This is a genomic window from Streptomyces pyxinicus (assembly GCF_024753135.1).
GTDB lineage: Bacteria > Actinomycetota > Actinomycetes > Streptomycetales > Streptomycetaceae > Streptomyces > Streptomyces pyxinicus.
Map to the genome: position 1 here is coordinate 56,622 of NZ_JANUGP010000024.1, position 54,656 is coordinate 111,277.

Annotated in this window: 59 protein-coding genes, 2 pseudogenes and 1 riboswitch (1 of these 62 only partly in view); of the genes and pseudogenes, 35 read left to right on the forward strand and 26 right to left on the reverse strand. The window is 72.0% G+C overall.

Features of this window, described 5'->3' with window-relative positions; all coding sequences use genetic code 11:
* The first annotated feature begins 3 nt into the window (after positions 1-3).
* Complete coding sequence (locus NX794_RS26345) at positions 4-1,224, forward strand: acyltransferase family protein (RefSeq protein WP_258781481.1); 1,221 nt, start codon at positions 4-6, stop codon at positions 1,222-1,224.
* A 37-nt stretch (positions 1,225-1,261) separates the two neighbouring features.
* On the opposite strand, the gene NX794_RS26350 is transcribed toward NX794_RS26345, so the two are convergent.
* Positions 1,262-1,912 (reverse strand): TetR/AcrR family transcriptional regulator C-terminal domain-containing protein, encoded by a 651-nt coding sequence (locus NX794_RS26350; RefSeq protein WP_258781483.1) that lies wholly within the window; start codon positions 1,910-1,912, stop codon positions 1,262-1,264.
* Positions 1,913-1,983: 71 nt separating this feature from the next.
* Here NX794_RS26350 and NX794_RS26355 point away from each other — a divergent pair, with 71 nt between their 5' ends.
* On the forward strand, positions 1,984-3,363 hold the full coding sequence (locus tag NX794_RS26355) for an FAD-dependent monooxygenase (RefSeq protein WP_258781484.1): 1,380 nt from the start codon (positions 1,984-1,986) through the stop codon (positions 3,361-3,363).
* A 3-nt stretch (positions 3,364-3,366) separates the two neighbouring features.
* On the opposite strand, the gene leuE is transcribed toward NX794_RS26355, so the two are convergent.
* Both leuE and NX794_RS26365 read right to left on the reverse strand, forming a co-directional pair.
* Positions 3,367-4,017, reverse strand: a complete 651-nt coding sequence (leuE, locus tag NX794_RS26360; protein WP_258781485.1) for a leucine efflux protein LeuE — start codon at positions 4,015-4,017, stop codon at positions 3,367-3,369.
* A 78-nt stretch (positions 4,018-4,095) separates the two neighbouring features.
* Positions 4,096-5,676 carry an acyl-CoA mutase large subunit family protein gene (locus tag NX794_RS26365; protein WP_258781486.1) on the reverse strand — a complete coding sequence of 527 codons (1,581 nt, stop codon included), beginning with the start codon at positions 5,674-5,676 and terminating at the stop codon, positions 4,096-4,098.
* A 79-nt stretch (positions 5,677-5,755) separates the two neighbouring features.
* Between NX794_RS26365 and NX794_RS26370 the strand changes: the two genes are divergently transcribed.
* Complete coding sequence (locus NX794_RS26370) at positions 5,756-6,628, forward strand: L,D-transpeptidase family protein (protein WP_258781488.1); 873 nt, start codon at positions 5,756-5,758, stop codon at positions 6,626-6,628.
* Positions 6,629-6,775: 147 nt separating this feature from the next.
* Here the strand turns inward: NX794_RS26370 and NX794_RS26375 are convergent, their stop codons facing one another.
* Together NX794_RS26375 and NX794_RS26380 are read right to left on the reverse strand one after the other, a co-directional pair.
* Positions 6,776-8,041, reverse strand: coding sequence for a hypothetical protein (locus tag NX794_RS26375; protein WP_258781588.1), 1,266 nt, complete (start codon positions 8,039-8,041; stop codon positions 6,776-6,778).
* Positions 8,041-8,703 (reverse strand): RNA polymerase sigma factor, encoded by a 663-nt coding sequence (locus NX794_RS26380; RefSeq protein ID WP_258781490.1) that lies wholly within the window; start codon positions 8,701-8,703, stop codon positions 8,041-8,043. The genes NX794_RS26375 and NX794_RS26380 overlap by 1 nt, the downstream gene beginning before the upstream one ends.
* 619 nt (positions 8,704-9,322) lie before the next feature.
* Here NX794_RS26380 and NX794_RS26385 point away from each other — a divergent pair.
* The 3 genes from NX794_RS26385 to NX794_RS26395 all read left to right on the forward strand — a co-directional run bounded on the left by NX794_RS26385 (position 9,323) and on the right by NX794_RS26395 (position 14,018).
* Entirely contained in the window at positions 9,323-11,263 is a 1,941-nt protein-coding gene (locus tag NX794_RS26385) for an ATP-binding cassette domain-containing protein (protein ID WP_258781491.1), read from the forward strand.
* Between the two features lie 79 nt (positions 11,264-11,342).
* Entirely contained in the window at positions 11,343-12,479 is a 1,137-nt protein-coding gene (locus tag NX794_RS26390; protein WP_258781492.1) for an NUDIX hydrolase, read from the forward strand.
* Positions 12,480-12,536: 57 nt separating this feature from the next.
* A complete protein-coding gene (locus tag NX794_RS26395) occupies positions 12,537-14,018 on the forward strand; it encodes an NUDIX domain-containing protein (RefSeq protein WP_258781493.1) in 1,482 nt (493 codons plus the stop codon).
* 132 nt (positions 14,019-14,150) lie between these two features.
* Here NX794_RS26395 and NX794_RS26400 read toward each other — a convergent pair whose 3' ends face one another.
* From NX794_RS26400 to NX794_RS26410, 3 genes are all read right to left on the reverse strand, one after another.
* Positions 14,151-14,711, reverse strand: coding sequence for a hypothetical protein (locus NX794_RS26400; protein ID WP_258781494.1), 561 nt, complete (start codon positions 14,709-14,711; stop codon positions 14,151-14,153).
* Positions 14,712-14,785: 74 nt separating this feature from the next.
* On the reverse strand, positions 14,786-15,529 hold the full coding sequence (locus NX794_RS26405) for a DUF4328 domain-containing protein (protein WP_258781496.1): 744 nt from the start codon (positions 15,527-15,529) through the stop codon (positions 14,786-14,788).
* 123 nt (positions 15,530-15,652) lie between these two features.
* On the reverse strand, positions 15,653-17,296 hold the full coding sequence (locus NX794_RS26410; protein ID WP_258781498.1) for a beta-N-acetylhexosaminidase: 1,644 nt from the start codon (positions 17,294-17,296) through the stop codon (positions 15,653-15,655).
* Between the two features lie 155 nt (positions 17,297-17,451).
* Here NX794_RS26410 and NX794_RS26415 point away from each other — a divergent pair, with 155 nt between their 5' ends.
* The 5 genes from NX794_RS26415 (at position 17,452) to NX794_RS26435 (ending at position 21,541) form a co-directional block, all read left to right on the forward strand.
* Positions 17,452-18,006: a 2-oxo-4-hydroxy-4-carboxy-5-ureidoimidazoline decarboxylase gene (locus tag NX794_RS26415; RefSeq protein ID WP_258781499.1), complete on the forward strand. Its 555-nt coding sequence runs from the start codon at positions 17,452-17,454 to the stop codon at positions 18,004-18,006.
* 113 nt (positions 18,007-18,119) lie between these two features.
* The gene (gene sdhC / locus NX794_RS26420; RefSeq protein WP_258781500.1) at positions 18,120-18,500 is read left to right on the forward strand and encodes a succinate dehydrogenase, cytochrome b556 subunit; all 381 of its coding nucleotides are present in this window, start codon (positions 18,120-18,122) and stop codon (positions 18,498-18,500) included.
* Between the two features lie 5 nt (positions 18,501-18,505).
* On the forward strand, positions 18,506-18,988 hold the full coding sequence (locus NX794_RS26425; RefSeq protein WP_258781501.1) for a succinate dehydrogenase hydrophobic membrane anchor subunit: 483 nt from the start codon (positions 18,506-18,508) through the stop codon (positions 18,986-18,988).
* Between the two features lie 19 nt (positions 18,989-19,007).
* Positions 19,008-20,762, forward strand: coding sequence for a succinate dehydrogenase flavoprotein subunit (sdhA, locus tag NX794_RS26430; protein ID WP_258781502.1), 1,755 nt, complete (start codon positions 19,008-19,010; stop codon positions 20,760-20,762).
* On the forward strand, positions 20,762-21,541 hold the full coding sequence (locus NX794_RS26435; protein WP_258781503.1) for a succinate dehydrogenase iron-sulfur subunit: 780 nt from the start codon (positions 20,762-20,764) through the stop codon (positions 21,539-21,541). Before sdhA ends, NX794_RS26435 begins: the two co-directional genes overlap by 1 nt.
* Before the next feature lie 72 nt (positions 21,542-21,613).
* On the opposite strand, the gene NX794_RS26440 is transcribed toward NX794_RS26435, so the two are convergent.
* From NX794_RS26440 to NX794_RS26450, 3 genes are all read right to left on the reverse strand, one after another.
* Positions 21,614-21,877: a TM2 domain-containing protein gene (locus NX794_RS26440; protein ID WP_258781504.1), complete on the reverse strand. Its 264-nt coding sequence runs from the start codon at positions 21,875-21,877 to the stop codon at positions 21,614-21,616.
* 178 nt (positions 21,878-22,055) lie between these two features.
* Positions 22,056-22,460: a DUF2752 domain-containing protein gene (locus NX794_RS26445; protein WP_258781505.1), complete on the reverse strand. Its 405-nt coding sequence runs from the start codon at positions 22,458-22,460 to the stop codon at positions 22,056-22,058.
* Complete coding sequence (locus tag NX794_RS26450; RefSeq protein WP_258781506.1) at positions 22,453-22,914, reverse strand: TM2 domain-containing protein; 462 nt, start codon at positions 22,912-22,914, stop codon at positions 22,453-22,455. Before NX794_RS26450 ends, NX794_RS26445 begins: the two co-directional genes overlap by 8 nt.
* Before the next feature lie 203 nt (positions 22,915-23,117).
* On the opposite strand from NX794_RS26450, the gene NX794_RS26455 reads away from it, so the two are divergent.
* From NX794_RS26455 to NX794_RS26475, 5 genes are all read left to right on the forward strand, one after another.
* Entirely contained in the window at positions 23,118-23,528 is a 411-nt protein-coding gene (locus NX794_RS26455) for a VOC family protein (protein WP_258781507.1), read from the forward strand.
* 94 nt (positions 23,529-23,622) lie between these two features.
* On the forward strand, positions 23,623-24,030 hold the full coding sequence (locus tag NX794_RS26460) for a hypothetical protein (protein WP_258781509.1): 408 nt from the start codon (positions 23,623-23,625) through the stop codon (positions 24,028-24,030).
* 5 nt (positions 24,031-24,035) lie between these two features.
* A complete protein-coding gene (locus NX794_RS26465; protein ID WP_258781583.1) occupies positions 24,036-24,551 on the forward strand; it encodes a DUF393 domain-containing protein in 516 nt (171 codons plus the stop codon).
* Between the two features lie 11 nt (positions 24,552-24,562).
* Entirely contained in the window at positions 24,563-25,291 is a 729-nt protein-coding gene (locus NX794_RS26470) for a TetR/AcrR family transcriptional regulator (RefSeq protein ID WP_258781510.1), read from the forward strand.
* A gap of 90 nt (positions 25,292-25,381) precedes the next feature.
* Complete coding sequence (locus NX794_RS26475; RefSeq protein ID WP_258781512.1) at positions 25,382-25,999, forward strand: Uma2 family endonuclease; 618 nt, start codon at positions 25,382-25,384, stop codon at positions 25,997-25,999.
* Here the strand turns inward: NX794_RS26475 and NX794_RS26480 are convergent, their stop codons facing one another.
* Complete coding sequence (locus NX794_RS26480) at positions 26,000-27,544, reverse strand: ABC transporter substrate-binding protein (RefSeq protein ID WP_258781513.1); 1,545 nt, start codon at positions 27,542-27,544, stop codon at positions 26,000-26,002.
* A gap of 257 nt (positions 27,545-27,801) precedes the next feature.
* Positions 27,802-28,041, reverse strand: coding sequence for an SCO4848 family membrane protein (locus tag NX794_RS26485; protein WP_258781514.1), 240 nt, complete (start codon positions 28,039-28,041; stop codon positions 27,802-27,804).
* On the opposite strand from NX794_RS26485, the gene NX794_RS26490 reads away from it, so the two are divergent.
* Positions 28,040-29,314 carry a D-alanyl-D-alanine carboxypeptidase family protein gene (locus NX794_RS26490; protein WP_346434229.1) on the forward strand — a complete coding sequence of 425 codons (1,275 nt, stop codon included), beginning with the start codon at positions 28,040-28,042 and terminating at the stop codon, positions 29,312-29,314. The two genes, NX794_RS26485 and NX794_RS26490, sit on opposite strands and share 2 nt — an antisense overlap.
* Here NX794_RS26490 and NX794_RS26495 read toward each other — a convergent pair.
* Positions 29,262-30,257 (reverse strand): YihY/virulence factor BrkB family protein, encoded by a 996-nt coding sequence (locus NX794_RS26495; protein WP_258781516.1) that lies wholly within the window; start codon positions 30,255-30,257, stop codon positions 29,262-29,264. The genes NX794_RS26490 and NX794_RS26495 overlap by 53 nt on opposite strands.
* 143 nt (positions 30,258-30,400) lie before the next feature.
* Between NX794_RS26495 and NX794_RS26500 the strand changes: the two genes are divergently transcribed.
* Both NX794_RS26500 and dprE2 read left to right on the forward strand, forming a co-directional pair.
* A complete protein-coding gene (locus NX794_RS26500; protein WP_258781518.1) occupies positions 30,401-31,735 on the forward strand; it encodes an FAD-binding oxidoreductase in 1,335 nt (444 codons plus the stop codon).
* Positions 31,736-31,774: 39 nt separating this feature from the next.
* On the forward strand, positions 31,775-32,530 hold the full coding sequence (dprE2, locus tag NX794_RS26505; protein WP_258781520.1) for a decaprenylphospho-beta-D-erythro-pentofuranosid-2-ulose 2-reductase: 756 nt from the start codon (positions 31,775-31,777) through the stop codon (positions 32,528-32,530).
* 13 nt (positions 32,531-32,543) lie between these two features.
* On the opposite strand, the gene NX794_RS26510 is transcribed toward dprE2, so the two are convergent.
* From NX794_RS26510 to NX794_RS26520, 3 genes are all read right to left on the reverse strand, one after another.
* The gene (locus NX794_RS26510; protein WP_258781521.1) at positions 32,544-33,128 is read right to left on the reverse strand and encodes a 2'-5' RNA ligase family protein; all 585 of its coding nucleotides are present in this window, start codon (positions 33,126-33,128) and stop codon (positions 32,544-32,546) included.
* Positions 33,129-33,313: 185 nt separating this feature from the next.
* Positions 33,314-34,327 carry a tryptophan--tRNA ligase gene (gene trpS, locus NX794_RS26515; RefSeq protein WP_258781522.1) on the reverse strand — a complete coding sequence of 338 codons (1,014 nt, stop codon included), beginning with the start codon at positions 34,325-34,327 and terminating at the stop codon, positions 33,314-33,316.
* Between the two features lie 772 nt (positions 34,328-35,099).
* Positions 35,100-36,566 (reverse strand): glycine hydroxymethyltransferase, encoded by a 1,467-nt coding sequence (locus tag NX794_RS26520; protein ID WP_258781523.1) that lies wholly within the window; start codon positions 36,564-36,566, stop codon positions 35,100-35,102.
* A 32-nt stretch (positions 36,567-36,598) separates the two neighbouring features.
* Positions 36,599-36,687: riboswitch (ZMP/ZTP riboswitch) on the reverse strand.
* 91 nt (positions 36,688-36,778) lie between these two features.
* Here NX794_RS26520 and rocD point away from each other — a divergent pair.
* A complete protein-coding gene (gene rocD / locus NX794_RS26525) occupies positions 36,779-37,996 on the forward strand; it encodes an ornithine--oxo-acid transaminase (protein WP_258781524.1) in 1,218 nt (405 codons plus the stop codon).
* Here rocD and NX794_RS26530 read toward each other — a convergent pair.
* Together NX794_RS26530 and NX794_RS26535 are read right to left on the reverse strand one after the other, a co-directional pair.
* On the reverse strand, positions 37,986-39,170 hold the full coding sequence (locus NX794_RS26530) for a glutathionylspermidine synthase family protein (protein ID WP_258781525.1): 1,185 nt from the start codon (positions 39,168-39,170) through the stop codon (positions 37,986-37,988). The two genes, rocD and NX794_RS26530, sit on opposite strands and share 11 nt — an antisense overlap.
* A 22-nt stretch (positions 39,171-39,192) precedes the next feature.
* Positions 39,193-39,537: a hypothetical protein gene (locus NX794_RS26535; protein WP_258781526.1), complete on the reverse strand. Its 345-nt coding sequence runs from the start codon at positions 39,535-39,537 to the stop codon at positions 39,193-39,195.
* Positions 39,538-39,684: 147 nt separating this feature from the next.
* On the opposite strand from NX794_RS26535, the gene NX794_RS26540 reads away from it, so the two are divergent.
* Positions 39,685-40,521: a DMT family protein gene (locus NX794_RS26540; protein WP_258781585.1), complete on the forward strand. Its 837-nt coding sequence runs from the start codon at positions 39,685-39,687 to the stop codon at positions 40,519-40,521.
* Positions 40,522-40,532: 11 nt separating this feature from the next.
* Here the strand turns inward: NX794_RS26540 and pdxR are convergent, their stop codons facing one another.
* On the reverse strand, positions 40,533-41,930 hold the full coding sequence (gene pdxR, locus NX794_RS26545; protein WP_258781527.1) for a MocR-like pyridoxine biosynthesis transcription factor PdxR: 1,398 nt from the start codon (positions 41,928-41,930) through the stop codon (positions 40,533-40,535).
* A 210-nt stretch (positions 41,931-42,140) separates the two neighbouring features.
* Between pdxR and NX794_RS26550 the strand changes: the two genes are divergently transcribed.
* The 9 genes and pseudogenes from NX794_RS26550 (at position 42,141) to NX794_RS26590 (ending at position 46,768) form a co-directional block, all read left to right on the forward strand.
* Positions 42,141-42,656, forward strand: a complete 516-nt coding sequence (locus NX794_RS26550) for a DUF6879 family protein (RefSeq protein WP_258781529.1) — start codon at positions 42,141-42,143, stop codon at positions 42,654-42,656.
* Between the two features lie 226 nt (positions 42,657-42,882).
* Positions 42,883-43,407 carry a DUF6879 family protein gene (locus NX794_RS26555; RefSeq protein WP_258781530.1) on the forward strand — a complete coding sequence of 175 codons (525 nt, stop codon included), beginning with the start codon at positions 42,883-42,885 and terminating at the stop codon, positions 43,405-43,407.
* A gap of 114 nt (positions 43,408-43,521) precedes the next feature.
* Entirely contained in the window at positions 43,522-43,848 is a 327-nt protein-coding gene (locus NX794_RS26560; protein ID WP_258781531.1) for a hypothetical protein, read from the forward strand.
* 73 nt (positions 43,849-43,921) lie between these two features.
* Positions 43,922-44,059: pseudogene (locus NX794_RS26565) on the forward strand (IS5/IS1182 family transposase); the annotation flags it as partial.
* A gap of 289 nt (positions 44,060-44,348) precedes the next feature.
* A complete protein-coding gene (locus NX794_RS26570; RefSeq protein ID WP_309506024.1) occupies positions 44,349-44,486 on the forward strand; it encodes a hypothetical protein in 138 nt (45 codons plus the stop codon).
* The gene (locus NX794_RS26575; RefSeq protein WP_258781532.1) at positions 44,467-45,003 is read left to right on the forward strand and encodes a DUF6879 family protein; all 537 of its coding nucleotides are present in this window, start codon (positions 44,467-44,469) and stop codon (positions 45,001-45,003) included. The genes NX794_RS26570 and NX794_RS26575 overlap by 20 nt, the downstream gene beginning before the upstream one ends.
* Complete coding sequence (locus NX794_RS26580) at positions 44,987-45,844, forward strand: helix-turn-helix domain-containing protein (protein ID WP_258781533.1); 858 nt, start codon at positions 44,987-44,989, stop codon at positions 45,842-45,844. Before NX794_RS26575 ends, NX794_RS26580 begins: the two co-directional genes overlap by 17 nt.
* A gap of 125 nt (positions 45,845-45,969) precedes the next feature.
* Positions 45,970-46,203: pseudogene (locus tag NX794_RS26585) on the forward strand (DUF397 domain-containing protein).
* 97 nt (positions 46,204-46,300) lie between these two features.
* The gene (locus NX794_RS26590) at positions 46,301-46,768 is read left to right on the forward strand and encodes a hypothetical protein (RefSeq protein ID WP_258781534.1); all 468 of its coding nucleotides are present in this window, start codon (positions 46,301-46,303) and stop codon (positions 46,766-46,768) included.
* Between the two features lie 78 nt (positions 46,769-46,846).
* Here NX794_RS26590 and NX794_RS26595 read toward each other — a convergent pair whose 3' ends face one another.
* Genes NX794_RS26595 through NX794_RS26605 form a run of 3 tightly spaced genes read right to left on the reverse strand, consistent with a single transcriptional unit; the run spans position 46,847 to position 48,125 of the window.
* Positions 46,847-47,056, reverse strand: a complete 210-nt coding sequence (locus NX794_RS26595) for a DUF397 domain-containing protein (RefSeq protein WP_258781535.1) — start codon at positions 47,054-47,056, stop codon at positions 46,847-46,849.
* 32 nt (positions 47,057-47,088) lie between these two features.
* Complete coding sequence (locus NX794_RS26600) at positions 47,089-47,298, reverse strand: DUF397 domain-containing protein (protein ID WP_258781536.1); 210 nt, start codon at positions 47,296-47,298, stop codon at positions 47,089-47,091.
* Positions 47,295-48,125 carry a helix-turn-helix domain-containing protein gene (locus NX794_RS26605; RefSeq protein ID WP_258781537.1) on the reverse strand — a complete coding sequence of 277 codons (831 nt, stop codon included), beginning with the start codon at positions 48,123-48,125 and terminating at the stop codon, positions 47,295-47,297. Before NX794_RS26605 ends, NX794_RS26600 begins: the two co-directional genes overlap by 4 nt.
* Positions 48,126-48,228: 103 nt before the next feature.
* On the opposite strand from NX794_RS26605, the gene NX794_RS26610 reads away from it, so the two are divergent.
* The 5 genes from NX794_RS26610 to NX794_RS26630 are packed head-to-tail and all read left to right on the forward strand — an operon-like array spanning position 48,229 to position 50,631.
* The gene (locus NX794_RS26610; RefSeq protein WP_258781538.1) at positions 48,229-48,462 is read left to right on the forward strand and encodes a hypothetical protein; all 234 of its coding nucleotides are present in this window, start codon (positions 48,229-48,231) and stop codon (positions 48,460-48,462) included.
* On the forward strand, positions 48,459-48,860 hold the full coding sequence (locus tag NX794_RS26615; RefSeq protein WP_258781540.1) for a hypothetical protein: 402 nt from the start codon (positions 48,459-48,461) through the stop codon (positions 48,858-48,860). The genes NX794_RS26610 and NX794_RS26615 overlap by 4 nt, the downstream gene beginning before the upstream one ends.
* Positions 48,857-49,399, forward strand: coding sequence for a hypothetical protein (locus NX794_RS26620; protein ID WP_258781542.1), 543 nt, complete (start codon positions 48,857-48,859; stop codon positions 49,397-49,399). The genes NX794_RS26615 and NX794_RS26620 overlap by 4 nt, the downstream gene beginning before the upstream one ends.
* A 9-nt stretch (positions 49,400-49,408) precedes the next feature.
* The gene (locus NX794_RS26625; protein WP_258781544.1) at positions 49,409-49,906 is read left to right on the forward strand and encodes a carboxymuconolactone decarboxylase family protein; all 498 of its coding nucleotides are present in this window, start codon (positions 49,409-49,411) and stop codon (positions 49,904-49,906) included.
* 29 nt (positions 49,907-49,935) lie between these two features.
* Entirely contained in the window at positions 49,936-50,631 is a 696-nt protein-coding gene (locus tag NX794_RS26630; protein WP_258781545.1) for an isocitrate lyase/PEP mutase family protein, read from the forward strand.
* Between the two features lie 21 nt (positions 50,632-50,652).
* Here the strand turns inward: NX794_RS26630 and NX794_RS26635 are convergent, their stop codons facing one another.
* The 3 genes in view from NX794_RS26635 to NX794_RS26645 are tightly spaced (at most 1 nt apart) and all read right to left on the reverse strand, a layout consistent with a single transcriptional unit that may run on beyond the window.
* Positions 50,653-51,603 carry an ABC transporter substrate-binding protein gene (locus NX794_RS26635; RefSeq protein WP_258781546.1) on the reverse strand — a complete coding sequence of 317 codons (951 nt, stop codon included), beginning with the start codon at positions 51,601-51,603 and terminating at the stop codon, positions 50,653-50,655.
* Position 51,604: 1 nt separating this feature from the next.
* Positions 51,605-53,554 carry an ABC transporter permease gene (locus NX794_RS26640; protein WP_258781547.1) on the reverse strand — a complete coding sequence of 650 codons (1,950 nt, stop codon included), beginning with the start codon at positions 53,552-53,554 and terminating at the stop codon, positions 51,605-51,607.
* On the reverse strand, positions 53,554-54,656 hold the 3' portion of the coding sequence (locus NX794_RS26645; protein WP_258781548.1) for a quaternary amine ABC transporter ATP-binding protein. 64 nt of this gene lie beyond the right edge of the window; 1,103 of the gene's 1,167 nt are visible here — the last part of the coding sequence; the start codon falls outside the window, past its right edge; its stop codon occupies positions 53,554-53,556. Before NX794_RS26645 ends, NX794_RS26640 begins: the two co-directional genes overlap by 1 nt.

Consider the following 54,656-nt stretch of genomic DNA (forward strand, 5'->3'; position numbering starts at 1 on the left):
ACCATGTCTGCCTCGTCTCCCGCCCTCACCCCCGCCCCGCAGGCCCCCGATCCCGGGAACGCGTCCGCTTCGGCACCCGCATCCACCCCGGCATCCGCTTCCGCTTCCGGGGACGCGTCCGCGCCGACGCCGCGCACCGGCCGTCAGGGCCGCCAGGGCCGGCTGTCCGCCCTGGACGGCCTGCGGCTGCTGGCCGCCCTGATGGTCTGCCTCTACCACTACACCGGCCGCGGCGGCCCCGTCTCCGCGTCCTGGCACCAGAACCCGGCGCAGGTGTTCCCGACCCTGTCCCACATCGCCGTCTACGGCTGCCTGGGCGTGCAGTTCTTCTTCGTCATCAGCGGCTTCGTGATCTGCATGAGCAGCTGGGGCCGCTCCCTCGGCGACTTCTTCCGCTCCCGGGTCGCCCGCCTCTACCCCGCCTACTGGGTCGCCCTGGTGCTGGTCACCGCGGCGGCCGTGGTCCTGCCCGCGGTCGTCCACCCGGTGCGGCCGGACGAGTTCCTGGTCAACCTGACGATGCTGCAACAGCCCATGGGCGCCGACCGCGTGCTCGGGGTGTGCTGGACGCTCTGGGTCGAGGTGCGCTTCTACGTGCTGTTCGCCCTGCTGGTCGTGGTGCGCGGGGTCACCTACCGGCGCGTGGTGCTGTTCTGCTCCGTGTGGACGCTGGCGGCGGTGCTGTGCCGTACCTCCGGCAGCGCGCTCGTCGACCAGATCGTCATGCCGGAGTACGCGCCCTTCTTCATCGGCGGTCTCGCCCTGTACCTCATCCACCGGTTCGGCGGCGACCTGCTGCTGTGGGGCATCGTCGCGATGTCCGTGGTGCTCGGGCAGAGCAACGCCACGCGCGGGCTGTGGCACGCCGCCGCCCCGGGCGTACCGCACCGCGACCCGTGGGTGGTCCTGGCGATCGTCGCGCTCGCGTTCGGCGCGGTCGCGGTCGTGGCGCTGGGCTGGACGCGCCGGGCCGACTGGCGCTGGCTGGTCACGGCCGGGGCGCTGACGTACCCGTTCTACCTGGTCCACGAGCACCTGGGCTGGTTCGTCATCCGGGTCCTGCACCGGGGCCTCGGGCTGCCGGCCTACCCCACGCTCGCCGTGACCGTGCTGGGCATGCTGCTGCTGGCGTGGCTCATCCACCGCTTGGTGGAGAAGCCGCTGGGCCCCCGGCTGAAGAGGGCACTGAAGACCGCGCCCGCCCGCCTGGCCGAACGCGGCTGACCCGGGCTCGGCCGAGTCAGGTTCAGCCGACCCGGGCTCAGCCGATCCGGTACCGGGTCTCGATCCCGGTGATCACCAGGTCGAGGCCCTCCTCGAACTGCTCGTCGTAGCCGGCGAAGAGCAGTCGCCCCACCTCGGCCGCGAGCGGGAAGTCGGCCAGGAGACGGGCGCGCTCCTCGACGTCGAAGCCCTCCCGGGGCTCGCCGGGCCGGGGTTCGACGCCCTGTTCCTCGGTGACGAAGCCGAGGGTGAACAGGTGCGTGGTACGGGCCGCGTGCACCGCCCGCTCCAGGGTGAACCCGGCACCGGTGAGGACCCGCAGATGGTCCTCCATGTCGCGGGCGTGGTCCGTGCCGGTGAAGCGCGAGCCGCTGTAGACCCTGGCGCCGTCGCGGTAGCCGAGCAGCGTGGCCCGCAGGGCGCGGTTCACCTTGCGCAGCCGCTCCTGCCAGGGGTCGGCGGGGTCCAGCGCGAGGCCGGCGGCCAGCCGCCGGTACAGCTCCGTCGCCATCTCGTCCAGCAGCGCCTGCTTGTCCTTGAAGTGCCAGTACAGCGCGGGCGCCTTGACGTCCAGCTCCCGGGCGATGGCCCGCAGCGTCAGCCCTTCCAGACCGGTCTCGCCCAGCAGCCGCAGCGCGGTGTCCGCGACCCGGCGGCGGTCCAGGGGCGCTCGTCGTTCCGTACTCACGCTTGACAGCTTAACAGCGTTAAGGGCACTCTCGTCGGGGACGGCACTTAACGGCGTTAAGGAGAGGTGTCATGGTTGCGGACGTTCTGATCGTGGGCGCGGGCCCGACCGGGCTCACCCTCGGCATCGACCTGGCCCGGCGCGGGGTGGCCGCCCTGGTCGTGGAGCGGGCCGCGGGGCTGTTCCCCGGCTCGCGCGGCAAGGGCGTCCAGCCGCGCACCCAGGAGGTCTTCGACGACCTCGGCGTGCTGCCGGCGCTCCGCGCGGCGGGCGGCCCCTATCCGCCCCGGCTGGTCTGGCGGGACGGCGAACAGGCGGGCGGCGCACCCCTGTTCGATCCGGTGGAGCCGACCGAGGGCGCCCCCTACACCGAGCCCCTGATGGTCCCCCAGTGGCGCACCCAGGAGATCCTGTACGCCCGGCTGACCGAGCTGGGCGGCGAGGTCGCCTTCGGGCGCGAGGTGACCGGCCTGACGCAGGACGCGGACGGTGTGGACGTGGCCTTCGCCGACGGTACGACGCTGCGCGCCCGGTACGCCGTCGCGGCCGACGGCGGACGCTCGGCGGTCCGGCGCGCGGTGGGCGTCGCGCTGACGGGCGAGCCGGTCGACCCGGCGCCCTTCCTGGTGGCGGACGTACGGCTGCGCGACCTCGACCGGGACCACTGGCACATGTTCCCGGGGCCCGACGACACCGGCCTCGCGCTCTGCCCGCTCGCCGGGACGGCGGACTTCCAGCTCGCCGGGCGGCTCCCGGAGGGCACCGAACCCGACCTGACCCTGGACGGGGTGCGCAAGCTGGTCGGCGCGTACACGCACCTGGACGCCGAGGACGTCACCGAGCTGCGCTGGTCCTCCGGCTTCCGGCCCCGGGCGGCACTGGCCGACGTCTTCCGGGCGGGCCGGGTGTTCCTCGCCGGGGACGCGGCCCATGTGCACTCGCCGGCCGGCGGGCAGGGCCTGAACACCAGCGTGCAGGACGCCTACAACCTGGGCTGGAAGCTGGGCGCGGTGCTGACCGGCGGGGCGCCCGAGACGCTGCTGGACAGCTACGAGGAGGAGCGGCGCCCCAACGCGGCGGCCATGCTGGGCCTGACGACGGGCGTGCACCGCGGGGAGGTACGGCGCGGGAAGGCGACCGTGCAGCTCGGGCTCGGCTACCCGGAGTCCCCGCTGAGCGTGGAGACCCGCACCGCCCCGGCCGGCCTCCGCCCCGGCGACCGGGCCCCCGACGGCCGGGTGGCCGGCGTCCGCCTCTTCGACGCCTTCCGCGGCCCGCACTGGACCCTGCTGGGCGCACCCGCACCGGCCGAGGGCATCCGCGCGCTCCCGGCGGCCCCCGCGTCGTACGGCCCCGGTGTCTTCCTGGTCCGCCCCGACGGCTACCTCGGCTGGACCGGCGACACGACCGACGGCCTGCCGGAGTACCTCACCCGCCTCGGCCGGAACTGAGTGCTAGGCGCCGGCCAGCGACAGCTTCACCGCGAAGCCGAGGAAGAGCACACCGGCCGCCGAGGTGGCCGTCGCCGACAGTCGCCGGCGGCGTCGGAAGGCCGCCGCGAGCCGGGTGCCGCCGAATATCAGCGCGCTCAGGTACAGGAAGCTGGCGAGCTGCGCGAAGGCACCGAGCACGACGAACGACAGGGCCGGGTAGGCGTACCTCGGGTCCACGAACTGCACGAAGAAGGCGACGAAGAAGAGGATCGCCTTGGGGTTGAACAGGCTCACCACGAGCGCCCGGCGGAACGGCCGCTCGTCACCGGCCGGGGCGGGCGCCGCGTCCTCGGCGGCACGCTCCCGCCGCGAGCGCCACATGTCCCACGCGGCCCGCATCATCCCGACCGCCAGCCAGGTCAGATACCCGGCACCGGCGTACTTCACCACCCCGAACAGCACGGCGTCGGCCTGGAGCAGCGAGGCGACGCCCGCCGCGGACAGGGTCATCAGCACGGTGTCACCGCACCACACCCCGGCGGCGGCGGTGTACCCGGAGCGGACCCCGCGCCGGGCGGCGACGGACAGCACGTACAACGAGTTGGGGCCGGGCAGCAGCACGATCAGGGCCAGGCCCGCGAGATAGGTGGGGAGGTCGATGACACCGAACATGGCAAGGAGTGTCGCACGGGGGCACGACACCCGTTCCGGGTTATCCACAGGGCGGGCGGAGGACCCTCGCGGGGCGTCTCAGAACACGTCGTGCGGCACATGGCTCCCCCACACCTCCCGCAGCGCCCCGCACACCTCCCCCACCGTCGCCCGGACCCGCAGCGCCTCCTTCATCGGGTACAGGACGTTGCCCTCGCCCCCGGCCGCCTTCCGCAGGGCGCCGAGCGCCGACTCCACCGCGCGCCCGTCCCGTTCGGCGCGGAGCCGGGCGAGCCGCTCCGCCTGGCGGGCCTCGATGGAGGGGTCGACGCGCAGCGGCTCGTAGGGCTCCTCCGCGTCCAGCCGGAAGCGGTTGACGCCGACGACCACCCGCTCACCGGAGTCCGTCTCCCGCGCGACCCGGTAGGCGTTGCGCTCGATCTCGGCCTTCTGGAAGCCCTGTTCGATCGCCGCGACGGCACCGCCGAGGTCCTCGACCCGCCGCATCAGCGCGACGGCCGCCTCCGCCACGTCGTCCGTCATCCGCTCCACCGCGTAGGAGCCGGCGAACGGGTCGACGGTCGCGGTGACGTCCGTCTCGTACGCCAGCACCTGCTGCGTCCGCAGGGCGAGCCGGGCGCTGCGGTCGGTCGGCAGGGCGAGCGCCTCGTCGTAGGAGTTGGTGTGCAGCGACTGCGTGCCGCCGAGCACGGCCGCCAGACCCTGTACGGCCACGCGTACCAGGTTCACCTCGGGCTGCTGGGCGGTGAGCTGCACGCCGGCCGTCTGGGTGTGGAAGCGCAGCATCAGCGATCTGGGGTCGCGCGCCCCGAACTCGTCCCGCATCACCCGCGCCCAGATCCGGCGCGCGGCACGGAACTTGGCGACCTCCTCCAGCAGCGTCGTACGGGCCACGAAGAAGAAGGACAGCCGGGGCGCGAAGTCGTCCACGTCCATGCCGGCCGCCACCGCCGTGCGGACGTACTCGATGCCGTCGGCCAGGGTGAAGGCGATCTCCTGCACCGGCGAGGCACCCGCCTCCGCCATGTGGTAACCGGAGATCGAGATGGTGTTCCACTTCGGGATCTCGGCGGTGCAGTACCGGAAGATGTCGGCCGTCAGCCGCAGCGAGGGCGCCGGCGGGAAGATGTAGGTGCCGCGCGCGATGTACTCCTTGAGCACGTCGTTCTGGACGGTGCCGGTCAACCGGGCCGACGGGACGCCCTGTTCCTCGGCGACCAGTTGATAGAGCAGGAGCAGCAGCGCGGCGGGCGCGTTGATCGTCATGGACGTGGAGACCTCGGCCAGCGGGATGCCGGTGAACAGCTCCCGCATGTCCTCGACCGAGTCGACGGCCACCCCGACCTTGCCGACCTCGCCGTGCGCGAGGGGCGCGTCGGAGTCGTGGCCCATCTGGGTGGGCAGGTCGAAGGCGACCGAGAGGCCGGTGGTGCCGTGGGCGATGAGCTGCCGGTAGCGGGCGTTGGACTCGGCGGCCGTGCCGAAACCGGCGTACTGCCGCATGGTCCAGGGGCGGCCCGTGTACATGGTCGGGTAGACCCCGCGCGTGAACGGGTACGCGCCCGGCTCGCCCAGCTTCTCGGCCGGGTCCCAGCCGGCCAGGTCGGCCGGACCGTAGACCGGCTCGATCGGCAGGCCCGACTCCGAGTCACGCGCCATGGTCGCCTCCGCACGGTTGCTCGCCCTTCCCACCATGCCCCGTAGTTCGGCGGCGGTCACGCGGGGAAGCATCCCCGGCATGAGGAACAGGGGCACACTCGCCGCCGTACTCGCCTCGACCGCCGCCCTCGCGGCCCTGACCGGCTGCACCGTGCGGCCCGCCGGCTCCGACGGTGCCGACGCCGCCGACGGCAAGCACCGCCTGCCGGTACACGTCCGCCTGCCGTCCACCCCCGGCCCCGAACCGTCCCGGACCCCGGGAACCGCCCCCACCCGGACGGCCACCACCCCGAGCCCGCCTGCCACGCCCGCCGTGCCCGCGCGGGTGCTCTGGTCGCGCGGCGACAGCGGACCGGCCGTCCGGGAACTCCAGGCGCGGCTGCGCCAGGTGGCCTGGCTGTACGACGGGCCGACCGGCGCGTACGACGACCTGACCGAGCAGGCCGTGCGCGGCTTCCAGGGCAAGCGCGGGCTGCCCCGGACCGGCGCGACCGACACCGCGACCTGGCAGCGGCTGGTGCGGATGACGCACCGGCCCGGCAGGTGGGAGCTGTACCTGATGGGCGGTCAGCCGGCCGGCGCGCCCGATCCGCGCTGTCTGACCGGGCGGGTGCTGTGCGTCGACAAGACGACACGGACGCTGCGCTGGATGGTCGACGGCCGGACCGTCACGACGACGGCGGTGCGGTTCGGCACGCAGTACACCCCGACCCGGGAGGGCGTCTTCCACGTCTACTGGAAGGCCCGGGACTGGGTGTCCACGCTCTACCACTCGCCGATGCCGTACGCGATGTTCTTCAGCGGCGGCCAGGCGGTGCACTACTCGTACGACTTCGCGGCGCGCGGTTACGCGGGCGGCTCGCACGGCTGTGTGAACGTCCGGGACGAGGCGGCGATCTCGGCGATCTTCGCGCAGGTGCGGGTGGGCGACACGGTGGTCGTCCACCGGTGAGGAGAGTTCGGGGCGCGGGCGGGACCGGGGGAACGTGTCCCGCCCGCGCCGGGTGCACGAGCCGTAGGTACGGGGGGAACCCCGGCTCAGTGCGACGGCCGATGACCAGTCGGCTCACTCAGTACTGCGCCGGGCGCCGTGAAAACGTCACACCTCGCCGACAGATTTTTCTACGGCTTTTTCCACGGCCGGAAACCCGCAGGTCAGAGGGCGGTGTACGGCGGCTTCGGCAACCGGGGCCGAGGGGGAAGCGGGGGCGCCGGTCGCCGCGATCCGGCCCGGGCGTCCGGGATCGCGGGGGGCGGGGTCGATGCCGCGGTGCCGGGCGGGTCTGCCGCCGTGCTGCCGGCCGTCGCGGTCGTCGCCGTGCCCGCCCCGGTGCTTGCCGGGATGCCTGCCGGGACGGCTGTCGTCGTCACCGCCCGGGCCGTCACCCCCCGGGCCGTCACCCCCCGGGCCGTCACCCCCCGGGCCGTCGCCCCCCTGGCCGCCCTTGCCCCTGCCGTCGCCGCGGCCCCTCCCGCCGCCCTTCGGATCGCCCTTGCCGCCGGCCTTCGCGTCGCCGCCACCGCCGCCCCGCGCGGGGTCGGAGAGGCCGCCCGGGGCGGCCAGGACGACCTTGCAGTACCTGGTCACCCGCGCCGAGCCGCCCGCCAGGTCCTCCAGCGCGCGCAGGCGGCCGGTCTCCAGGCCCTTGCCGTCCCGGATGTCCCGGCAGGCCGAGGCGATGCCCGGCCGGCCGCCGGCGGACGGCGCGGACGGGTCACCGGTGCCGATGGTGGCGCCGGCGGACGGACGCTCGTCCGGTACGAGGGCCTCGGCGGAGCCGCCGCCGGGGACGGCGGTGCCGGGCGTGCCCGGTGCGGTGCCCGGTACGCCCTGCGGGGAGGCCGAGCCGAGCGGCTCACCGGTGATCCCGGCGGTGACGGACGCCGTCGGGCCGGGGTGCGCGTCGTGGAACGGCGTGGGCAGCACCCCGCTGCCGGCGGCGACGGCGACCCCGCCGAGGGTGCCCGCGGCCACGGCCGCCGCCAGCACCAGGCGCGCGGGACGGGCCCAGCGCGGCCGGCGGGCGGAAATTCCGGTACGGCCCCGTGCGCCGATGCGGACCAGGCCCGCGTCGGCGCCGGGAGCGGGCGTGGCGGAGCCGGTGCCGTAGGCGCCCCTCGCGAAGGCGGCGCCGGCGCGTTCGGCCTCGGCCTCCTCACGGGCCTTGCGGAACGCGGCCAGGGCGCCCTCCTCACCAGGGAGTTCACCGGTGGCGGGAGCCGCCTGGGCGGACAGTGCGCCGAGCGCGCCGGAGAGGCGTTCTGCCTGGTCACGGGCAGGGGCGTCGACGGCTTCCAGCGACTCGCCGCGCAGCAGACGTTCCGCCGTGTCGCGGTTCAGCCATCTGTACTGCTCGTCGGCCATCACATGTCCTTCTGCGTCCGCGCGCGCGTATGCGTCACAGTCGCGGACGTCACCGCGCGGCCACGCGGTTCTCTCTGGGGTGGCAGCGCGTCGAGCACGCCGGCCGATTCCGGATCGTCGCCGAGCAGCTCCGCGAGCCGCTTCAGGCCCCGGTGCGCGGCGGTGCGGACGGCTCCCGCGCGTTTGCCGAGCGTCTCGGCGGCGGTCTTGGCGTCCAGGCCCACCACCACGCGCAGGACGACCGCCTCGGCCTGGTCCTGCGGGAGCCGCGCGATGAGAGAGAGGGTGCGGTCGGTGGTGACGGCCTCGATGGCCTCGCCGGCCGTGTCGGACTCGGCGGCCCGGCCGGTCAGTTCCGTCTCGTCGCCGCCTATCGCGGGGCGGCGGCCGCGCATGCGTATGTGGTCCAAGGCGCGGTTGCGGGCGATCCGGGCGGCCCAGCCGCGGAAGCGGTCGGCGTCGCCGCTGAACCGGTCGAGGTCGCGGGCTATCTGGAGCCAGGCCTCCGACGCCACGTCCTCGGCGTCCGGGTCCCCGACCAGCGTGCGCACGTAGCCGAGCAGCCGTGGATGCACCGCGCGGTACACCGAACGGAACGCGGTCTCGTCCCCGTCCTGTGCTGCGCGTACTGCGGCGGTCAGCTCCGCGTCGTCCCCCAGCACCGCACTCCCTTGAACGCCTGTCTCCGGTCGGCGCGAAAGGCACGTTACGGCGTGAAACCACGCGCCGTCCATGTCTGTAGAAGCTGCAACTAACTCGTGACCAGGTACGAGTGCGCGCAGGGTGAGATCCGGCGGCTCCGGGTGTGACAGAAACCGCACTCCCGACGCTGAAGGAGATACGGGTCGCACACGACCCGACCACGCGACGGCCGGGGCCTCTCCTGTGGGGGGTGGCGGCCTCGGTCGTCGCGCCACCCTGGGGCCTCCCTTCGCGGTCGCCGTGCAAGCGGTGCCTCGCCGGTACACGCGTACCCGCCTGACGGCTCTGCCGTCTCCCTGAGGACCGCCGCGGTCGGAGCCGCACGGCTCGGACGGCCCCGCACGCCCCGTCGTACTGCCCACGCTGTCCGGCCATCTGCCCACGCTGCTCGGCCATGTCGGCGTTTCGGCCATGTCCTGCCCGCAGCCGCTCCGAGCCGGACCAGGGATGTCGCGCGCGCGGGCTCCAAGACGCGGGAAACAGCGGGGTCCCCAGCACGGCCGGATGACGTGTGTTCGATATCGCAGCCACGTCGTTAGACCTCACGAATCTGCCGCAGCGACCGTCCCAGGGGGAACGATGACCTCGGCCATCACACAGGACCAGCCACCGCGACCACCCAAGGGGACCGCGCCGGACGACGAACCGCGGGAGGCCGCTGTTCGAGAGGAGGAATACCTCTACCGCGGCGAGTCGAGGCTCCAGGCCGGCTCCCTGCTGACCTCCCGCACCATGGCACGGCGCCTGCCCTCCCTCGTGCGGCGCTCGGTGCGGATGGCCTGGCGCGTGGACCGGGGCGCGACCATCGGCCTGCTGGTGTGCCAGATCGGGACCGGCGTCCTCGCGGCCCTCGGCCTCCTGGCCGTCACGGGCACGATCACCGCTTTGATCTCCTCGGGCGACATCACCGAGCGGCTGAGGGACGCCGCCCCGCAGCTGACCGTGATCGCCGCCGCCACCGGCCTGCGCGCCCTGCTGGGCATCGCCGTCGGCTGGCTGACCGGCCGTCTGCGGCCCGTGCTCGGCCGGGCGGCGGAGCTGACGATGATCGAGGCCGCCCTCGGCGCGGAACTGGCCGCCAACAACAAGCCCGGCTACAACGACGCCTACGACATCGCCGACCGAGGCGCCCAGGTCACCCCCGACCTCGTGGAGGAAGCGCAGGACGTCCTCGCGGCGACCGCCACGCTCGCGGCCGGCGCCACCGTCCTGACCGTCCTGCACCCCCTCCTCCTCCCCCTGCTCTTCCTCGCGTGCCTGCCGCAGGCCGCCGCCTACGTCCGTTCCGCGCGCGTGATCTACCTCGCCGGCCTGGAGACCTCCGGGCGGCGCCGGATGCTGGGCAAGCTGCGCTGGCACATGGCCTATCAGGAGTCCAGCGAGGAGATGCGCGCCTGCCTGGCCGGCCCCTTCCTCATCGGCCGGTACCGGCGGCTGGCAGCCTCGGTCAACGCGGCCGAACGGAAGGCCGCGAACACCGGTGCCTGGATGGGACTGGCCGGAGCAGTGGCCGGCGGGATCGCCTCCGCCGCCGTGTGGGCGGCGCTGCTGTGGCTGCTGGCCTCCGGGCGGATGAGCCTGGCGGCCGGCGGCGGCGCCGTCTTCGCCCTCCAGACCGCCACCGGCTCGGTGCGCGGCATCATCAACGGCGGGGCCCGCCTGGTGCGCACCGGCTGGTACGTGCAGGACTGGCAGAACTTCCTCGACAACGCCCACGGCCAGGCCATGACCGACTCCCGCGGCACCGCACCCGTGACCGTGGCCCCGGAGCGCTTCGAGGTCCGCGACGTCACCTACCGCTACGACGGAGCCCCGAAGAACAGCCTGAGCGGCGTCTCCCTGCAGGTGCGGCGCGGGGAGATCGTGGCGCTGGTCGGGGAGAACGGCTCGGGCAAGACGACCCTCTCGCGCCTGCTGTGCGGGCTGCTGCTGCCCACCGAGGGCGACGTCGCCTGGGACCACGCCTCCGCCGCGGACCTGGACCCGTGGGGGTCGTGGGAGCATGTCGCGCTGGTGCCGCAGAAGTTCACCTACCTGCCGCTGACGATGCGCGACAACATCACCTTCGGGCAGGGCGACACCAGTGACGCGGCCCTGCTCGCCGCATGCGAGGCGTCCGGCGCGGCGGAGATGCTTCCCGGGCTCCGCTCCGGCCTCGACACCCTCCTGACCAGCGAGTGGTTCGGGGGCCAGCAGCTCTCCGGCGGACAGTGGCAGCGCCTGGTCCTCACCCGCGCGTTCCACCGGCGGGCGGCGCTGCTGGTGATGGATGAACCCACGGCCGCCCTCGACGCCCGCGCGGAGCACCGGATCTTCGCCGGCCTGCGGGAACTCGCCAAGGACCGCGCCGTCCTGCTGATCACGCACCGGCTCACGAACGTGGCCGTCGCCGACCGGATCGTGGTCCTGGACGAAGGGCGGATCGTCCAGGAAGGCACCTACGCCCAGCTCACCCGGGAGCCCGGTCTGTTCCGGACCCTGTGGGAGCTGCAACGCCGGATGAGCGGCGACTCCCCCTGACCAGCCCCACGCCGGTCTCGGTCCATTCTGCGCACTCGCCCGTCTCCCGCCCGTCTCCCGCCCCGGAAGGCAGAGCTTCATGACCTCTCCCGCCTCCCCTTCGCGTCGCGTCACACCGCGTGCGGCTCTGGCGGCAGCGAGGTACGCCGCATCCCGGCATGCGGCGTGGCTCGGCGCCGCCGCGATCGTCACCGACGAGGTCGGCAGGGTCCTGCTGGTGCGCCCCGCCTACCGCGAGGACGACGCGTGGCTGCTGCCCGGAGGTGTCGTCGAAGCCGGTGAACACCCGCACGTCACCTGCCGCCGCGAGATCACCGAGGAGCTGGGCCTGGATCTGCCGCTGCCGACCGTGCTCGCCGTCCACTCCCTCTCCCCGCACCACCCCGGCCCACAGCCCGGCACGCCCTGCCCGGGGGAGGTCCGGTTCGTCTTCGACGGCGGAACCCTCACCCCCGACCAGGTGGAGGCGATCCGCCTGCCTCAGGAGGAGCTGTCCGCGTACGCCTTCCTGGAGAGCCGGGACGCGGTGCGGCGGCTGCGGCCGGTGGACGGGCAGATGATGCTCGCCGCCTACCGTGCCCGGCTCGGGAACACCGGGACCGCTCACCTCGCCGACGGCCGGCACATCCTCGACGTGCCGGCGCTGGACCGCCATGACGTCCATGTCCGCTGCCGGCCCTCCTGGGACAGCCCTCTCCACCGCGGCCCCGTCCCCGGAAGGCTCCCGGTGCGGCAAGCCTGGGCGTGGTGCTTCGTTCCCGACGGCCGGGTCGTCCTGGTGGCCGACCCCCGCCCCCGGGGTGCGTTGCCGATGCTGCCCGGCGGCACCGTGGAGAGCACCGACGCGACACCCGAGGACACCCTCCACCGCGAAGCCGCCGAGGAAGCCCAGCTCGCCCTGGCCGACCCGGTGCGACTGGGCTGGGTGCTGGACGAGACCGGCGAGGTCCCCGGCGGCGTGGGGCCCAACGCCCGGCTCCGCCTGGCCGCCCGGGTCACCGGAACGGGTCCCGCGGCCGTTGACCCCGCCACCGGCCGCGCCTTCGCACGCCTGCTCGCCACCCCCGCCCAGGCAGCCGCGCTGCTGGGCTGGGGCCCGCCCGGCGCGCGGCAAGCCCGGCTCGCGGCGGAGACGGCGTGCGAGCGGTGGGGCCTACCGCCGGCTCGCGCCGCCGCCATCGAGGAGATCCCCGCGGAGGGGATGCGGCTGAGCTGACCCGAACGATCGCCCCGCCTCGACTCGTCCCGCTCCACGTCCCCGGGAGGTAGCCCCATGCCGTTGTCGCACGACCACATCCGCACCACCGTCGAGACCTATCTCGCTCGCCACCCTCACGAGCGCGAGCGGCTCGGCAGCCTCCTGGACGCCCTCGGCCGTCCCGCCGACATCGCCGGCCGTGCCACCTTCACCGGACACGTCACCTGCGGCGCGATCGTCGTCGACCCGCTCGGCCGCGTCCTGCACGTGCTGCACCTGGCGAGCGGGAAGGTCCTCGCCCCCGGCGGACACACCGAGCCCGCCGACGAGTCCCTGGCAGCGGCGGCGCTGCGGGAACTGCACGAGGAGACCGGGATCCCGCCCCGGGCCGTCACGCCGTGGCCCGGCTACGAGGCCGTGCCGTTCGACATCGACATCCACGACGTCGACGCCCGCCCGGACAAGGGCGAACCCGGACACCGGCACTTCGACCTACGGTTCCTCTTCCGCCTGCGCACCGCGGCCGAGGTGCCGGTGGTGCCGCGGGAAGAAGAGGTCGGCGGCATCGAGTGGCGGCCCGTGGACAGGGTGACCTCCCCCTCCCTGCGGGAGAAGCTGCTCAAGCTCACGCCGGAGACCGAGCCGCGAACCGCCAACGCCTCCGCCCTGATCCACAACGACCGCGGCGAGTACCTGCTCCACCTGCGCGACTACTTCCCCGGCCGGATCCGGGAGCCGGGCATGTGGTCCCTGCTGGGCGGCGGCCGAGAGCCCCAGGACGCCACCCTGGAACACACCGTGCGACGCGAACTCGCCGAGGAAGCCGGCCTCCACGTCGCCGACCTGGCACCGTTCGGCACCGAGTACGCCGCCGACGACACCGGCGGGACCGTGCCCATCGCCATCTACGCGGGCCGTTGGAACGGCGATCCCCGCGAACTCCACCTGACGGAGGGGGTGATGCTGGCCTGGTTCGCCCCCGGCGACCTCCACCGCCTGCGCATCGCCGACACCACCAGCGACCTCGTACGGCGCCACGCCGCCGGGCACCCGGCCGGCACCGTCCCGTGGAGCGGGCCCTCATCGCACGAGGAGCGCCGCCCAGCCTCCCCGCACGGAACGGTCCTCAACGTCATCGGCGTCCACCTCTACCTGCAACGGCCCGACGGGACAGTGCTGCTCGGGCTGCGCCACCCCGACTCCACGTTCGCACCGTCCACCTGGCACGTCCTGGCCGGCCACTGCGAGCAGGAGAGCGCCATCGCCTGCCTGATCAGGGAGGCCCGAGAGGAAGCCGGCCTGCGGATCGAGCGCCGGGACGTCGAACTCGTCCACGTCGTCCACCACATCGACCGCGCCGGGGACCGGCCCCGCATGGGCCTGTTCTTCCGCGCCCGGACCTGGAGCGGCGAGCCGGAACTGCGCGAGCCGGACAAGTGCACCCGGTGGACGTTCTGGGACCCGGCCGCGCTCCCCGACGACCTCGTCCCCGACACCCGGGTGGCCATCGAGGGCATCCGCTCCGGCCGCCTCTACTCCGAAACGGGCTGGGCATGAGCTGACGGACGCCGCCCGCGACTGCGACAGCGCGCCTCGACCACAGGAGCCGGCCCGAGCCCGCCATCCTGGTCGTCACCACCGCCATCCACCAGGACCGGCCGCTGAAGACCTCGGTGCGGAGCCCGGCCCTCACACTCCCGCCTCCCCCACCCCCCGTGCCCGGCGTGAGACCACCGCGCGGAGTATCCGGCGGCCCTCGACCGAGATGTCCAGGGCCGGGCGCAGGCCCTGGGGGCCGTGGTCGGCGAGGAGTTCGAGGACGGTGGTCTGGCGGCGCAGCTCGGCCGCGACCAGTGGGGGCAGGTCCGTCGTCGCGGTCCCCGCGCGGGCGGCGTCGAGGGCGTCCTCGCCCGCCGGGTCGCCGGCCGGGTCGAGGAGCAGGTGGACGCGCAGCGAGGCGCGGGAGCAGGCGTCGGACCAGGACCGTACGGCGTCGGCGGTGCGCTCCACCGGGGCCGCGTCCAGCATGCCCCGGGCCAGGCGGGCGGTCCCGGTGTCGGGGGTGTCGAGGGCGACGCGGGCCTTGGCCAGGCCCTCCGTCCAGGCGGAGCCGTCGGCGAGGGCGGTCCACAGGGGGCGCAGGAGGTCGTCGTCACCGCCCAGCAGCGGCAGGCACCGATCCAAACAAGCCAATCCACCGGCGGCCAGTCCGCGTTCGTCGGCCTGTGCGATCAGTTCCACCAGGCTCATGACAGCCTCCCTCGCCAGGGCACCGACCGGTACGGGGCCCGCACTCCCCTACTGCGCCCGGGAGCCCGGGAGTGTCACTGGAAGAAGGTTTCAGCCACGTTCCGGGAGCTGTCCGGGAGCGGTTCCGGTCCGGCGAGCGCCCGCGCGTGCTGCATCCGCGTGATCCGCAGCACGACCAGCACGGCCAGCAGGGCCGCCACCGCGTCGAGGACGTCGGAGACGAGGATCTGCCGGGCCGCGTCCCGGATCTCGGCCGGCGTGTCGGCCCTGCCGTAGGCGCCGTCCGCCACCCGGTAGACGAGCAGCGAGACGATCCACCCGAACCACCAGCAGTTGACCAGCGCGTGTCCGGGGCGCTTGGCCCACTCGGCGCTGGAGTCCCAGATGTCCAGGACGATCCGGCGCGGGAACCACAGGTTCACCACCGGGCAGAACCAGGCGCCGATCGTCCAGCCGCGCACCTTGCTCTGCCCGCCCGGGTTGAACACCTCGGCGTTGATCCGCACGCGCCACAGCCAGCACAGGTACCCGACCATCGCGGCGAGCAGGGCGCCGGTCTGCGCGAGGCCGGCGGCGCGGTAGAGGGTGTCGGCGCGGTCGGCCCGGTCCAGCGTGCCGGGGCTCAGGATCCCGTCGGCGAGGTCACCGGCGATGTCCAGCTCCGCCAGGTCGGCCCAGACGGCGAACAGGTCGGTGGCGATGACCAGGGCGAGCAGCGCGACCGCGACCCGGCCGAGGGCGACCGGAGGCCGCAGCACGGGGCCGGGCGGCATCACGAACGGCGGCGCGGGCGTGGGCACGGGTGTGGGCGTGGTCATGGTGCGTTCCCCCGGGGGTGGCGACGGTGCGGCGTGCGCCGGCCTTCCCCGGGCCGGACACACGAGCACCGGAACTTACGGCCCGCGAGGCCCGTACGTCCACTCGGTTCCGGGTCCCGCCCCTCAGCCCAGCCGGTTCGCGAGCTGCTGGAACTCCGCCCAGGTCAGCGCGGGCCTGCCCGGGTCCCAGAGCTTCTGGACGGTGGCCCGCAGCGGCATCCGGATGCCGGCGGCGACCTGGTCCTGCGTCTGCGCGTTCGGGAAGTCGCCCCACACCGCGAAGGTGCCGCCGAGGATCTGCCCGTCGTAGCGCGCCGGTACGGCGGTCGTGCCGCGCACCACCCGCGGGGTCCACTGCTCGTAGATCCGCTGTCCGGTCGGGTAGACGAAGGTCTGCGGCTGGCCGAGGACGTAGTACAGGAACTCGTCGTTGTAGTTGATGAGCTTGCGGCCGGCGCTCAGGTACTCGTCGGGCTGCCGGGCGCCGATCTCCTTGCCGGTCCAGTAGGCGACGCGCAGGTCCTTGTCGGGCCGCACGGAGGTGCCGCGGAAGAAGCCGTCGTTCCAGGCCCGGGGGATCTTGCCGTGGGCGCGGACGGTGGCGGCGCGGTCGTTGAGCCAGCCGGTGGTCAGGTCGGCGACGGTGCCGCCGGAGCCGTAGGCCTTGCGGGCGGCGGTGGCGAGCTGCGGGTAGGAGGCCTGCGGGTCCTTGACGGTGAGCGCCTGGTACTCGTCGCCGCCGAGGTTCCACTGGTCGCCGGGGAAGAGGCCGGCGTACTCGTTCAGCAGGTCGTCGACGATCTTCGCCGAGGCGGGCTTGGAGATGTCGATCGCGCCCCGGGTGGCGGTCCCGCTCGCGTTGCGCAGCTGGAGGTCGGGGTGGGCGGCGATGACGGCGCCCAGGTGGCCGGGCGAGTCGATCTCGGGGACGACCGTGATGTGCCGGCTGTTCGCGAGGGCGATGATCCGCTTGACCTGCGCCGTGCTGAGGTGGTCCTTGGAGACGATCTCGGGGTGGCTGGTGGACTCGATCCGGAAGGCCTGGTCGTCGGAGAAGTGCAGCCCCAGCTCGTTGTACTTCAGGTCCCCCAGCTCGCGTATCCGGTCCTCGATCCAGGTCTCGGAGTACGGCTTGCGCGCGATGTCCACCATGAACCCGCGCACCGGCTTGGCGGGCTCGTCCTTCACGACGCCCTCGGGAGCGGTGCCGCCGCCGTGGACCTCCTGCTTCAGGGTGCGCGTGCCGTAGAAGACCCCGGCCTGGGCCGGCCCGCTGATGTCGACCCGGCCGTCCTTGACGGTCATGGTGTACGACTCCTGGTTGCCGCCCCCGCCGAGCGAGAGCCGCACGTCGCCGGCCTTGCTGTCGTCCTTCTGCCCGGCGTAGGAGAGGCCCAGCTCGCCGGCTATGAGGCGGCCCTCGTCGGCCAGCCCGGGGTCGCCGACCACGACCCGGCCGCCCTTCTGCGGCTGCCAGCCCGGCCCGCGCGCCGCGGTGTGCGAGCGCACCGCGGGTATCGTGCGCGGCGCCTGGGAGAGCGGGTAGGACCGGGTCGGCGAGGGCGTGGGCGACCCACTGGGGTCCTTCCCCGGCACCCGGTCGGAGGACTGCCGCGCACCCCCGTCCTCGCTCGCGCCGCCGCCGCCCGAGGAGGCCCACACGCCCACCCCGGTACCGAGCGCGACGGTCCCGAGAATCGCGGCGGCGACCACCGCGCGCTTCCGTATCACCTGCTCCGCCGGATGCCGGCGCCTGTGCTGGGTCACCCTGCCAACGTACGACTGCCGGGCCCGTCACCCGTCATCGAGACGTACCGAAACTCTCCCGTCCGGGTGAATTTCAGGCATCGCTCGGACACAGAGTGACCACTCTCGATAACCTGAGCGCACATCCTTCACAGCTTTCCCCTGCCACATCACCCGTGACGCGAGGACCCACGCTGTCCGCCCACCCTGCCCCGTATCTGCCCAGGCCCCTCGACGCGTTCAACGCGGCGCCCGCCGACGAGGCACGCGGCCTGCTGCTGCGCTGTCTGCGCAGCGATCGCTGGGCCCACCGGATCGCGGACCACCGCCCCTATCCCGACCTGGACGCCCTGCTGGCCGCGACGGACGAGGCGGCCTACGACCTCGCGCCCGCGGACCTCGCTCAGGCGCTGGCCGGGGAGCCCCTGCCCGAACTGCCGGCGGACGCCTACGCGGCGGCCCACACGGCCCTGAGCGCGGCCCTGGCCGCCTACGAGGCCCGCTTCGGGCACGTGTTCGTCGTCGACCTGGGCGGCGTGCCCCCGGCCGAGGCCCTCGACCGGGTCCTGGAGGCCATCAGGTCACGATGGGCGAACGATCCAGAGGAGGAGCGCGCCATCACCGCGGAGGAGCTGCGGCGGCTGGCCCGCGGCCGGATCACGGGGTTTCTGCGGGGCGAGGCCGGTAACCCATCCGGTGCCAGTTTGATCACACAGGTAGGCCCCCCGTAAGGCTCGCCGCGACGCCTCGCTACGATGCTGGGGGCCGGTGGACCGTACCCGGCCGGGCCCGACCGACACCGAAGCCGGCGCGGCCCTAGTCCCCGCTCCCGGAGGGTTCTTCCGTGCCGGCTGGAACGCTGTACCGCGGCCGGGAAGGAATGTGGTCCTGGGTGGCTCACCGAGTCACCGGCGTCCTCATCTTCTTCTTCCTGTTCGTACATGTGCTGGACACCGCTCTCGTGCGTGTCTCCCCCGAGGCCTACGACAAGGTCGTGGCCACGTACAAGACGCCGATCGTCGCGCTGCTGGAGTACGGCCTCGTGGCCGCCATCCTCTTCCACGCGCTCAACGGCCTGCGCGTCATCGCCGTCGACTTCTGGTCGAAGGGCCCGCGCTACCAGAAGCAGATGTTCTGGACCGTGATGGGCATCTGGATCGTGCTGATGATCGGGTCGCTCTACTCCGTCCTCGGTCACGCCGCTCGTGTTGTGTTCGGGAGCTGAGGCACATGTCCACGACTGAAACCCCCGCGTCCGGAGTCGGCCCCGTCGAGGGTGCCCCCGTCTACTCCGCCGACAACCCGGCCCCGCTGATCGAGGCCCCGCGCAAGCGCACCAAGAAGTCCCCGAAGTCGACCCGGGGCAACTTCGAGCTGGCCGCCTGGCTGTTCATGCGCCTGTCCGGCATCGTGCTGGTCGTCCTGGTCATCGGCCACCTGCTGATCCAGCTGGTGCTGGACGGCGGCGTCTCCAAGATCGGCTTCGCCTTCGTGGCCGGCCGCTGGGCGTCCCCGTTCTGGCAGGTCTGGGACCTGCTGATGCTGTGGCTCGCGATGCTGCACGGCGCCAACGGCCTGCGCACGGTCATCAACGACTACGCGGAGCGGGCGAACACCCGGCTGTGGCTCAAGGGCCTGCTCTACACCGCCACGGTGTTCACCATCCTGCTCGGCACGCTGGTGATCTTCACCTTCGACCCGAACATCCGCTAGGCACGGGGCTGCGAGAATCATGAAGATCCACAAGTACGACACCGTCATCGTCGGCGCCGGTGGCGCGGGCATGCGCGCGGCCATCGAGTCCACGAAGCGCAGCCGCACCGCCGTGCTGACCAAGCTCTACCCGACCCGCTCCCACACGGGCGCCGCGCAGGGCGGCATGGCCGCCGCGCTGGCCAACGTGGAGGAGGACAACTGGGAGTGGCACACCTTCGACACGGTCAAGGGCGGTGACTACCTGGTCGACCAGGACGCCGCCGAGATCCTGGCGAAGGAGGCCATCGACGCCGTCCTCGACCTGGAGAAGATGGGCCTGCCGTTCAACCGGACCCCGGACGGCACCATCGACCAGCGCCGGTTCGGCGGGCACTCCCGCAACCACGGCGAGGCCCCGGTCCGCCGGTCCTGCTACGCCGCGGACCGCACCGGCCACATGATCCTCCAGACGCTGTACCAGAACTGCGTGAAGGAGGGCGTGGAGTTCTTCAACGAGTTCTACGTCCTGGACCAGCTCATCACCGAGGTCGACGGCGTCAAGAAGTCGGCCGGCGTGGTGGCGTACGAGCTGGCCACCGGCGAGATCCACGTCTTCCAGGCGAAGGCCGTGATCTATGCCTCCGGCGGCACCGGCAAGTTCTTCAAGGTGACCTCCAACGCGCACACCCTCACCGGTGACGGCCAGGCCGCCGTCTACCGCCGGGGCCTGCCGCTGGAGGACATGGAGTTCTTCCAGTTCCACCCGACCGGCATCTGGCGCATGGGCATCCTGCTCACCGAGGGTGCCCGCGGTGAGGGCGGCATCCTGCGCAACAAGGACGGCGAGCGCTTCATGGAGAAGTACGCGCCCGTCATGAAGGACCTCGCCTCCCGTGACGTCGTCTCCCGCTCCATCTACACGGAGATCCGCGAGGGCCGCGGCTGCGGTCCCGAGGGCGACCACGTCTACCTGGACCTGACCCACCTGCCGCCGGAGCAGCTGGACGCGAAGCTCCCGGACATCACCGAGTTCGCGCGCACCTACCTCGGTATCGAGCCGTACACGGACCCGATCCCGATCCAGCCGACCGCGCACTACGCGATGGGCGGCATCCCGACCAACGTCGAGGGTGAGGTCCTGTCGGACAACACCACCGTCGTGCCGGGTCTGTACGCGGCCGGCGAGGTCGCCTGCGTGTCGGTGCACGGCGCCAACCGCCTGGGCACCAACTCGCTGCTGGACATCAACGTGTTCGGCCGCCGGGCCGGCATCGCCGCCGCCGAGTACTCCCACAAGGCCGACTTCGTCGAGCTGCCGGAGAACCCGGAGTCCCTGGTCGTCGAGCAGATCGAGCACCTGCGCGCCTCCACCGGCACCGAGCGGGTGGCCGTCCTGCGCCGCGAGCTGCAGGAGACCATGGACGCCAACGTCATGGTGTTCCGCACCGAGCAGACGATCAAGACCGCCGTCGAGAAGATCGGCGAGCTGCGCGAGCGCTACCGGAACGTGGCGATCCAGGACAAGGGCAAGCGGTTCAACACGGACCTGCTGGAGGCGATCGAGCTGGGCAACCTGCTCGACCTGGCCGAGGTCATGGCCGTCTCGGCGCTGGCCCGCAAGGAGTCCCGCGGCGGTCACTACCGCGAGGACTACCCGAACCGCGACGACGTCAACTTCATGCGTCACACGATGGCGTACCGCGAGGTCGGTGCCGACGGCGCCGAGACCATCCGTCTCGACTACAAGCCGGTCGTCCAGACCCGCTACCAGCCGATGGAGCGTAAGTACTGATGGCTACCCCTGTTCTGGACAAGGCGGACGAGGCCGGCCGGCCCGAGCCCGGCTTCGCCGACTCCCCCTACATCACGGTCACCTTCCGGATCCGCCGGTTCAACCCGGAGGTCTCGGCGGAGGCCGTCTGGGAAGACTTCCAGCTGGAGATCGACCCGAAGGAGCGTGTCCTCGACGGCCTCCACAAGATCAAGTGGGACGTCGACGGCACCCTCACCTTCCGCCGCTCGTGCGCGCACGGCATCTGCGGCTCGGACGCGATGCGGATCAACGGCAAGAACCGTCTCGCCTGCAAGACCCTGATCAAGGACATCAACCCCGAGAAGCCGATCACGGTCGAGCCCATCAAGGGCCTCACGGTCCTGAAGGACCTGGTCGTGGACATGGAGCCGTTCTTCCAGGCGTACCGGGACGTCATGCCGTTCCTGGTCACCAACGACACGAACGAGCCCACCCGGGAGCGTCTGCAGTCCGCCGAGGACCGCGAGCGCTTCGACGACACCACCAAGTGCATCCTGTGCGCCGCGTGCACGTCGTCCTGCCCGGTGTTCTGGAACGACGGCCAGTACTTCGGCCCGGCCGCGATCGTCAACGCGCACCGCTTCATCTTCGACTCGCGTGACGAGGCCGGTGAGCAGCGCCTGGAGATCCTCAACGACCGGGACGGCGTCTGGCGTTGCCGTACGACCTTCAACTGCACGGACGCCTGCCCGCGCGGTATCGAGGTCACCAAGGCGATCCAGGAAGTCAAGCGCGCCCTGATCACGCGCCGCTTCTGACCTCCGGGTCGCATGCCGAAGGGCCCCGCTTCCGGGACGGGAGGCGGGGCCCTTCGGCGTGTGCGGGCGGTGTCAGCCGCGCAGGACGTTGCCGTGCTTGTCCGTGCGGTCGTTGCTCGTCAGGAAGAGGATGCCGTCGATCAGGGCCCAGACGCCGAGGCCGCCGCAGGTGAGGAGCTGGGCGATGGCGACACCCGTGGAGCCGACGTAGAAGCGCCCGGCGCCGAAGCTGCCGAGGAAGATCTGCAGGATGCCCGCGACGATCTTCGACTTGTCGGAGTAGGGGCGGCCCTGCGGGTCGACGCCGTACGGGGACTGGGGAGTGGGGACGGACATGCTGGTACTCCTGGGATGCGGTGGGTGATACGCGCAGGGGAACGCCCTGCGCGGCACCCGGCCGCACGCTCCCCCGTCTCCTGAGCATAGAGAAGGTAAAGAAGGGAAAGAGCCAACGTCGGCCTATTGTTCGCCATTCGTGATCAGTACCGGCCAACGTCGCGCGCATGCGGGCCGGTTACCCGACCAGGTTGCGTACGACCGTCCAGCCGACGGCCGTCGCCAGGACGGCGAGCTGCCCGCGACGGCCCAGCGCCGGGCGCCAGGTGCGCCCGTGCAGCCCCTCCCAGGTCCAGCGCCCCCACAGGGCCAGCGCGAGGGGCGCGGCGAGCAGCAGGGCGCGGTTGTCCAGCCAGGCCTGCGCGAGGTGGCCGTGCATCAGGTCGTACACCAGGCGCGTGCCGCCGCAGGCCGGGCAGAGCAGGCCGGTGACGAGGTGGAAGGGGCACCGCGGCAGGAACTGCCCCGGCTGGTGCGGATCGGTGCCGTACAGCCGGGCCAGCCCCGCCGCGCCCGCGACGAGCACCGCGGCCGGCGCGGTCGCGGGATGCCGCAGCAGGGGCCGGCCCGGCACGTCAGCCACGCAGGATCCGCCCCTGGGCGTCCGTCTGGCTGTCGCTGACCAGCAGCATGATGCCGTCCACGAGCGCCCAGATGCCGAAGCCGCCGCAGGTGAACAGCTGGGCCAGGCCGATGCCGACGCTGCCCATGTAGAACCGGCCCACGCCGAGGGTGCCGAGGGTCAGCTGGAGGACACCCGCGACGATCTTCGACTTGTCGGAGTAGGGCCGCCCGTAGGGGTCGTAGCCGTAGGGGGCCCGGGGGTCGCCGGTGTAGGTGCCGGGCGGGGGCGGATAGCCGCCCGGGTAGCCGCTCTGGGCGTAACCACCCTGGGCATAACCGCCCTGCCCGTAACCACCCTGCCCGTAACCGCCCTGGGCGTAGCCGCCGCCCTGGGGGTGCCCCGTCGGCGGCTGGCCGGGCGGCGGGGGGTAGCCGTATCCGGGCGGGGGCTGCTGCGGGGGCTGTTCGGTCACGGGTGTTCTCCGATGGCCTGACGGGACGGATTCCTCCGACCGTCGCACGACCGGATCTTCGGCTGACCGGATCTTCGGTTGTACGACGGCGGATGCACATCTTGCAGGAGAGGGACCGCCGTCGGGAAACCGGTTCCGGCGCAACCGGGCGCACGACACCCGCAATGTCCGTTTCGAGGTGATACGACACTTAACCTGATGGCATGTCAGATGACCAGTCGTACGAACTGCTCGGATTCGACAACGTACTGCTTCCCGTCGGGGACCTCGACGAGGCCCTCGCGTTCTACGAGCGGGCCGGGTTCACCGTGGGGTTCCGCTTCGACGAGGGCGGCATCGCGCTGCTCAAGGTCGGCGCGGAGACGCCGGGCATCCTGCTGCGCGCCGAGGAGACGCTGGGCCACCGGACCCCGCCCTGGCCCTCGCCGCGGGTGTGGCTGGAGGTGCCGGACGCGCGGGTGGCGGCACGGGAGCTGGCGGCGGCCGGCGTCCAGCCACTGGACGAGGCGTTCTCGGTGGCCACCGGCTGGACGGTGGAGATCGCGGACCCCTGGGGCAACGTGCTCGGCTTCACGGACTACACCAAGCGTCCGGCGCTGGGCCGCAGAAGCTGAACGGAGTCCTCCCGCATCGAACTTGAACGCGTTCAAAACCAGGTCTACAGTGGCCACTGTCAGCGTTTTGAACGCGTTCAAGAAGGGGTGGGGCATGGACCGCACCGTCATCGCCTACGTCATCTACCTGGTCGTCAGCATCGCGCTGACCGTCTGGGTGGCCCGCACGCTCAGCCGCAACGGCCGGATATTCCTCGCGGACGTCCTGCACGGCGACGAGAGGCTCGCGGACGCCGTCAACCACCTGCTCGTGGTCGGCTTCTACCTGGTCAACCTCGGCTTCGTGGCGCTGTACCTGAGCGGGGACGACACCATCGAGGACACCCGCGGCATCTTCGAGGCGCTGTCGACCAAGCTGGGCGTGGTGCTGCTGGTGCTCGGCGTGCTGCACCTGGGCAACGTGTACGTGCTCAGCCGGATCCGCCGGCGCGGGGTCATGGAGCGCGAGCAGCGTCCCCCGGTCGCCCCGCAGGAGTGGGTCGCCCCGACGGCGGGCGCGTGACGGCGATGGCCGCCGCGACCACCGCGCACGGCCGGGACGCGTCCGGCGTCCCGGTCCGCGGGCTCACCGTCCTGTACGACGCCGAGCGCGCCCTGGGCGTCCATCTGCGCGGCTGGCTGGTACGGCAGTCGCAGCTGGTGCCGCTGGACCTGCTGCCGGCGGGCTCGGCCGAGGCCCGGGCCCGCTTCCCCGGGCTCGGTCACGGGGCGGCCCGCGACGAGGTCACCGTCGTCGGCGACGCCGGGCAGGTCTACCGGGGCGCGTCCGCCTGGATCGTCGTCCTGTGGGCGCTGCGCGAGCACCGCCCACGGGCCCACAGGCTCGCCACCCCGGCCGGCGCCCGGCTGGCCCGGGGCGCGGTGCTGGCGGCGGCGAAGTGGCGGGGCACGCTGTGGCAGAACGACGGCGGGTCCTGGGGCGGGCAGACGTACCGGCGGGCCGACGGCTGGGAGTACCACCGGGACACCGGCTGGGTCCATCGGCCGCCGTCCGGTGCCCGCAGAGCCCGCGCCACTCGTTAGGCTCTCCTGTCGTGCCCGCGAACAACGACGGCCCCGAGGCGGCCGGTCCCCCGAGCAAGTCCGAGCAGACCCGCGCGCTGATCCTGGAGACCGCGATGCGGCTGTTCCAGGAACGCGGGTACGACAAGACGACCATGCGGGCCATCGCCAAGGAGGCGGGGGTCTCCGTCGGCAACGCCTACTACTACTTCGCGGGCAAGGAACACCTGATCCAGGGCTTCTACGACCGGATCGCCGCCGAGCACCAGGCTGCGGTCCGCCAGGTGCTGGACACGGAGACCGACCTGGAGGCGCGGCTCGCCGGGGTGCTCACCGTCTGGCTGGACATCGCGCGGCCGTACCACGAGTTCGCCGTGCAGTTCTTCAAGAACGCCGCCGACCCCGACAGCCCGCTCAGCCCCTTCTCACCGGAGAGCGAGCGGGCCCGGGAGGCGGCGATCAGCGTCCACCGCGAGGTGCTGGCCGGCTCGAAGTCCAAGGTCGCGCCCGAACTCCGGGAGGTGCTGCCCGAGCTGATGTGGCTCTCCCAGATGGGCCTCGTCCTGTACTGGGTCTTCGACCGCACCGAGGGCCGCGAACGCAGCTACCGCCTGGCCCGTCGCGGCGCCCGCCTCACCGCCCGCGGCGTCTCCCTGGCCCGCTTCCGCGTCCTGCGGCCCCTGGTCCTGGAGATCCACGAGCTGTTCACGGACTTCCTGCCGGGGATGACGAGGGCGCTGCCGGATCCGGGGCGGAAGTGATCACTTTCGGGTGAACGTGGGGGAAGCGGGCGTCCGGCGGCCGGCCTGCCTACGATGATGCTCTCGACACCAGCCCCTAGGAGGCACGCGATGTCCGCTGCATCCGTCGAGCAGCCCTTCGACGCCGACGAGCCGTTCTCCCTCACGGCCATCGCCGACGAGATCATGGAGCGCCATCCGGGCTACCGCGTCGAGATCATCGGAGGCCACCTCCTCGTGACCCCTTCACCGGACGCCCCGCACGCCCGCGCTCTGACCAAACTCATGCGCCCCTTCATCGGCGCCGGTCTGGACGATGGCGAGACGGAGGTCCTCCAGAGCGTCGCGATCAAGCTCCCGACCGGGGCCGAGGACTACTGCATCCCCGACCTGGTGATCGTGGACGCCGACATCGACGACCACTTCATCGAGAACAACGCCTACGACCCGGTCTGCTTCCGTCTGGTCCTGGAGGTCACCTCCGGCAACTGGCGGGACGACCTGAAGACGAAGGTCGGCGCGTATGCCGAGGCCAAGGTGCCGGTCTACGTGATCGTCGACCGCAAGCACCAGCGTCTCCACCTCCTCACCGAGCCCGACGGGAGCACGTACACGAACCACCGCGTCCACGCCCCCGGCGAGACCGTCGTCCTTCCCGATTCTCTCGGCGCCGAAGTCACCCTCGACGTAGAGCAGATCATCAAGGCCGGGCAGAAGTCGGGCGGTTGATCAGATCCAGTTCAGGCGCCAGAGGCGGAAGACGCCCGTACCGTCCGAGAGGTACTGGCCGCCGCCGACGTCCTCCGTGCTGACCACGTACTCCTTGCGCTGCCAGAGCGGGATCAGCGGGACGTCCTCGGCGACCTGGGACTGGATGTCGCGGAAGTCGCCCGCCACGCGGCTGCGGTCGGCGTACTGCTGGCTGTCCAGGATGAGATGGTCGACGCGCTTGTCGCTGTAGCCGGTGCTCATCGTGGAGCCGGTGCCGACCAGCGGGGAGCCGAAGGTGTCCGGGTCCGGGTAGTCGGCCACCCAGCCGACCGCCCAGGCGTCCATCTTCCCGGCGGCCCAGCGCTTCTGGAAGTCGGTCCACTCGTACCCCTTGACGTCGGCCTTGAACAGGCCGCTCGCCTCCAGCTGCTTCTTCAGCTCCGCGGCCTCCTCCGCGCCGGCGCCCCGCCCGATGCCGTACCCGAAGGTGAACCGCACCGGCAGGCTCACGCCGGCCTGGGTGAGCAGTTCGCGTGCCTTCTTGGCGCTCTGCTCCGGGTAGTCGTCGAAGAAGGAGGTGGTGTGGCCGGTGATGCCGGTCGGGATCAGCGAGTACAGCGGGTCGACCGTGCCCTCGTAGACCGTCGCGGCCAGCTTCTCCCGGTTGACCAGCCAGGCGATCGCCCGGCGCACCCGTACGTCGTGCAGCGGGGAGGCGGCGCGGGTGTTGAAGTACAGGTTGCGGGTCTCGGCGCTGTCGGATTCGGTGACGCGCTGCTCGGGGTCGCTCGGGTTGAGCTGTGAGAGGACGCCCGGCGGCAGGGTGCGGGTGGCCACGTCGACCTGCCGGCCCTTCCACGCGCGGTCGAGCTTCTGGGAGTCGGTGTAGTAGCGGAGCCGGACCGGGCGGCCGGTGCCGCTCAGGTAGCCCTCGTAGTGCGTGTTCGGGGAGAGGTCCGCCGACTGGTCCTTGGTGTAGCCGCTCAGCGTGTAGGGGCCCGTGCCGTCCACCTCGGAGCCCTTGCGCAGCGCGCCCGCCGGGTACTTCTCCTCGTCCACGATCGAACCGGCGCCCGTGGCGACCTTCAGCGGGAAGGTGGCGTCCGGGGACGACAGGTGGAAGGTCACCGTCTTCGCGTCGTCGGCGCTGACCGAGCCGAGCGTGGTGAACAGGGACGCGGGGCCGACGTCGGAGTTGATCTTCTTGACCCGGTCGAAGGAGAACTTCACGTCCCGCGCCGTCAGTTCGCGCCCGCTCGGGAAGGTGATCCCGTCGCGCAGCGTGCACCGGTACGTCCTGAGTCCGCCGCCCACGAAGCCGCAGCTCCTGGCCGCGTCCGGGACCGGCTCCACGCCGCCCGGCTCGAAGGTGAGCAGCGACTGGAAGACGTTGCTGAACAACGCCCAGGAACCGGCGTCGTAGGCGCCGGCCGGGTCGAGGTCCGTGACGGCGTCCGTGGTGCCGACGGTGATCGTCTTGTTCTTGTCCTCCTGCGACGGCAGCAGTTGCCAGCCGCCGATTCCCACGATCGCGAGTACGAGCAGCGTCACGAGAATCCGCATGCGAACAGATCGCACGGTGGTGCCCTCCCCAGGCCCCGCGAGGCCCTACCCCTGGCCCAGCACGATTGCGCCACTCCCCTAAGTGGCGCGGCTCACCTAATCACACCTGTTTCAGCGCGGGGAAGGGCTTTCCGACCGGGATGGACAAGAACTTACCGAGGCCTGTTCCGGCCATGTGTACGGCGGGTTTCACAGGTTTTCCACAGGGGTGGGGACGGTTCCCCGCGGGGCGGGGAGGGCGACCCGGGGAGTCCTCGCTATGACGTGTGGCGCAGTGCGCGCAGTCCGCGCAACCCGAGGACCCCGATGGCCGTCCCCCATACGAAGGAGGCGATCGCCAGCAGCAGGTGCACCCAGAAGTACGCGGTCGGGTGGCCGTCGTCGAAGGCGAGTCCGCTGCCGTCCTTGACCAGGTTCTTGACGAAAGTGATCCAGATGATCCAGCTCCACACCCCGAAGGCGAGCAGGAACCAGGAGACCGGGCGGCTGAGCTTCATGTCCCCAGTATCGCCGTCCCGTGTCCGGTTCCGCGCCGGGGGTGGCACGGGGCCGAAGACCGGCCGGCGATCGCTGCTGGTCACCTCCGCCGTCCTGCTGTCCCTGGCCGCCACCGGGCCCGCGGCCCTCGCCGCCCCGAGCCCCACCGCGAGCCCGACGGCCACACCGCCCGCGCGGATGTCGACCGTGGGCGGCGCCCGGCTCGGCATGCCCGGTACCCAGGTCGACCTGGCGCCCGGGGTGCCCGTGTTGCCCAAGGACCTGACGGCGCTGTCCTGGATGGTGTCCGACGCCGAGTCCGGCGAGGTGCTCGCCGCGCACAACGCGCACTGGCGGCTGCCCCCGGCGAGCACCCTGAAGATGCTGTTCGCGGACACCGTGCTGCCCCGCTTCCCCAAGGGCACCCGGCACAAGGTGGTCCCCTCGGACCTGACGGGCGTGGGCGCCGGCTCCAGCGTGGTCGGCATAAAGGAGGGCCACGCCTACTCCGTCCACGACCTGTGGCTCGGGGTGTTCCTGCGCTCGGGCAACGACGCCGTGCACGTGCTGTCGGCCATGAACGGCGGGGTCGCGCAGACGGTCCGGGACATGCGGGACCACGCCGGCGAACTCCGGGCCCAGGACACGCACGTGGTCTCGCCGGACGGCTACGACGAGCCGGGGCAGGTGTCGTCGGCGTACGACCTGACGCTGTTCGCCCGCTCCGGGCTCCAGAAGAAGGACTTCCGGGACTACTGCGCCACGGTGTCGGCGACGTTCGGGGACGCCGAGATCCGCAACACCAACCGGCTGCTCAGCGGCGACACCGACGTGCCCGTCTACCAGGGCATCGCGGGCGTGAAGAACGGCAACACCACGCACGCGGGCGCCACCTTCACCGGGGTCGCCGAGCGGGGCGGCAAGGTGCTGCTCGTCACGGTGATGAACCCGCAAAAGCACGAGCACAACGAGGTCTACAAGGAGAGCGCCAAGCTGTTCGACTGGGGCTTCCAGGCGGCCGGCAAGGTGAAACCGGTGGGTGAGCTGGTGCCGCCCAGGAGCGTCGCGCCGAACAGCGCCGCGCCCAGCCCCGGCGCGTCCCCGCAGCCGGCCTCGGGCGCGGGCGGCACCGGGTCCCGGCCGGTGGCGAGTTCCGCCGCGGGGACGGGCTCCGGTGTCGGCACCGCGCTGGCGGTCGCGGGCGGGCTGCTGGTGCTGCTCGGGGGCGGGGTGTTCCTGATCAACCGCCGGTGGCCGCTGCCGGACCTGATGCGCCGTCGGTCGCGCCCCTGACGCTCCGCTTCCCCGGCTCGCCCCCCGGGTGCCCGTCCGCCGCCGGCTTCTCGGGCGGTGCCTGCGGGGGTGCGTGCTCCGCGGGCACTTCCTCCTCCTTGCTGCCCGTCGCCGTCCAGGCCGCGCAGAACAGGACGAGTTTCGCGGTGAAGTTGATCCACAGCAGCAGCGCGACGGGGACGCCGAACGCGCCGTACATGCTCTTCGCGGCGACGCCCTGGATGTAGCCGCTGAGGAGGAGTTTGAGGAGTTCGAAGCCGATCGCGCCGAGCAGCGCGGCCACCAGCAGGCGGTGGCGCCCCGGCTCGACGCCGGGCAGCAGGGTCAGGACGTAGAGCAGGACGAGGAAGTCGGCGAGCACGGCGACGGCGAAGGCGATGACCTGGAGCAGGGCGCTGCCCCAGCCGTGCTCCTGGAGGCCGATCTGCCGGGAGAGCCAGCCTATGGCCGCCGAGGCGAGCGTGGACGCGGCGAGCGTGACCAGCAGGGCGCCGCCGAGGCCGAGCAGGATGCCGGCGTCCTTGCCCTTGGTGACGAACGGGTTCTCCTCCCGGTCGGGCAGCTCCCAGACCGCGCGCAGGCAGTCCCGGGTCTGGCCGACCCAGCCGACGCCGGTGAACAGCAGCAGGGCGCCCGCGATGACCCCGACCGTGCCGGCGTTCTGCACCAGGGTGCCGATGTCGAGCTGCTGGGACAGGCCCGGGAACTGCTCGCCGATCTTGGCCTCGACCGTCTTCTGGCGGCCGGGGCTCAGCGTGGCGGCGGTGATCGCGGCGGCCACGGTGAGCAGCGGGAACAGGGCGACGAAGCTGACGAAGGTCATCGCGGCGGCCAGCCGGGTCCACTTGACGCGGTCCAGCCGCTCGTAGCTCCGCCACGCGTGCGTGATCATCAGCCGGGTGACGATCGGCCCGATGCCGGGCAACCGCTTCAGCCAGTCCATGATCGGTACTTGCCCTCGGTGGCCCCGTCCACACCGCTGAAATGACGTCAATATCAGGGGACATCGCACTAATCACCCGTCTTGGGGAGGTCACGGGATGTTTTGTAACTAATCGCTGATATATGGGCGATACGGTCACCGGCATGTCCGAAGACACCGTTTCCGTCGCCCGCCTCGTCCGCCCGCGCAGTTACGAGGAGGCCGCGGCGGCCGTCCGCGACAGCGGGGCGCGCGGCACCCTCCCCGGCGGTCCGGGGCGGGCGTACGGCGACGCGGCGCGCAACGCCGGCGGCGCGGTCCTCGACCTGACCGGCCTCGACCGGGTGCACGTGGTCGACGCGGACGAGGGCATCGTCCTGTGCGACGCCGGCGTGCCCCTGCACCGGCTGGCGGGGGTGCTGCTCCCGCTCGGCTGGCTGCCGCCGGTCATGACCGGCGACCGTGGGGTCACCGTCGGCGGGGCGATCGCCGCCGACCTGCATGGCCGCGACCACCATGTCTCCGGCTCCTTCTGCCGCCAGGTGCTGTCCCTGGAGATGCTCACCGCCGACGGCGAGGTCCGCACGGTCACCCCGGACACCGAGCTGTTCGAGGCGACGGCGGGCGGCATGGGGCTGACCGGGATCGTGCTGACGGCCACCTTCCGGCTGCTGCCGGTCGAGACGCCGTACCTGACGGTCGACACCGAGCGCGCCGCCGACCTGGACGCGCTGCTGGCCCGGATGGCCGAGGGCGACCACCGGCACCGCTACGCGGCCGCCCGGATCGACCTGACGGGCCGCGGGACGGCGACCGGGCGCGGGGTGCTCGTCCGGGCCGACCACACGCCTCTCGACGCCCTGGACGGCCCCGGCGGCCTCCGCGACCGGGGCACGCGCGCGTGGCGGCGGCTCCAGGCCCTGCGCCCGCGCCCCCTGCACCAGCGGGCCGCCGTGGCGGGCGACGTCTGGTACCGGGCGGCGCCCCGCGCGCGCACCGGTGAGATCCGGCGGCTGTCCGGCTTCTTCCACCCCCTCGACGGCACCCAGCAGTGGGGACGGCAATGGGCGCAGCAGTGGAGCCGGCCGTACGGCCGGGGCGGCGGCCTGGTGCGCTACCGGTTCGCGCTCGGCCACGGCCGGGAGGAGGCCCTGCACCGGGTCGTCGGACGCCTCACCGCCCTGCCCGGACCCACCCTCCCGGCCGTACTCCAGCACCTCGGGGACGCCGGGACCGGCTGGCTCTCCTTCCCGCTGCCCGGCTGGAGCCTCACCGTGGACCTGCCGGCCGCGCTGCCCGGACTCGCCGTCCTCCTCGACGAACTGGACGCGGAGGTCGCGGCGTCCGGCGGGCGGGTGGCCCTCGCCGGGGACGGCCGGCTGCGTCCCGACCTGCTCGACACGATGTACCCGCGCGCGGCCGGCTTCCGGGCCCTGCGGGCGCGCTGCGACCCACGCGGCGTGTTCACCTCCGACCTCGCCCGCCGACTCGGCCTCTGAGGCCGCGTGCCCCCGCCCCGCCGATCCCCTGGAGCTGTCGTGAAGGACGCCTTCGGTCTCCCCCAGTCCCTGCTCGTCCTCGGCGGTACGTCCGAGATCGCGCTCGCCACCGCGCGCCGGCTGGTCGCGCGCCGCGCCCGTACCGTGTGGCTGGCCGGCCGGCCCTCCCCCGCGCTGGAGGAGGCCGCCGGGAGCCTGCGGGCGCTCGGCGCGGACGTGCGCACTGTCGCCTTCGACGCGCTCGACCCCGAGTCCCACGAGACGGCCCTCGGCAAGGTGTTCGCCGAGGGCGACATCGACCTGGTGCTGCTCGCCTTCGGGGTGCCGGGCGACCAGGCCCACGACGAACGCGACCCGGTGCGCGCCGTACGGGTCGCCCAGACCAACTACACCGGGGCCGTCTCCGCCGGTCTGGTCGCCGCCCGCGCCCTCCAGGCCCAGGGCCACGGCTCGCTGGTGGTGCTGTCCTCCGTCGCCGGTGAGCGGCCCCGGCGCGCCGACTTCATCTACGGCTCCAGCAAGGCGGGCCTGGACGCCTTCGCGCACGGTCTGGGCGACGCCCTGCACGGCACCGGCGTGCACGTGATGGTCGTCCGCCCCGGAACCGTCCGTACGGCGCGGACGGCGGGCCGGGCCGCCGCCCCGCTGGACACCACGCCGGGCGCGGTGGCCGCGGCGATCGAACTGGGGCTGCGGCGCCGCTCGGAGACGGTGTGGGTGCCCGGCCTGCTGCGGCCGGTGATGTCGGCGCTGCGGCACGCGCCCCGCTCGCTGTACCGCAGGCTGCCCCTCTGAGGGTCTGAGGGGATCAGCGGCTGGCGATGGTGCCGCGCTCGGCGTCGGCGTGGCCGGCCTGGGTCGGCACCACGGCGCCGCCGAAGGGGTATTCGCGCAGCTTGCGCCAGACGCCGTCGGTGCCCTGCTGGTAGAGCGCGAAGCCGGTGCAGGGCCACTCGGCCGCGTAGCCGGACAGCTCCTCGAAGGCGCGGTCCATGGCCGCGTCGTCGATGCCGTGCGCGACGGTGACGTGCGGGTGGTACGGGAACTGCAGCTCGCGCGGCACCGGCCCCGAGGCGTCCCGCACCCGCTGCTGGAGCCGGGCACAGGCCTCGGCGCCCTCGACGACCCGGATGAAGACCACCGGGGAGAGGGGGCGGAAGGTGTCGGTGCCGGACAGCCGCATCGGGAACGGGCGGCCCGCCGCGGCGACCACGCTGAGGTGCGCCTCCACGGCCGGCAGGTCGGACTCCTCGACCTCGGTCGGCGGAAGCAGCGTGACGTGCGTGGCGATGCAGTGGGCGGCGGGGTCGCCGAAGCCCGCGCGCCGCTCCTGGAGCAGGCTGCCGTGAGGCTCCGGGACCGCGATCGACACGCCGATCGTTACGGTCCCCACGTCGTCTCCTGTCGTCGCGTCTGTGGTGTTCTCAGTCGTCGGTGTTCCCAGTCGTCCGGGTATCGACATCCGGCTATCGACTGTACGGCTATGACTGTCCTGTGGGCAGGCGCGACGGAAGTGATGTGCAGCGCTCTGCCCGTGCGGACGGGTGTGCGGGGGTGCGGTCGTGCGCCCTGGTGCGGCTAGTGCTTCGCGGGCAGGAATCCCACGCGGTCGTACGCCTGCGCGAGGGTCTCGGCGGCGACGGCCCGGGCCTTCTCCGCGCCCTTGGCCAGGATCGAGTCCAGGGTCTCGGAGTCGTCCAGGTACTGCTGGGTGCGCTCGCGGAACGGTGTCACGAACTCGACCATGATCTCGGCGAGATCGGTCTTGAGCGCGCCGTACATCTTGCCCTCGTACTCCCGCTCCAGCTCGGCGATGGTGCGGCCGGTGAGGGTGGAGTGGATCGTGAGGAGGTTGCTGACGCCGGGCTTGCTCGCGGTGTCGTAGCGGATCACCGTGTCGGTGTCGGTGACGGCGCTCTTGACCTTCTTCGCGGTCGTCCTGGGCTCGTCGAGGAGGTTGATCAGGCCCTTCGGCGTGGACGCCGACTTGCTCATCTTGACCGTCGGGTCCTGGAGGTCGTAGATCTTCGCCGTCTCGCGCAGGATGTACGGCTTCGGGACCGTGAAGGTGGGTCCGAAACGGCCGTTGAACCGCTCGGCGAGGTCGCGGGTCAGCTCGATGTGCTGGCGCTGGTCCTCGCCGACCGGGACCTCGTGGGCCTGGTAGAGCAGGATGTCGGCGACCTGGAGGACCGGGTACGTGAAGAGGCCGACGGAGGCGCGGTCGGCGCCCTGCTTGGCGGACTTGTCCTTGAACTGGGTCATGCGGGAGGCCTCGCCGAAGCCGGTGAGGCAGTTCATGACCCAGGCCAGCTGGGCGTGCTCGGGGACGTGGCTCTGCACGAAGAGGGTGCAGCGGTCGGGGTCCAGGCCGGCGGCGAGGAGCTGGGCGGCGGCCAGGCGGGTGTTGGCCCGCAGTTCCTTCGGGTCCTGCGGGATGGTGATCGCGTGCAGGTCGACGACCATGTAGAACGCGTCGTGGGACTCCTGGAGGGCCACCCACTGGCGGACGGCGCCGAGGTAGTTGCCGAGGTGGAACGAGCCGGCGGTGGGCTGGATGCCGGAGAGCACGCGGGGTCGGTCAGTCGCCATGCTCACCATTCTCTCAGGTTCGGGGGGCGGCTCCGGAACGGGTGTGGACAACACCGGGTTCTTGTGGGGGGCTCCGGTTCTACGCCCGTCTTCGGGGACGCCCGTCTTGGGGGGCTCCGGTTCTACGCCCGTCTTCGGGGACGCCGGTCTTGAGGGCTCCGGTTCTACGCCCGTCCCGGCACCGCTCGCCCGTCCGGGCACCCGGCATCCCGCCCACCGCCCCAGGGGGCTCCGCCCCCTGGACCCCCGGCCTACGCCCACCCACCACCCGACTCGGTCGGCCAGGAGGTGACCCCGCCGCGCCGCCCTCGGCACCGGTCGCGCGACTCGGCCGATCGAGACGGGGGCCCGCCGATGGGAGCGGAAGCCGCAAGCCGTCCCGCAACCGACACGGCCAGGGAGTCGGGCCGGTAGAGGCGGGCGGCCGGGTGCCGCAAAGCCGCTCCGGACTCCGGCGCCCGGGACCGCCGCCGCGACCGCCCCCTGGCCCCCGGCCTACGCCCACCCACCACCCCACCCGGTCGGCCGAGAGGCGACCCCGCCGCGCCGCCCTCGGCACCGGTCGCGCGACTCGGCCGATCGAGACGGGGCCCGCCGATGGGAGCGGGAGCCGCAAGCCGTCCCGCAACCGACACGGCCAGGGAGTGGGGCCGACAGGGGCGGGCGGTCGGGTGCCGGAAAGCCGCTCCGGACTCCGGCGCCCGGGACCGCCGCCGCGACCGTCCCCTGGACCCCGTTGCCACCCGGCTCGGTCGGCCGGGGCGTGGGGTGGTCAGGCCAGGTCGATTTCCGGGTAGAGGGGGAAGCCCGCTACCAGGTCGGAGGCGCGGTGGGAGATTTCGTCGGCGAGTTTCGGGTCCAGGGTGTGGGAGGCCTTGGAGGGGGTGCCGGACTTGGTCGTGCCGGGTTCGGTGGTGGTGAGGACGCGGTCGATGAGGGCGGCGACCTCGTCCATCTCCGCGGTGCCGAGGCCCCGGGTGGTGAGGGCGGGGGTGCCGACGCGGATGCCGGAGGTGTACCAGGCGCCGTTCGGGTCGGCCGGGATGGCGTTGCGGTTGGTGACGATGCCCGAGTCGAGGAGGGCGGCCTCCGCTTGGCGGCCGGTGAGGCCGTAGGAGGCGGCGACGTCGATCAGGTTGAGGTGGTTGTCGGTGCCGCCGGTCACCAGGGTGGCGCCCCGCCGCTTCAGGCCCTCCGCGAGCGCGCGGGAGTTGTCCACGATGCGCTGGGCGTAGTCCTGGAAGGCGGGCTGCCGGGCCTCGGCGAGGGCGACGGCCTTGGCGGCCATGACGTGCGGGAGGGGGCCGCCCAGCACCATCGGGCAGCCCCGGTCGACCTGGTCCTTGAGGGAGTCGTCGCACAGCACCATGCCGCCGCGCGGGCCGCGCAGCGACTTGTGGGTGGTGGTGGTGACGATCTGCGCGTGCGGGACCGGGTCGAAGTCGCCGGTGAGGACCTTGCCCGCGACCAGGCCCGCGAAGTGCGCCATGTCGACCATCAGCGTCGCGCCGACCTCGTCGGCGATCTCCCGCATGATCCGGAAGTTCACCAGCCGGGGGTAGGCCGAGTAGCCCGCCACGATGATCAGCGGCTTGAACTCGCGGGCCTGGGCGCGCAGCGCGTCGTAGTCGATGAGGCCGGTGGCCGGGTCGGTGCCGTAGGAGCGCTGGTCGAACATCTTGCCGGAGATGTTCGGGCGGAAGCCGTGCGTGAGGTGGCCGCCCGCGTCCAGGGACATGCCGAGCATCCGCTGGTTGCCGAAGGCGGTCCGCAGCTCGGCCCAGTCGGACTCGGAGAGGTCGTTGACCTGGCGGGCGCCGGCCTTCTCCAGGAACGGCACCTCCACCCGGTCGGCGAGGACGGCCCAGAAGGCGACGAGGTTGGCGTCGATGCCGGAGTGCGGCTGGACGTAGGCGTGCCGGGCGCCGAAGAGTTCGCGGGCGTGCTCGGCGGCCAGGGACTCCACGGTGTCGACGTTGCGGCAGCCGGCGTAGAAGCGGCGGCCGACCGTGCCCTCGGCGTACTTGTCGCTGAACCAGTTGCCCATCGCCAGCAGGGTGGCCGGGGAGGCGTAGTTCTCCGAGGCGATCAGCTTGAGCATCTCGCGCTGGTCGGCGACCTCCTGGCCGATGGCGTCGGCGACGCGCGGCTCGACGGAGCGGATCACGTCGAGGGCGGCGCGGAAAGCGGTGGACTCGGTGGAGCGGGACTCGGTGGAGCGGGGCTGCTGCTCGGGCATGGGGACCTCCGGACGGTGTGCGTACGGCATTCGCGTTCGGCCCAGGCGCACGGCACTGATGTTCCGCGGGCCGCTCCCCGATGGTCCGTCCCATCCCAGCGCGCCAGTCACGGCCCGCCGTCAGCCTACCGGCCACGCCGGGTCCGGCAGGTCCCGCGTCCACCATGCGAGCGAGCGTATGAAGGGGGTGAGCGCCGTACCCGGGAGGCCCTGTGAGCACCGCTGACGACCTGATCGCCGCCGCCGGCGCGCACAGCGCGCCCACCTACGCCCCGCTGCCGGTGGTGATCGCCACCGGGGAGGGCGCGTGGGTGACGGACGTGGCGGGGCGCCGGTACCTCGACCTGCTGGCGGGCTACTCCGCGCTGAACTTCGGGCACGGCCACCCCCGGCTGCTCCGGGCCGCGCGGGCGCAGCTCGAACGGGTGACGCTGACGTCCCGGGCCTTCCACCACGACCGGTTCGCCGCGTTCTGCACGGAGCTGGCCGAGCTGTGCGGGATGGAGATGGTGCTGCCGGCCAATACGGGCGCGGAGGCGGTGGAGAGCGCGGTCAAGACGGCCCGCAAGTGGGGGTACCGGGTGAAGGGGGTGCCCCCGGAGATGGCGAAGATCGTCGTGGCGGGCGGCAACTTCCACGGCCGTACGACGACCGTGGTCAGCTTCTCGACGGACCCGGAGGCGCGGGCCGACTTCGGGCCGTACACGCCCGGCTTCCAGATCGTGCCGTACGGGGACCTGACGGCGCTGCGGGCCGCGCTGACCGAGAACACGGTGGCGGTGCTGCTGGAGCCGGTCCAGGGCGAGTCGGGGGTGATCGTGCCGCCGGCCGGCTATCTGCCGGGGGTGCGGGAGCTGACCCGGGAGCGGGACGTGCTGTTCGTCGCCGACGAGGTGCAGTCGGGGCTCGGCCGGACCGGGCGGACCTTCGCGTGCGAGCACGAGGGCGTGGTGCCGGACGTGTACGTGCTGGGCAAGGCGCTGGGCGGCGGGATCCTGCCGGTGTCGGCGGTGGTGGCGAACGCCGAGGTGCTCGGCGTGTTCCGGCCGGGCGAGCACGGGTCGACGTTCGGCGGGAACCCGCTGGCCTGTGCGGTGGCGCTGGAGGTGATCGCGATGCTGCGCACCGGCGAGTACCAGGCGCGGGCGGCCGAGCTGGGCGCGCGGATGCACCGCTACCTCGGGGACCTGCTCGGCACGGGCGCGGTCACGGCGGTGCGCGGGCGCGGACTGTGGGCCGGGGTGGACGTCGCCCCGGCGGTCGGCACCGGCCGGGAGGTGTCGGAACGGCTGGCGGAGCGGGGCGTGCTGGTCAAGGACACCCACGGGGCCACCGTCCGGTTCTCCCCGCCGCTGGTGATCGGCGAGGAGGACCTGGACGGGGGCCTCGAACGGTTCACGGAGACGGTGCTGGGCGGCCTCAGAGGATGACGTGCGGCAGGAAGCGGGCGTACTCGTCGGTGACCAGGCCCGCGGACTCCCGGATGCCGAGGCCGGCGGACTCGCCGCGCACCACCCAGGCGCCCAGCACGACGTGGTTGCCGTCGAAGGCGGGCAGCGGCGCGAACTCCTGGTGGCAGCAGGGTTCGTCGCGCGGGGCGGGCGCGCTGCCGGGCGGGTGGATGGTGACGCCCTCGCCCTCGCGGCCGAGCAGCGGCTTGCTGACCCAGCCGGCCGTGGCGGCGAGTTCGCGGGGGCCGTCCAGGTAGGCGGGCAGCAGGTTCGGGTGGCCGGGGTACAGCTCCCAGAGGACCGCCAGCAGGGCCTTGTTGCTGAGCAGCATCTTCCAGGCCGGTTCGATCCACAGGGTGCTGCCGGTGCCGCCGCCGTTGTCGAGGGTGTCCAGGACGTGCCCGGCGAACGCGTCCGTGGTCAGCCACTCCCAGGGGTAGAGCTTGAAAATGCTTCTGATGAACCGAAGTTGGTTGTCGACGAAGCGGCCGGAGAGGGTGTCCCAGCCGATCTCCTCCATCGCAAGCCAGTCGGTGTCGAGGCCGGCCTGCTCGGCGGTCTCCTTCAGGTAGGCGACCGTCATCAGGTCCTCGCCGAGTTCGTCGGCGGCGGAGTGCGCGAAGTGCAGCGGGGCGCCCGGCGGCAGCAGCGGGGCCTGCGCGCGCCAGGCGTCGACCAGCCGTTCGTGCAGGGAGTTCCACTGGTCGGCGCCCGGGAAGCGGTCCTCCATCCAGAACCACTGCGGGGAGGCGGCCTCCACGAGGGAGGTCGGGGTGTCGGCGTTGTACTCCAGGAGCTTCGCCGGTCCGGTGCCGTCGTAGCGCAGGTCGAAACGGCCGTACAGGGAGGGGAGTTCGGCACGGCGGTGCCAGGACTCGGCGACGGCGGCGGCCACGCGCGGGTCGGTGATCCCGAGGTCGGCGAACCGGTCCTCCGCGACGATGTGCCCGGCCGCCGCGAGGCACATGCGGTGCAGTTCCTCGACGGTCTCCTCCAGCGCCTCGACCTCGGGCAGGGAGAAGACGTAGCAGGCGCTCTCGTCCCAGTAGGGGCGCAGCGAGCCGTCGGGCAGCCGGGTGAGCGGGTAGACCAGCCCCTGTTCCTCGACGGTGCGCTGCCAGTCGGGGCGGGGGGTGAGGGTACGGCGTTCCATGTCAGGGGTCCGTGGTCGGCCGTCAGCCCCCGGAGCCGCCCTTGCCGCCGCCCCCGAAGCCGCCCCGGTGCACGCCGCCGGATCCCTTGCCGGACTTGGTGAAGGAGCCGTCCCCCACGTAACCGCCGCTCTTGCTGCCGCCGTAGTACCACGTGCCGTGGGAACCTGAGCTGCCGGACTTGCAGTTCTTGTCGGAGACGACCTTGTAGCCCTTGCCCTGGGTGTAGCTGTCGCGGTCCACGCAGCGCTTGTCCGGGTCGGACGAGCAGGCGGTCAGGGCGGTGGCGAGCAGGCCCACACCGCCGAGCACGACCGTGCCGGAGCGCAGGCGCCTACGTATGCGTGTGCGTGGCTGAACTGTGGTCATGTCGTCGTGTCTCCCCGTGATGGCGTGGCCGGTTGTGTCATCGATGTCGATCCGGTCGCCCGGAACAGGGTAGAGACCGGCGGTAACGGCCGTACAGGGGGGCCGGATGGATCACCACTGGCCTAGAGTCGCTTTGTGTTGTTCGGAATGATGTGTGCCCTCGGGGCGGCGGTCTGCTACGGCACCGCGACGGTGTTGCAGGCGATGGCGGCGCGGGCGGCGGGCTCGGACGAGGTCGGGGGCGGGGGCGGGGACGCGGCGCTGCTGCTGCGCGCGCTGCGGCAGTGGCGGTATCTGGTCGGCCTGGCGTTGGACGGCCTCGGCTTCCTCCTGCAGATCGCCGCGCTGCGCTCGGTGCCGATCTACGCGGTCGGCGCGGCGCTGGCGGCCAGCCTCGCGGTGACGGCCGTGGTGGCGGCGCGGCTGCTGCGGGTCCGGCTGAGCGGTCTTGAGTGGGGCGCCGTGGGAGTGGTGTGCGCGGGCCTCGGGATGCTCGGGCTGGCCTCGGGCACGGAGGGCGAGCGGACCGGCCCCGACTGGCTGCCGTACGCGATGGTCGCGGTGGCGGTGGCCGTACTGCTGCTGGGCGCGGTCGCCGGGCGGCTGTCGGGCCGGCCGCGCGCACTGCTGATGGGCCTGGGCGCCGGGTTCGGTTTCGGGGTGGTGGAGGTGACGGTACGGCTGATCGACTCGCTGCGCCCGGCCGACCTGCTGGCCAACCCTGCGGCGTACGCCCTGCTGCTGGGCGGTGCCGCCGCGTTCCTGCTGCTCACCTCGGCCCTCCAGCGCGGCTCGGTGACGACCGCCACGGCCGGGCTGGTCATCGGCGAGACGGTCGGCCCGGCGCTGGTCGGCGTCGTATGGCTCGGCGACCGCACGAGGGAGGGGCTGGGCTGGCTGGCGGTGCTGGGCTTCGCGGTGGCGGTGACGGGGGCGCTGCTGCTGGCGCGGTTCGGGGAGGCCCCGGCGACGGCGGAGACCTGAGGCGCCCCGGCCTACGGCAACACCCGGCACAGTGCCTCCAGCGCCCCCGCCCAGGCGCTGTCCGGCGGGGTGCCGTAGCCGACGACCAGGGCGTCCACCTGCTCGGCGACGGCCTCCGGGTGCCGGTGGAAGGCCAGCCCCGGCAGGGCGAGCCCCTGCCAGGCCGCCGCCTGGACGACCGTCCGCTCGGTGCCGGGCGGCAACCGCAGTACGGCGTGCAGGCCGGCCGAGATCCCGGTGACCCGGACCTCGGGCGCCCGTGCGGCCACGGCCGCGGCGAGGGCGTCACGGCGGCGCCGGTACCGCAGCCGGGAGGCGCGCACGTGCCGGTCGTAGGCACCGGAGGTGAGGAACTCGGCGAGGGTGAGCTGCTCCAGCACGCCGACGGTGTCGACGCCTCCCTTGACGGCGAGCGCCTCCTCGGTGAGGGCCGGGGGCAGCACCATCCAGCCCAGCCGCAGTCCCGGGGCGAGGGACTTGCTGGCGGTGCCGAGATAGACCACGTGGTCGGGGTCGAGGCCCTGGAGCGCGCCGACGGTCTGGCGGTCGTAACGGAACTCGCCGTCGTAGTCGTCCTCCAGGACCAGCCCGCCGGTGCGCCGGGCCCAGTCCACGACGGCCGCCCGCCGGTCGGGGTGAAGCGCCGTGCCCATCGGGAACTGGTGGGCGGGCGTGAGCAGTACGGCGCCCTCGTCCCCCAACGGGCCCGGATCGGTGCCGAGTTCGTCGTACGGCAGCGCGGGCGTGCCGAGGCCGGCGCCGTGCAGCAGTGCCCGGTGGGCGTCGAGGCCGTACGACTCGACGGCCACCGCCCGCGCCCCGCGCGCGGCGAGCAGGGTGCCGACGAGACGCAGGGCGTGCGCGAACCCGGAGGTGACCAGCACGGTGTCCGGATCGGCGCGCACACCCCGGGCGCGGGCCAGGTACCCGGCGAGTGCGACGCGCAGCTCGGGCCGGCCGCGCGGGTCGCCGTAGCCGAGGGCGTCGTGCGGGGCGGCGGCCAGGGCGCGACGGGCGGCCCTGAGCCACTCGGCACGGGGGAAGGAGGCGAGGTCGGGGCTTCCCGGGATCAGACTGAGCGCCGGGCGCTCCGGCACCCGGCGCCGGGGAGCCGTGGCCGGCCCGGCAGTGGGCTGCGCGGCGGCCCGCTCCGCCACCCGGGTGCCGGACCCCTGCCGTGCCGTCAGCCACCCCTCGGCGACCAGGTCGCCGTACGCCTCGGCGACGGTGTTCCGGGCGATCCCGAGATCGGCGGCGAGCGAACGGGATGAGGGCAGCCGGGTCCCGGGCGCGAGCCGCCCGGTCCGGACCGCGTCCCGCAGGGCATCGGTCAGTCCGCGCCGCAGTCCGCCCGTACCGGCGGGTTCGAGGTGCAGGTCGACACCGAGGGTGGCCCACTGTTCTGACATGGGGAGGGACCTTACTCCTGGGCAACCTGGGATAGGCCCCTTGACCGAATAAGCCGAGTGCGTGACGCTCAAGCAATCCGCCAATCCGCCAATCCGCTGCAATCGGATCGGCACAGGAGAGGCCATGCGCTTGCGTCCTACGGGCGACCGAGGAGGCGGTGACGGCGTGCTTGATCCAGTACATCCCCCGGCCGGACGGAGGCACCGCCGATGAAGCCTCCGGCACGTGAGCCGTTGTCTCGTGCCCGACGGACCGCGATCCACCTGGAGGTGCGTGATCAGTACGCGAGTACGGACCCTGATTTCCTCGCATGGCGCGAGGGCCGCCGCACCTTCACTCCGGACAACCGCGCCGACTGGTGGGAGGGCTGGCACGACGCGGTGCACGGTGCCGTTTCGCGCGGGGTCACGGTTCGTCGTGCCCGTGTGGTCTCCGAGCCTCTGACCGAATATGTGCGGTGGGAACACGCGTATGCCCTGACCAATGTCGCCGCCGGCGAGGAAGTTCGTTGGCTTCCCCGACGCCAAGCAAGAGATCTCGCGGTACCTGCCGTGGATTTCTGGGTCTTCGACGGTGAGTTGGTGCTGTTCCATCACTTCAGCGGGGACGGCGTCCTGATGGAGCGCGAGTACGTCACCGACGCATCCTTGGCCGCCTGGTGCACTGGCGCATTCGATGCCATCTGGGAACGAGCCACGCCTCACGAGGAGTACAAGCCGGTCTAACAGCACCGGTCTCCGCATCGACTACTACGTGGGGGTCGGCTTCCTGGACTTCGCGCCTCGGCCGGGAAGCGGGACGTTACGTGGTTTCCCGTTCCGTCAACCGTGATCGCTTGACCCGCACGCCCGGCCCTCCACTGCCCGACGATCTATGCGACGGGTCGCGGCACCTTCTTGGTACAGGGCGAGACGCCGAGCGACCACGAGCGACTACTCCAGAAGGCCATCCGTGACAAGCTCATCCAAGACCCTCAGCGACCTGTTCGACTCCTTCCAGCGTGAGGCGTTCCGCCTGGAAACCCTGGACGACTACAGCAAGTCCGGGAACGTCGACGCGTATCAGGCATACCTGGCGGGAGAGTCGCAGCCCGAAAATTACAACGCCGGATGGGTAGACGAACTCCGCTCGCACACCGAGAGCGGGAAGCGGGTCTATCGGGTGCACATTCTGTCGCGCCCACTGACGGATTATCTTCGCTTCGAACTCGGGTGGGGCTACCGGAAGAACATGACCGGCGGCGAAGAGTTCTTCATCCTCGACGTCACGGACAAGCCCAACCCCTTGGCCGGCGTCCCGGACTTCTGGTGCTTCGATTCCGGGTCCGTGGCCGTGATGAACTACGACGGGACGGGAAAGTACCTGGGCTCGGACGTGCTGGACCCGGGACGAGCGGCGGAGTTCACTGGATACCGCGACGCGGCACTCACCGCCGCACAACCTTTCTCCGATTGGTGGGCCGAGTACGGGGCGTGAATCGATTCGTCACTGCTCCAACCGGGTCAACCAGGACAGGCTTAAGGGGCTGAGAGAGGCGCTCCGAGCAGGCTAGGGATGAACGGTTCCCTTCACCAGAGGAGATTCATCGCCATGCAACTCCGCCACACCCTGGGCGCGGCAGCCGGCGCGCTCCTGCTCGCTCTGGTCGTACCGACCTCCGCGCACGCGGCCACCGGCGATTTCGTGTACCGGACCTCCACCGGCCATGAGTCCGGCCTGGCCAACCCGAGGAGCGGCGTCTGCACCAACCTCGCCGGCACCAGCGCTGAACACCCCGGCCACTCGCCCTGGAACCTGACCAACTCCACCGCGACGGTGTTCCTTGAGCCCGACTGCGAAGGCGACACCTTCTACGTCATGAACCCCGGCAAGAAGCTCGGCAGCCGCCTGAAGCTCAGCTCTGTCGTCTTCTCCTGACCGAGCGGCAGCACGGTGTGCGCAGGTGCCCGCCTCCAACAGGCGGGCACCTGTATGGCCCGATACCGCGTTCCAGACCCGCGCAGACGCAGCAGGCGAGATCGACTGGCTGGTCAGCGTGGATTCGACCAGCGTGCGCGCCCACCAGCACGCGGTGGGCGCGCGCACCGGCCAGTGGCCCGCTGGCGAACCGGCAGACCACGCCGAGGGAGTAACGCCGGTCGCCCGCCCGCATTCGCCCCTGAGGGTTACAAGATCCGCAACACCGCATCTGGGCAAGAACACGGTCCACGAGACATGTCGGCCGACGACTCACGCCCACGGGTCTATGCGACTTCGTGACTAGCCGACGGACCACCCTTGCCCGGCGGACGTCACGTTCCGTAGTTTGCTGACCACATAGACCGGAAGGGGGCTCAGTGGACGAACTGCGGGTGATCGCGGGCGGCCCGTGCAGGAGCGACGATGACGACAAGTGCGGGAACGGAGACTGTCCGACCGTGTACGCCACCCCGGAGCCGGGCATGCTGGCCGTTCAGGGCTACGACGTGACCCACTCGGCACCGGAGGGCGAGTCGGTCGTACTGATCCCGGAAGACATCCTCAAGGAGGCTGCGCGTGCCCGCGGATGGCTCTGATCCCGTCCTGCTGGACGGCGACGAGTGGCAGGCGTACTTCCGGAACTTCAAGCGCTCCGCGTTCCGACTGGAAGTCCACCAGACCTACACCATGCCCGCGGAGGCGGAGACGGTCCGTGACTTCCTCGGCGGGGTACCGATGCCCGAGGGTTTCAACGAGTCATGGCACCAGACGATCCGCGACCACGCCGCGGCCGGCCGGACGATGACCCGCGCCAAGATCGTGCGGCGACCGCTCACGCCGTACAGCCGCTACCTGTTCGAGTGGTGCATCCCGGGAAACGTCGCGGCCGGGGAGAACTACCACATAGTCGATCTGACCGAACAGTCGGACCCCGGACTGCCCGAGCAGGACTTCTGGCTGTTCGATGAGTCGACCGTGGTGCATCTCAACTACCGCCCCGACGGGACACAGATCAATCGAGAGCTGATCCAGAACGCCGATATCGCCAAGTATCTCGCCTGGCGAGATCTCGCACTAGAAAGTGCTGTTCCGTTCCGTGCCTATCGAACCTGAGGCGCAAGCAAGAGAGCGGAAGGATCTGGCGGAGGCTCTTCGGGGTCTCCGCCACGCTTCTGGTCTCAGCGGTGAACGTCTGGCGTTGCGCTGCAATATGAGCCAGACAAAAATCAGCCGCATCGAGACCGGCCGCGCTCTGCCGACGGTCCTCGATGTCGAACGAATTCTCAAAGCGCTCGCTGTACCGAACGAGGTGTCCGAGGAACTTCTTCGGCTGGCGCGCCGAGCCAATGTCGACTATGCCTCCTGGCGCACCTACGCGCGAGTCGGCCTGTACCACAAGCAGGCCGAACTGAAAGCCCTGGAGTCTTCCTCACGGGTCATGCGGCACTTCCTCCCAGCCATCCCAACGGGCCTGCTGCATGTGCGCGAGTACGCCGTCGAGACCCTTTCGCCCACGGTGGCCAGTGACCCGGCCCGCGACGTTGCACGAGCCGTCCAGGCCCGAATGGACCGGAAAGCCATTCTGGACGACACATCACGTTCTTTCTGGTTCCTCATGACGGAGCAAGCCGTCAGGTGGCAACGAGCGACCGCCGAGGCCATGGCGGCTCAGTGCTCCCACATGGCCGAGGTCAACAGGAAGCCCAACGTCGAGATCGGCATAGTGCCGCAAGGGGTGTACGTTTCCGGCACTCCGATGAACATCTTTGTGATCTACGATGACCGCCTCGTCACTGTCGAACTGTTTTCCGGCGAAGTCATACTGCGCGACCCCCGAGACATAACCCAGCACCGTGGTCTGTTCGAACTTTTCTGGTCGCATGCTTTGACGGGCGACGACGCTTCCGCCTTCCTCGAAGAGGCAGCCGACGACTTCATGCATCAACGTAACTAACCCTCTGCGCAGACTCCTTGAGGGTCCATGATGGAGTTGAGGGAAACCGCAGGCAATATCCCGCTGCATTGTTTTCCTTTCTCCTCCTCATTGGACCGTGATCAGTTGATCAGGAAGGTGCAGAGATGCAGAACGGAACCGACCTGTACGGGCTCGACATCGGCGGGGCCTCGTTCGTGAAGGCGTGCGGGGGAAACACCCACCCGGACGGCGAGTCGTGCGTGACCCTGGCCCTGATCGGTGACGACGCCTGAGCACTGGGCGACAGCAAGCGGCCCGACGCGCAGCCGCTGCGGTTCACCACGGCGGAGCTCGGCGCGGCCGGGATCGACCCCGCGCGCTTCGGCCTGAGCGCCTGATCCTCCGGCCTCTCCCCCAACCGGCTCCGGTCCGCCCCTCTCGACGGGATCGGGGCCGGTTGGTCTTTCGACCGACAACACGGAGCGGGAGCGACAGGTGCACCATCACGGCTACCTCTGGACCGGTCCCAAAGGGCGCTTCGACCAGGAAGCGCTACGACGGCCCCCGCACCCTGAGCCACCCCCCGCCGGAAGCCGGCCGGAACTGATTCAGCGGTACCGCGAGGTGGCGGCGGAATTCCCGACCGTCGACCTACCGCCCCTTGAAACGGCGTACTGGCTCGTCAAGCCCCGCTCCCTCGTTCGGGGCACGTGGGAGGAGGCCAAGGAGGCCGCGTCATGGCTCGGTGAACGGCTGGCCGAGTACGCGCCCCGGTTCGCCTCGGAGAGGGAACGAGACACCGCGCACCTGGCTCGGCTGGTGAACACCGCCGCCGAACAACTGCGTTCGGGCGCTGACGTGTCGTACGGCTTCTACCTGGAACGTCCCTCGTACCTGTCCCTGGCAGCAGTCACCTGTTCCCCGAACCGCGCGAACACTGAACTGACCTGTCCAGTCGCCTAGTCTCCTCGGCCAGCCCCGGCGCAGCTCGCCTCGCCCCTCCCAGGGGGGCGAGCTGCGACCCTTGTCCCGTCCCTCCGGTCAGAGGGTGCGGGCGTCGCCGTGCTTGACTCCCGCCACGAACGACTGGAACGCGGCGGCAGCCAGACGCAGCACCGGGCCGCCCTGGAGCTTGGAGTCACGGACCGGGACCACGCCGAGCGCGTCGGCAAGGTTCGTGGCGGCCTCCAGGCAGTTGCCGCCGTTGTTGCTGTAGGAGGACTTGAACCAGCGAGGGGAGTCGGTCGTCACGCGGTGCCCTTTCGTCAAGGCGGACAGTCCTGTCAGACGCTCCGGGAGTCGCCCACCTTGATGCCCGCCACGAACGACTGGAACGCGGCGGCGGGCAGACGCAGCACCGGGCCGCTCTGGAGCTTGGAGTCACGGACGGGGACCATGCCGTGCGACGCGGCGAGGCCGAAGGCGACCTCGACACACGCGCCGCCGTTGTCGCTGTACGAGGACTTGAACCAGTGGAGGGGTTCGTTCGTCACGGAGTGCCCTTTCGTAACTGGCTGATGAGAGCCACGGTTGCAGTCTGGTGGAGTGCTTCGGCCTGTAGCTGATGGTAGGCGGTCAACATGGGCACCACAGAGACGATCTCACGGTCCATGTGTCCCTGCGTTTGCGACTCCGCGTAAGCGACCAAGGAGCGGTCGGGCAGCGTCAGCAAGTGCACCGGGAGATTGAAGGTCCGCCGCTCCCCTATATCGAAGGGCGCGATTTGCAGCACCGAGTTCGGGAGAGCGGCGAACTCGGCCAGCCGCTCGAACTGCGCCTCCATGACCGAAGGTCCGCCGATGGGCCGCCGCACGCAGCTCTCGTCCATGACGACGAAGATCATGGGAGGCCGAGCCCGCAGCAGCGCCTGCTGTCGTTCCGCGAGGAACGACACCCGTTCGTCGGCCTGTTCGGGGGTGATCGCACCGCGTCGCACCGCGCTGTCGGCGAGTACGCGGGCGTAGTCCGGTGTCTGGAGCAGTCCCGGGATGATCCCGATCTCGTAGAGCCGGATCTCGACGGCGCGGCCCTCGTAGCCCACGTACTCCGAGAAGCCCTCCAGCAGCGCGCCGTGCTTCAGCTCGCGCCATTTGCGCTGGAAGAGGTCGCCGGTACCCAGCGCGCGGTCCGCACTGAGCGCGAAGCGCCAGGTCGGCATCTTGCGGCTGGTTTCGACCGCCGAAATATGCGTGCTGGAGTATTCCATGCGCGCGGAGAGGTCTTCCTGCTTCCAGCCCTTCTCTTCCCTGGAACTGCGCAACAGCGCCCCGTAGGCCGCCTGGGGGCTGCTCTCGGGCCGTAGTTCCTTGCGATTGACCATCTCGGCACCAACTCCTCCGCCGGAACTGACACGTTGAGGAGCTTCTGACTCTAGGCCAACCTGAACTCGCTTGGTAGTGGAATCGCTACGGAGAGGAGTGGCCATGCCTGCCGTCGGAACGCTCATGGTGGACACCGGTCACGGGGACAAGGTCGGCGAGTTCCGCGGAGTCGCCGGCCCCTACTGGTCGCTGCGGCCGGTCGGCGGAGGCGTCGAGTGGGACGCGGACCCCGCGCTGGTGCGCCCGGCGAACGACACGGAGCGCGTACAGGCCAGGACGTCGTACGTGAACAGGCGGAGCCGTGACGAGGCCTGGGTGCGGGGTGAGTTGGGGTGAAAGCGGGAAGTTTCGTCTGCCGGGTCGTCGCGGAGGGGCAGGTGTACGGGCGGGATCTGCGGGTGCCGTTCGTGCTCGGTGCGGTCGAGACGGTCTCGCCGGAGCTGGCGCTGCGGTGGCTCACGCGCCAGGCGCTGCGGATCGCCGACGGGCTCGATCCCGACCCCCGGCGGACGGAATGGCTACCGGTGGCGTTCGCTCGTGAGGTCCCGCCGGGATGGGACGCGCCCGCGACTCTGCGTGGGTGGGCCGGGGATCCGCTGGCGCGGGAGGTGGCGCTGGCTCGGCTCAAGCGGGACGCCCGTCCCCTGTTCGTGGTCGGCGAGGACCATGACTGCCGTTACACGCTGTCCGTGTCGCCGCGCAGTGTCGGGCGGAGCGGCAGGTGGGGGCCGTGAGGCGTCCGGCCAGGAAGCCGGACACCACGGCGCTCAGGGCCGCCGTTGCGGACAAGGACGCGATCATCAGCCGCTACCGGGCCCGCGAACCCATGCGGGCGATCGCCGCCGACTACCGCGTCTCGGAGTCGTGGCTCCGGGACCGGCTCGACGCCTGGGGAGTGCCCCGGCGCCCGCCCCACGAGGCCCATCTGCACCGCCGTCCCGTCGGGCACGTCTACCGGGGGCGTTCCGCCCGGCCCCGGACGAGCGAGGAAGTGCGGGAGGCGAAGGCCCGGTTCGATGCCCGCCGGGACGCCGTGGTCCGGCGCTATCTCGCGGGCGAGTCCGCCCTGGCCCTCGCCCGCGCGTTCGCCCTCCAGCCGGGGTGGGTCAGGGATCGGCTGGACGACTGGGGTGTCCCGCGCCGTGACGCCGTCACCGCCGCCGCGCTGGCGCGGTACGGGAAGGCGGCTGGCGGGACGGGAGGGCGTGCGGGCGAAGTGGCCCATGGATTCGGCCTCGAAATGGACCAGAACACTGGGCAGCCCCGCTCCTAGGGTCGAGGTATGAGCACTGAGAACAGCGTCGAGTACGCACCCGAGCACATCCCCCGACTCGCCCTGCCCGAGCACGCGCCCGAGGCGTACAAGGCGATGGTCCGGCTGGACGCCGCCGCGCGGCGGGGGCTGGACGCGCGGTTGCTGGAGCTGGTGAAGATCCGGGCCTCGCAGCTGAACCACTGCGCGTTCTGCCTGGACATGCACACCAAGGACGCGCTCGCGGCCGGGGAGAGCGTGGAGCGGATCGTGCAGTTGAGCGCGTGGGAGGAGTCGCGGCACTTCTACACCGAGAAGGAACTGGCGGCGATCGAGCTGACCGAGGCGGTGACCGTGCTGACGGACGGGTTCGTGCCGGACGAGGTGTACGAGCGGGCCGCCAAGCAGTTCGGGGAGGGGGAGCTGGCGCAGCTGATCGTCGCCATCGCCGTCATCAACACGTGGAACCGGTTCGCCGTGACCACTCGGATGGTGCCGGGGCACTATCAGGCCGGACAGCACGGGTGAGTCCCGCTCCGGTGGAGGTGTTCCGGGCCTTGCATCGGCGGGCGGTGCCGGCGGAGCCGTTGGTGCTGCCCGGGCCCTGGGACGCGGCCAGTGCGCGGGTGTTCGAGGCGGCCGGGTTTCCGGCGCTGGCCACGCCCAGTGCCGGGGTGGCCGCCGCGCTCGGGTACGAGGACGGGGGGACCCCGGTCGACGAGATGTTCGCGGCGGTCGGGCGGATCGCCCGGGCCGTGGACGTGCCGGTGTCGGCCGATGTCGAGGGCGGGTACGGGCTCGCGGCGGCGGAGCTGGTCGAGCGGCTGGTGGAGGCGGGGGTGGTGGGGTGCAATCTGGAGGACGGGGAGGACGGCCGTCTCAAAGACGCTCGTGCGCACGCTGAGTTTCTCGGGGAGGTGTGTGCCGCCGCCGCTGGGCGGGTCTTCGTCAACGCGCGCGTCGATACGTTCGTGCACGGGGACGGCGACCCTGAACGGGCCGTCGAGCGGGCCGCATTGTACGTGGCGGCCGGTGCCGAGTGCGTGTTCCCGATCCTCGCCCCCGTCGCCGTACTGCCCCTGCTGCGGGCCGGGATCGAGGGGCCGCTGAACGTGCTGGCCCCGGCGGACGCGGACGGCCCCGCGCTCGCCGCGCTCGGCGAACTCGGGGCCGCCCGGGTCACGTTCGGGCCGGGGCTTCAGCGGCGGGCGGCCGGGGCACTGCGGGAGATCGCCGCCGGCCTCACCGCGTGAGGCACCGGGTGAGGCACCGGCTCAGGACAGCCACTTCTTCCAGACCTCGGGGTGGCTGTCCACCCACTTCCTCGCCGCGTCCTGCGGGCTGAGCTTCTGGTCGGCGATCATCAGGGAGACCTCGTTCTGGTCCTCCGTGGTCCACTTGAAGTTCTTCAGGAAGGCCGCCGCCTTGCCTCCCGACTTCACGAAGTCGGCGTTGAGGAACTTCTGCAGCGGGGTGTGCGGGTAGGAGCAGGTGATCTTCGCCGGGTCGGCGTCGCAGCCCTCCTTGTACGGCGGCAGCTTCACCTCCGTCATGGGGACCTTCTTGAACAGCCACTGCGGCGAGTACCAGTACGTCAGGAAGGGCTTCTTCTCCTTGGCGAACTGCTTCATCTGGGTGATCTGCGCCGCCTCGGAGCCGGCGAAGACGACCTGGTAGTCCAGCTTCAGGTTCTTCACCAGCGCCTTGTCGTTGGTGACGTAGGACGGGGAGCCGTCCATCAGCTGGCCCTTGCCGCCGCTCTCCGGGGTGCGGAAGAGCGAGGCGTACTTGTTCAGGTTCTTCCAGTTCGTGATGTCCGGGTGCTGCTTGACCAGGTAGGTCGGCACGTACCAGCCGATGTGGCCGGTGACGCCGAGGTCGCCGGCCCGGGTGATCGTCTTCTTGTCGGTGACGTACCGCTTCTCCTGGTCCGGGTGGCCCCAGTCCTCCAGCAGGGCGTCGACGCGGCCCTGGCTGAGCGCGTCCCAGGCCGGCACCTCGTCCACCTGGACGGTGTCGACGCGGTAGCCGAGCTTGTGCTCCAGCAGGTACTGGGCGACGGCCACGTTGGACTGCGCGCCCACCCAGGACTGCACGGACAGGGTGACGGTCTTGGCGCCCCGCGCGTTCGCGAACGGGCTGGCCTGCTTGGTCATGTCGGCGGCGCCGCAGCCGGTGAGCAGCAGCAGCAGCGAGCCGACCGCGAGAGTCGTGCGCAGTCGCATGTCAGGCTCCCTTCCTCGTACGGCGTTCCGTCGGCTGCGTGACCCGGTCGAGCATCAGGCCGAGGCAGACGATGGCGGCGCCCGCGACCAGACCGGTGGCCAGGTCGCCCTGGGCGAGGCCGAAGACGGCGTTGTAGCCGAGGGCTCCGCCGCCGACCAGGCCGCCGATGATGACGACGGCGAGGACCAGGACGACACCCTGGTTGACGGCGAGCAGCAACGAGCGCCGGGCCAGCGGAAGTTGGACCTGCCAGAGCTGCTGGCGGCCGGTCGCGCCGAGCGAGCGCGCCGACTCCAGGGCGGCCGGGTCGACCTGGCGCAGGCCCTGCGCGGTGATCCGGACGACGGCCGGCAGCGCGTAGACGACGGCCGCGGCGACGGCCGGGGCGCGGCCGACGCCGAACAGGGCGACGACCGGGATCAGGTACACGAACTGGGGCATGGTCTGGAACACGTCCAGGACCGGGCGCAGGACACGTTCGACGCGGTCGCTGCGGGCCGCCGCGACGCCGGTGGCGAAGCCGAGGACGAGGGTCACGGCGACGGCGGCCAGCACCTGGGAGAGGGTGTCGAGGGACGGTTCCCACACGCCGAGCACGCCGATCGCGGCCATGGCGAGGACGGCGGTCAGCGCGGTGCGCCAGGTGCCGATCAGCCAGGCCAGCGCGGCGACGACGAGCAGCACCGACCACCAGGGCAGCCACTGGAGGCCGTCGCGGACGGGGTCCAGCACCCAGGTGGTGAAGTGGCCCGCCCAGTCCGCGGTGCCGCCGATGACCGGCACCCCGGAGTAGAGGTGGGAGGTCATCCAGTCGACGGCGCGGTTGACCGGTTCGGCGATGTTCACGGTGGCGCCGGACGGCCAGTCCAGGGCGGTGAGCAGGCGGGCGGCGAGCGCGACCGCCACGGTGGCGGCGAGGGCGTAGAGCCAGCCGATGGCACGCGGGCGCTGGTCCGCGGCTTCCGCGCCGGAGCCGGCGGCGGCCGTCACCCGGTCCAGGACCACCGCGAGCAGCACGATCGGGATGCCGGCCGCGAGGGCGGCGCCGACGTCGACCGAGGCGAGGGCCTGGTAGACGCGGTCACCGAGGCCGCCGGCACCGATGACGGAGGCGATCACGGCCATGGACAGCGCCATCATGATCGTCTGGTTGAGACCGAGCAGCAGTTCCTTGCGGGCCAGCGGGATACGGGCGGTCAGCAGCCGTTGGCGGCGGGTGGCGCCGAGTGACTCCACGGCCTCCAGGACCTCGGGGTCGGCGCCGCGCAGGCCGAGTGCGGTGAGCCGGGCCATCGGCGGGGCGGCGTACACGACGGTGGCGAGGACGGCCGCGGGCACGCCGATGCCGAAGACCAGGACGACGGGGAGGAGGTAGGCGAAGGCCGGCAGCACCTGCATGGTGTCCAGCACCGGGCGCAGGGCGCGGTCCAGCCGCTCGGACAGGCCGCCGGCGAGGCCGAGCAGGGCGCCGACGACGACGGAGACCAGCACGGCCACGACCATCAGCGCGAGGGTCTGCATGGTCGGCACCCACATGCCGAGCACGCCGCAGGCGAGGAAGGCGACCGCCGTGCCGGCGGCGAGCCGGACACCGGCCACCCGCCAGGCGACGAGGGCCGCGAAGACCGTCACGCCGGGCCAGCCCGCGGCGAGCAGGGTGAGGTAGACGGCGCGCACGGAGAGGACGACGGCGTCGCTGACGTAGCCGAAGAAGTACAGGAACAGCGGGTGGCTGTCCCGGTTGTCGATGATCCAGTCACTGGCGGTGGTCAGCGGCTTGGTCAGGTCGACGGTCAGGGCGTGCGGCCAGGCGCCGTTGCCCCAGCGGCCGAGGAAGGGCAGCAGGACCGCGGTGAGAAGGGCCAGCAGCAGGAGCTTTCCGGCGGCCCGGCTTCTGAGGACGCGGGGCCTGGCGGTGGCGGTGGCGTTCGGGACGGTGAGGGTGGCCATCAGACCGCCTCGGGGGTGGTGCTCACCGGGGCGGTCTCGGTGACCTGCTCCCGGCGCGGCGCGTTCGCGGCCTCTTGCGGCTCCGGGTCTACCGCCGCCTCGTCGACGCCGGCCACCACGCCGAGCAGGCGGTCGGAGTCGACCACGCCCAGGCACTTGCCCTCGTCCATCACGCGGGCGGGGGCGCCGGCCCGCGCGACCGCCTCGATGGCCTCCGCCACCGTGGCGTCGGGGCGTACGGCGGGGCCGTGGCCGCTCTCGCCTGCGTGGGCCGGACGCATGGCGCGGCGGGCCGTCATGACCTGCTCGCGCGGGATGTCGCGGACGAACTCGCGGACGTAGTCGTCGGCCGGGGAGCCGACGATCTCCTCCGGGGTGCCGAGCTGGACGACCTCGCCGTCCCGCATCAGGGCGATCCGGTCGCCGAGCTTGAGGGCCTCGGTGAGGTCGTGGGTGATGAACACCATCGTGCGGCCCTCCTCGCTGTGCAGGCGGGCCACCTCCTCCTGCATGTCCCGCCGGATCAGCGGGTCCAGGGCGCTGAACGGCTCGTCGAAGAGCAGCACCTCGGGATCGACGGCGAGGGCGCGCGCGAGGCCCACCCGCTGGCGCTGGCCGCCGGAGAGCTGGGCGGGGCGGCGCTTCTCCATGCCGTCGAGGCCGACCTTGGCGACGACCTCGGCGGCCCGCTCGCGCCGCTCGGCCCTGCTGACGCCCTGGATCTCCAGGCCGTAGGCGACGTTGTCGAGGACCGTGCGGTGCGGCAGCAGGCCGAAGTGCTGGAAGACCATCGCGGCGCGGTGCCGGCGCAGCTCGCGCAGCCGGGCCCGGTCCATGGCGCGGACGTCCTCGCCGTCGATGGCGATGGTGCCGGCCGTCGGCTCGATCAGCCGGGTCAGACAGCGCACCAGGGTGGACTTGCCGGAGCCGGACAGGCCCATGACGACGAAGACCTCGCCCTTGCGGACGTCGAAGGAGACGTCCCGCACGGCGGCCGTGCAGCCGGTGCGGGTGCGCAGTTCGGCGGCCGGCAGGGCGGCCAGCTCCGGGTCGGCCGGGACGCGCTCGGACTTGGGGCCGAACACCTTCCACAGGCCGTCCA

Bases quoted from the DNA above. Each gene is read 5' to 3' on its own strand.
- NX794_RS26345 (WP_258781481.1), top strand. From the start codon at position 4: ATGTCTGCCTCGTCTCCCGCCCTCACCCCCGCCCCGCAGGCCCCCGAT.
- NX794_RS26355 (WP_258781484.1), top strand. From the start codon at position 1,984: ATGGTTGCGGACGTTCTGATCGTGGGCGCGGGCCCGACCGGGCTCACC.
- leuE (WP_258781485.1), bottom strand. From the start codon at position 4,017: ATGTTCGGTGTCATCGACCTCCCCACCTATCTCGCGGGCCTGGCCCTG.
- NX794_RS26365 (WP_258781486.1), bottom strand. From the start codon at position 5,676: ATGGCGCGTGACTCGGAGTCGGGCCTGCCGATCGAGCCGGTCTACGGT.
- NX794_RS26370 (WP_258781488.1), top strand. From the start codon at position 5,756: ATGAGGAACAGGGGCACACTCGCCGCCGTACTCGCCTCGACCGCCGCC.
- NX794_RS26375 (WP_258781588.1), bottom strand. From the start codon at position 8,041: ATGGCCGACGAGCAGTACAGATGGCTGAACCGCGACACGGCGGAACGT.
- NX794_RS26385 (WP_258781491.1), top strand. From the start codon at position 9,323: ATGACCTCGGCCATCACACAGGACCAGCCACCGCGACCACCCAAGGGG.
- NX794_RS26390 (WP_258781492.1), top strand. From the start codon at position 11,343: ATGACCTCTCCCGCCTCCCCTTCGCGTCGCGTCACACCGCGTGCGGCT.
- NX794_RS26395 (WP_258781493.1), top strand. From the start codon at position 12,537: ATGCCGTTGTCGCACGACCACATCCGCACCACCGTCGAGACCTATCTC.
- NX794_RS26400 (WP_258781494.1), bottom strand. From the start codon at position 14,711: ATGAGCCTGGTGGAACTGATCGCACAGGCCGACGAACGCGGACTGGCC.
- NX794_RS26405 (WP_258781496.1), bottom strand. From the start codon at position 15,529: ATGACCACGCCCACACCCGTGCCCACGCCCGCGCCGCCGTTCGTGATG.
- NX794_RS26425 (WP_258781501.1), top strand. From the start codon at position 18,506: ATGTCCACGACTGAAACCCCCGCGTCCGGAGTCGGCCCCGTCGAGGGT.
- sdhA (WP_258781502.1), top strand. From the start codon at position 19,008: ATGAAGATCCACAAGTACGACACCGTCATCGTCGGCGCCGGTGGCGCG.
- NX794_RS26435 (WP_258781503.1), top strand. From the start codon at position 20,762: ATGGCTACCCCTGTTCTGGACAAGGCGGACGAGGCCGGCCGGCCCGAG.
- NX794_RS26440 (WP_258781504.1), bottom strand. From the start codon at position 21,877: ATGTCCGTCCCCACTCCCCAGTCCCCGTACGGCGTCGACCCGCAGGGC.
- NX794_RS26455 (WP_258781507.1), top strand. From the start codon at position 23,118: ATGTCAGATGACCAGTCGTACGAACTGCTCGGATTCGACAACGTACTG.
- NX794_RS26460 (WP_258781509.1), top strand. From the start codon at position 23,623: ATGGACCGCACCGTCATCGCCTACGTCATCTACCTGGTCGTCAGCATC.
- NX794_RS26465 (WP_258781583.1), top strand. From the start codon at position 24,036: ATGGCCGCCGCGACCACCGCGCACGGCCGGGACGCGTCCGGCGTCCCG.
- NX794_RS26475 (WP_258781512.1), top strand. From the start codon at position 25,382: ATGTCCGCTGCATCCGTCGAGCAGCCCTTCGACGCCGACGAGCCGTTC.
- NX794_RS26480 (WP_258781513.1), bottom strand. From the start codon at position 27,544: ATGCGGATTCTCGTGACGCTGCTCGTACTCGCGATCGTGGGAATCGGC.
- NX794_RS26490 (WP_346434229.1), top strand. From the start codon at position 28,040: ATGTCCCCAGTATCGCCGTCCCGTGTCCGGTTCCGCGCCGGGGGTGGC.
- NX794_RS26485 (WP_258781514.1), bottom strand. From the start codon at position 28,041: ATGAAGCTCAGCCGCCCGGTCTCCTGGTTCCTGCTCGCCTTCGGGGTG.
- NX794_RS26495 (WP_258781516.1), bottom strand. From the start codon at position 30,257: ATGGACTGGCTGAAGCGGTTGCCCGGCATCGGGCCGATCGTCACCCGG.
- NX794_RS26500 (WP_258781518.1), top strand. From the start codon at position 30,401: ATGTCCGAAGACACCGTTTCCGTCGCCCGCCTCGTCCGCCCGCGCAGT.
- trpS (WP_258781522.1), bottom strand. From the start codon at position 34,327: ATGGCGACTGACCGACCCCGCGTGCTCTCCGGCATCCAGCCCACCGCC.
- NX794_RS26520 (WP_258781523.1), bottom strand. From the start codon at position 36,566: ATGCCCGAGCAGCAGCCCCGCTCCACCGAGTCCCGCTCCACCGAGTCC.
- NX794_RS26530 (WP_258781525.1), bottom strand. From the start codon at position 39,170: ATGGAACGCCGTACCCTCACCCCCCGCCCCGACTGGCAGCGCACCGTC.
- NX794_RS26535 (WP_258781526.1), bottom strand. From the start codon at position 39,537: ATGACCACAGTTCAGCCACGCACACGCATACGTAGGCGCCTGCGCTCC.
- NX794_RS26540 (WP_258781585.1), top strand. From the start codon at position 39,685: ATGATGTGTGCCCTCGGGGCGGCGGTCTGCTACGGCACCGCGACGGTG.
- pdxR (WP_258781527.1), bottom strand. From the start codon at position 41,930: ATGTCAGAACAGTGGGCCACCCTCGGTGTCGACCTGCACCTCGAACCC.
- NX794_RS26550 (WP_258781529.1), top strand. From the start codon at position 42,141: ATGAAGCCTCCGGCACGTGAGCCGTTGTCTCGTGCCCGACGGACCGCG.
- NX794_RS26560 (WP_258781531.1), top strand. From the start codon at position 43,522: ATGCAACTCCGCCACACCCTGGGCGCGGCAGCCGGCGCGCTCCTGCTC.
- NX794_RS26605 (WP_258781537.1), bottom strand. From the start codon at position 48,125: ATGGTCAATCGCAAGGAACTACGGCCCGAGAGCAGCCCCCAGGCGGCC.
- NX794_RS26610 (WP_258781538.1), top strand. From the start codon at position 48,229: ATGCCTGCCGTCGGAACGCTCATGGTGGACACCGGTCACGGGGACAAG.
- NX794_RS26625 (WP_258781544.1), top strand. From the start codon at position 49,409: ATGAGCACTGAGAACAGCGTCGAGTACGCACCCGAGCACATCCCCCGA.
- NX794_RS26635 (WP_258781546.1), bottom strand. From the start codon at position 51,603: ATGCGACTGCGCACGACTCTCGCGGTCGGCTCGCTGCTGCTGCTGCTC.
- NX794_RS26640 (WP_258781547.1), bottom strand. From the start codon at position 53,554: ATGGCCACCCTCACCGTCCCGAACGCCACCGCCACCGCCAGGCCCCGC.